The following is a 42,314-nucleotide window of genomic DNA, read 5'->3' as shown; positions in this document are numbered from 1 at the left end:
GGCCGGCCCATCGCTTCACACAGCCCTTCCGCATCCCGCCCGTCGTTCTTGTTCCGCATCACGTAGGGCTTCACCAGCTGTGGGGCCATCAGCTTCACCTCATGGCCGAGCTTGCGGAGCTCCCGCGCCCAATATTGCGAAGCCCCGCAAGCCTCCATCCCGATCACGGTCGCCGGCAGTTTGCCGAAGAACTCCAACACCCGGTTGCGCGAAAGCTTCTTGCGCAGCACCGGCCGCTCCGACGCATCAACCCCATGCAGCACAAAAATATGCTTCGACGTATCCATTCCAATTCGGATAATCTCTCCCACGGACGGCTCCTTTGTCTGAGATTTGCAACAACCTCATTCTGGCACACTGATGCCGTAGGGGGCCGTCCACACCATCAACCACAGGGAGAAGTTATTGGAGCACGCTGGGGCCACAGCATCGCGGACAACAAACGGCTGTGGTTATGGGTCCCGGGTCGCGCTTCGCTTGCCCGGGACGACGGCGGGTGGATTGCGCCTAGAACAACGACCCCTGCCCGTCGTCCTCGTCGGCTACCGCCTTGCGCGGCGCCTTCTTCGGCGGTGGCGCCTCTTCGGCGGCGATCTCCTCCGCGGTCATCGGCAGCAGCAATTGCGGATCGTCATTGGCGAATTGGTTCACCCGAATCGTCACCTGATGCCAGGCGAACTCGCCGACCTCGGGGCCTTTCAGCATCGGCATGACGTCGTCGACGTCGTTGGCACGGCAGTCGAGCCAGCGCTCGAAGGCATCGGGCGCGATCGTGACGGGGACGCGGTGATGCAGCCGCGCAAGATCGGGGCTTGCCGGCGCGGTGACGATCGCCACCGTGTCCTGCTCCTCGCCGTTCGGTCCCATCCAGGTCTCGGTGAGCGCGGCAAAGGCTGTCGGGTGGCCGTCGCGGCGATGGATGAAAAACGGGCGCTTGCGGCCGCCGGCATCCTGCCATTCGTAATAGCCGTCGGCCGGGATCAGCGCGCGGCGCCGCTTGATCGCGTTCTTGAATGCGGGCTTCTCCCGCACCGTCTCGGAGCGGGCGTTGATCAGCAGCGAGAAGCCCCGGGGGTCCTTGACCCAGGACGGGATCAGGCCCCAGCGCATCAATTGAAAATGCCGGCCGCCATTTTCCAGGATCACCACCGGGATCGGCTGGGTCGGCGCAACATTATGTCGCGGCGGGAAATTGGGCTGCTCGATGTAGCCGAACATCTGCCGCAACGCCGCCGGCGGCGAGGTGATCACAAAGCGTCCGCACATATCCCGTCCAGAGTGATATCCGTTTATTCCGCTTTAACCCGGACCGTTAAAAACTGCGACAGATGACCTCAACGGCCGCCATAGCGGGCTCGTCCCCGCGACCGACGTACCCCGACGAGGCGCGGGCCGCACAGTTGCGTGCCGGCAACATCAATCCCCGCACCGGGCTCGCCACCGACTACCTCAATCACTTCAACGAAGCCATCATGCTGCTGGAGATGGTTCCGAACATGCCGGAATGCGCCAGCGATTTCCTGGAATGGAGCCCGCTGTCCTATGCGGAGCATTTCACCGCCTCCAATTTCCGGGCGCGCGATCTGGCGATCGAGGCCTATGAGATGGCGGATGCAAAAATCCGCACCGAGTTCGACCATCTCACCGACAACATGACCCGGATCCTGACCGAGGTCGGATCGGCGATGCGCCATGTGCAGCAGGACAGGAGCCGGGTGGCGCTCGCCGAACAGGCCATCGACTGGGTCAAGCCGCTGGTGATGCTGACCGCCGGCGTGATCAACGGCGCCGCCGAGGCTGATGTCGACAGCATCATGGCAGGCGCGTGACGATCTCTCCTGACCCGTCGACCCGGCCGCAGCTGGCCGTCTCCGGCGTGATCTTCCGCGACGGCAAGGTATTGCTGGTGCGCCGTGCCCGCTCGCCCGGCAAGGGCTTCTATTCGCTGCCCGGCGGCCGGGTCGAATTCGGCGAATCCCTGCACACCGCCCTGCATCGCGAGGTCGATGAGGAGACGGGCCTCCGGATCGATATTCTGGGGCTGGCCGGCTGGCGCGAGGTGCTGCCGACGGGCCCAGGGGCCGGACACTATCTGATCATGTCGTTCGCGGCGCGCTGGGCGTCCCGGGAAGTCGTGCTGAACGACGAGCATGACGATTTCAAATGGCTGGCGCCGGAGGCGATCGGCGACCTCAAGGTCACCGGCGGGCTCCATGAGGTACTCGCGGCCGCCCGGCAGCTGATCTGAGGCCGGTTGCCGGCCAGCCGCCTTGCCTCGGGCGCATTGAGGAGGCATACCACGGCCGTTCCGGAACCCCTGATGTCCAAAGCATTTCTCGCCGTTTTAATCGTGATGTCGGCATGCCTTCTGCCCCCCGCGCGGGCGCAGGACGCGGCTGCGCCGTTCGATGGCGACCTGGCAAGGCTGGCCGAGATCCTCGGCACCCTGCACTATCTGCGCGGCATCTGCGGCTCCAACGAAGGCGCCAAATGGCGCAACGAGATGCAGGCGCTGATCGACGCCGAAACCCCCTCCGGTGACCGCCGCGCCCGCATGATCGCCGGCTTCAACCGCGGCTACAACGGCTTCCAGCAGACCTACCGCACCTGCACGCCGGCTGCCGTGGTCGCGATCCGCCGCTACATCGAGGAAGGCTCGAAGATCTCGCGCGACCTGACGGCCCGCTATGCCAACTGAGCCTGCGATCTTCTTCGACCTCGACGGCACGCTGACCGACCCCAAACCGGGGATCACCGGCTCGATCCAGTATGCGCTGCGGAAGCTCGACCGCCCGGTGCCCTCACAGGACGAACTGACCTGGTGCATCGGGCCGCCGCTGCGGGCGAGCTTTGTCATGCTGCTCGGCGGCGACGAGCTCGCCGACCGCGCGATCGAGTTCTACCGCGAGCGGTTCGGCGATGTCGGGCTGTTCGAGAACGCCGTCTATCCCGATATCGAGCAGGTGCTGGCGCAGCTGCGGCGGGCACCGCGCCGGATGTTCGTGGCAACCTCCAAGCCGCACGTGTTCGCGAGACGGATCATCGCGCATTTCGGGCTATCCGGCTATTTCGACCATGTGTTCGGGTCCGAGCTCGACGGCACCCGTGTCAACAAGGCTGACTTGCTCGCCTATGCGCTCGAGCAGACCGGCGTCGATCCCGCGCAGGCATTGATGATCGGCGACCGCAGCCACGACGTGATTGGCGCGAAAAAGAACGGCATCCGCGCGGTCGGCGTCACCTACGGCTATGGCACTGCTGCGGAGCTGATCGAGGCCGGCGCGAGCCACCTCTGCGCCTCGCCGCGCGCGGTGCTCGACCATATCCACAGCTCGTTCGGCTGACGCCCGCTCGACGTCCGAATTTCCCCTTTAAATGCCCAAACGCGCGTTAACCTTTCTTAAAGATATGCCTAGCCGGTCCCCATCTGCGTGATACATCTCGCGCATCTTGCCGCGGTTCGCTCCCGGACCGCGCATACATTTTGATGGGTTTCATGCGCCACCCAGCGTCCTTTTCCCTCCCCCACGATCCGCGCCCCGATCACGAGCAGAAGCAGGCCGCGCTGACCTATCTCAACGAGGCCTGGGCGGAAGCGCGTCATGACGGCGTCGATGGCGATTGCCTGGCGCAGGCGAGCCTGTTTGCGGCGCTGGCTGAGCTCGTCACCACCTATGGCGAGGACGCGGTAGCAAAATTCGCCGAGGGACTCGGCGCGCGCGTTCGCAACGGCGAATTCTCGCTGGTGCTGGCCAGGCAGTAATCAAAGCGTTTTCGAGCGAAGTGGGCACCTGTTCGCGTGAAGAAAACGCGTCAAAACTAGAGTCTACGGCTTCAAGGTCTCGAGGAACCGCACCGGCTCGCCGGTCGATGGTGCCGTCACCTCACCTTGCCACATCACCCGCTTGCCGCGCACGAAGGTGCCGACCGGCCAGCCCTGCACGCGCACGCCGTCATAGGGCGTCCAGCCCGCACGCGACGCGATCCATTTGTTGGTGATAGTCTCGCTGCGCTTGAGATCGACGATGGTGAAGTCGGCGTCATAGCCGGCTGCGATGCGGCCCTTGCACGCGATGTTGAACAGACGGGCGGGGCCTGCGCTGGACAGGTCGACAAAGCGTTGCAGCGACAACCGGCCGGCATTGACGTGATCGAGCATCAGCGGCACCAGCGTCTGCACGCCGGTCATGCCCGAGGGCGACGCCGGATAGGTCTTGGCCTTCTCCTCGAGCGTATGCGGCGCGTGGTCGGAGCCGAGCACGTCGATAATGCCCTGCTCGATGCCGTACCAGATGCCGGCGCGGTGATCGGCCGAGCGCACCGGCGGATTCATCTGCGCGTGCGTCCCCAGCCGCTCGTAACATTCGGGCGCGGCCATCGTGAGGTGATGCGGCGTCGCCTCACAGGACGCGACGTCCTTGTGGTCGCGCAGATAGTGAATCTCTTCCTTGGTCGAGATATGCAGCACGTGGATCCGCTTGCCGGTTTCCCGCGCAAGATTGACCAGGCGTTCGGTCGCCATCAGCGCCGCGGCCTCGTCGCGCCACGCCGGGTGCGAACGCGGATCGCCCTCGACCCGCAGCGGCTTGCGCTCGTTGAGGCGGTATTCGTCCTCGGCGTGAAACGACGCACGGCGCCGGATCACCTGGAAGATCCGCCGCAGGCTCTCGTCATCCTCGACCAGCAGCGCGCCGGTGGAGGAGCCGATGAACACCTTGACGCCGGCGCAGCCCGGCGCCCGCTCGAACTCCGGAAGGTCTTGCACGTTCTCGCGGGTGCCGCCGATGAAGAAGGCAAAATCGCAATGCATGCGGTGATGGCCGCGCTTGATCTTGTCGGTAAAGGTCGCCTCCGTCACCGTCAGCGGATCGGTGTTCGGCATCTCGAACACAGCTGTGACGCCGCCCATCACGGCGCTGCGCGATCCCGTCTCCAGATCCTCCTTGTGAGTCTGGCCGGGCTCCCGGAAGTGCACCTGGGTGTCGATCACACCGGGCAGGATATGTAGCCCCTTGCAGTCAATCACCTCGCCGGCCGAGGCCTGGCCGAGGGAGCCGATCGCGGCGATACGGCCATTGGCGATACCGACATCGCGCACGCCCTCGCCGTCCTGATTGACCACGGTGCCGGATTTTAGAATGGTGTCAAAATGCTGATTCATCGGTCCTCGACGCCCGCTTTTCCGCTGTCGCGCGGGCCTTGTTCAGTGCACCCTAGCGCCTTAGCTAGGCAGGGGATATCCGCGCCGAGCGTTTCCCAAAGGAACTTGGAAAAGAGCCAATTTTGCGAATGAAAGCAGCGTTTCTTCCAGATCGGGGCGTGGTCAAGGTCTCTGGCGAGGACGCCCGTAACTTCCTCAACGGCCTCTTCACGACTGATATCGAGCAGCTGCGCCCCGGGCTTGGGCGGTTCGGCGCGCTGCTGACGCCACAGGGCAAGATCATCACCGATTTCCTGATCACCGCGGCGCCATCAGGACATGGCGGCGGCTTCCTGATCGATGCGCCGCGCGCGCTGGCCAAGGGACTTTCCGACAAGCTCGGCTTCTACAAGCTGCGCGCCAAGGTCGTGGTCGAGAACCTCTCCGACAGCCTCGGCGTCCTCGCGGCCTGGGATGGCGAGCCGGCCATGCAACCCGATCTGTCCTTCGCTGATCCGCGCAACGCTGCGCTCGGCTGGCGCATCCTGATCCCGGAAGATCTGAAGCAGAAGCTCGCCGACCTGATCGGCGCCGACCTCGTCGACAGCGACGCCTACGAGGCGCATCGCATTGCGTCCGGCGTGCCGCGCGGCGGCCTCGACTTCACGTATGGCGACGCCTTCCCGCACGAGACCAACATGGACCGCCTCAACGGCGTCGACTTCGACAAGGGCTGCTATGTCGGCCAGGAAGTGGTGTCGCGCATGCAGCACCGCGGTACCGCGCGCACCCGCACGGTGAAGATCATCCTCGACGGCCCCTCGCCCGAAGTTGGTGCGACCATCCTTGCCGGCGACAAGTCGGTTGGCACCATCGGCTCGACCGCAGGACAGAACGGTCTCGCACTGGTCCGCACCGACCGCGTCGCCGACGCGCTTGACGCAGGGCTGTCGCTGACCGCCGGCGGCCTCGGGCTTCGTCTCGCCGAGCCGGAGGTTGTCCGTCCCGCACCAAATAAGACCGTCGCATGAGCCGTTCTGCGCGAGAACATCCCGACGGCAAGACCCGCTGCCCGTGGCCGGGCGAAGATCCGTTCTACGTCGCCTATCACGACACCGAATGGGGCGTGCCGGAATATGACGACCGCGCGCTTTACGAGAAGCTGATCCTCGATGGCTTCCAGGCCGGACTCTCCTGGATCACCATCCTGCGCAAGCGGGAGAATTTCCGCAAAGCCTTCGACGATTTCCAACCCGAGAAGATTGCGCGCTACAACGCCAAGAAGGCCGACGCGCTGATGAACGATGCCGGCATCGTCCGCAATCGCGCCAAGATCGAAGGTACCATCGCAGGCGCGAAGTCCTATCTGGAGATCATGGAGAAAGGCCCCGGCTTCTCAAAATTCCTGTGGGACTTCGTCGACGGCAAGCCGAAGGTCAACCTGTTCAAGACCACCGCGAGCGTGCCGGCCTCGACGCCGGTCTCGATCAAGATATCCAAGGAGCTCGGCGCGCGCGGTTTCAAATTCGTCGGCCCGACCATCGTCTATGCCTTCATGCAGGCGACCGGCATGGTCAACGACCACCTCGTCACCTGCTTCTGTCACGCGGCATGCAGCGGCAAAGTCCGCGCGCCGCGGCTCAAGACGAAATGACTGCGCGTAAATCGACCGAATCCACCCGCGCCTGGCAGCGGATGTTGTCCGGGCGCCGGCTAGACCTGCTCGACCCGTCGCCGCTCGATATCGAGATCGTCGACATCGCGCATGGGCTGGCGCGGGTCGCGCGCTGGAACGGACAGACCAGCGGCGCGCATATCTTCTCGGTGGCGCAGCACACGCTCTTGGTCGAGGCGGTGATGCGCCAGCAGACGCCGCGTGTCGACGTCCGCGTCCGCCTTGCCGCACTGCTGCATGACGCGCCGGAATATGTCATCGGCGACATGATCTCGCCGTTCAAAGCGGTGCTCGGTGGCGATTACAAGGTGGTGGAGAAGCGGCTGCTGTCGGCGATCCATATCCGCTTCGGCCTGCCGCCCGTGCTGGCGGACGAGATCACCCAGCAGATCAAGGCCGCCGATCGCGGCGCCGCCTATCTCGAAGCGACGCACCTTGCGGGCTTTTCGGGTACCGAAGCCAAGCGGCTGTTCGGCCGCGATCCCGGATTGCCCGAATCGACCGTGCGCGACTATCTGATGCCGTGGACGGCGGCCAGGGCCGAAAAGCAGCTCCTTGAGCGGTTCACGGCAGTGCATTTGCCGTAGGATGGGCAAAGCGAAAGCGTGCCCATCACAACGAACACGACGCGGATGGTGGGCACGGCGCAAGCGCGCCTTTGCCCACCCAACCATACCCGTTATAATCCGGTCACTCGACCCCAGGGACCATCATGCTCCACGTCTGTTCGCTTGCCGCGCTTCCCGATACCGTCAGAGCCACCGGCGCCAGCCACATTCTCACCGTGATGGCGAACGTCGCGCAGGTCCAACGACCGCAATCCGTGCTCGAAGCCAATCATCTGCGCGTGCAGATGGATGACATCACGGAGGCGATGGACGGCTTTGTGGCACCGACCGAAGCGCATGTCGAAAAGGTGCTGACGTTTGTGCGAGGCTGGGACCGCCGCGCGCCGATGGTGATCCATTGCTATGCCGGCATCAGCCGTTCGACCGCGAGCGCCTTCACGGCGGTCTGTGCGCTTAATCCGCATCGCGATGAAATGGCGATCGCCCGGCTGATCCGCGAGGCGTCACCGATCGCGGCACCCAACCGGTTGATCGTCAGCCTCGCCGACAAGGCGCTGGGACGCGACGGCCGGATGCTGCGCGCGCTCGATGCGATGGGGCCAGGAAGCATGACCGTCGAGGGGCGCCCGTTCCGCCTCGATCTGGAATAGCACGAACGTGCCACCTCCAACCGCTTGAACTTCCCGCCTCCAAGAGTGCACAAAGAAGGGTGCACATCATAGATTGCGACGGGCGGCCGACTGGCCGAAGGTCCGGCGCGCTTTGCCGGAGTCCCAATGCTCGATTTCCTCACGCTGGCCGTCGCCATCATCGCGATCATTGTCGCGCGCAAGGCGCAGACCCAGATTTCGGCGCTGCAGAGCCGGTTGGACGCGATTGAGGCCACCGCTGGCGCCGCACGGGCCGTCACACCGCCCTCGCCGACGCCGCTGCAGGAGTTCGGACAGACGCTGCCGGCCACGCCTCCAGCCATGCAGGCACCACCACCGCTCCCCGAGACGATCTCCGCTCCGCCGGAGATGCCTGCACAGGTGGCTGCGAGCGCTCCGAGCGCGACGCCCCCACCCCCGCCGAAGCCGGCGCCGGGCTTTGAGGAGACCATCGGCACGCGCTGGGTGGTATGGATCGGCGGCCTGACGCTCGCGCTCGGCGGCTTCTTCATGGTGCGCTACTCGATCGAGGCCGGCCTGCTCGGCCCCGGCGTGCGCACGATGCTCAGTGGCCTGTTCGCGCTGGCGCTGCTTGCCGCCGGCGAATGGACGCGGCGCAAGGAGAGCATCTCGACCATCACGGCACTCCCGATCGCCAACATTCCGGCGATCCTCACCGCTGCCGGCACCGCAGTGGCATTCGCCACCGTCTACGCCGCCTATGCGCTGTACGATTTCCTCGCGCCGGCAACCGCCTTCATCCTGCTCGGCCTGGTCGCGCTCGGCACGCTTGCGGCCGCGCTGCTGCACGGACCGGCGCTGGCCGGACTTGGCATCGTCGGCGCCTTCGTCACGCCGATCCTGGTGTCTTCAGACAAGCCCGACTTCTGGTCGCTCTATATCTATCTCGCGATCGTCACCGCGGCGTCGTTCGGGCTCGCGCGCATCCGGCTGTGGCGCTGGCTTGCGGTCACGACGATCGCATTCGCGCTGCTGTGGACCTTCCCCTGCCTGCAATGCGTGCCGGAGATGGTCGCGCCGCACGCCTTCCATGTGATCGCGGGCTTCGTGCTTGCGGCGCTGCTGGTGGTCTGCGGCTTCATGTTCGGCCCGGCGGCCGATGGCGAAGAGATCGAGCCGATCTCGTCCGGCTCGCTCGCGGCCTATCTGTTCGGCGCTGTCATGATCGTGCTGAACAGCGCCCACGCCGACACTGCAATGATCACCTTCGCGCTGCTGGTAGCCGCCGCGCTCGTTGTCGCGTGGCGTGCGCCTGCCGCCGCAGGTGCGGTCGGCGCCGCCTCGGTCTTCGTCTTCATCGTGTTCGGCGAGTGGGCGGTCCGACGCAATGTCGACATGCTGGTGCTGCCGGGCAGCGCGATCCCGGGCATCGGTCCGTCCGCGACCGATGGTTCAGTCTCGCTGCATCTCGCGACCGCGGCCATCTTCGCGGCGGCGTTCGGTATCGGCGGCTTCCTCGCGCAGCTGCGCTTCGCCACCACGAAGATCACGGTGACCTGGGCCGCGGCAGCGGTCTTCACGCCGGTCGCGCTGCTGGTCGCTCTTTATGCGCGCATTGCGCATCTGGATCGTTCGATCCCGTTCGCGGTCCTCGCCGTGCTGCTCGCTGCGGCCTATGCGGCCGCGACTGAAGCGCTGAGCCGACGCGGTGAGCGGCCGGAGCTGTCTCCCTCGATCGCGCTGTTCGCCACCGGCACGCTCGCCTCGCTTGCCCTCGCGTTCACCTTCGCGCTCGACAAGGGCTGGCTCACCATCGCGCTGGCGCTGGTGTCGCTGGGAACGGCGTGGCTCTCGGTGCAGCGACCGATCCCGTTCCTGCGCTGGCTCGCCGCCATCCTCGCCGGCATCGTGGTGCTGCGCATCGGTTACGAACCGCGGATCGCCGGTGACGCCGTCGGCACCACGCCGATCTTCAACTGGCTGTTGTGGGGCTATGGCGTACCCGCACTGTCATTCTGGGCGGGAAGCCAGTTCCTCCGTCGCAACGGCGACGATGTGCCGTTGCGCATGGTCGAGTCGGCGGCGATCCTGTTCACGGTGTTGCTCGCCTTCATGGAGATCCGCCACGCTGTCAACGGCGGCGACGTCTATCACGATACCGCGGGGCTGACCGAGGTCGCGTTGCAGGTCTGTGTGACGCTTGCGATGGCGATCGGGCTGGAACGGCTGCAGCTGCGCAGCGGCAGTATCGTCCACAATATCGGGGCGATCCTGCTGACCGGTTTCGCCGGACTTGGCTGCGTATTCGGGCTGCTGGGACTGGAGAACCCGATGCTGTGGCCGGAGAATGTCGGTGGCAGCTTCATCAATCTGCTGCTGCTCGGCTATGCCCTGCCCGCCGTGCTGGCGCTGCTGCTGTCCTACGCGGTGGCCGGCCATCGTCCCGCCGGCTACGCCAACACGATCGCGGCCGGCGCACTGATCCTCGCACTCGCCTATGTGAGCTTTGAGATCCGCAGGCTCTATCACGGACCGGTGCTGACATCAGGCGCGACCACCGACGCCGAGCAATACACCTACTCGATCGCCTGGCTGATGTTCGGCGTGGCGCTGCTCGGCATCGGTATCCTGGTCAACTCGCAGCGCGCGCGGCTCGCCTCCGCCGCGGTGATCGGCCTGACGATCGCCAAGGCGTTCCTGATCGATATGTCGACGCTGACCGGTGTCTACCGCGCGCTGTCGTTCATGTGTCTCGGCATCGTGCTGGTCGCGATCGGCTGGCTCTACCAGCGGATCCTGTTCCGCCGGCAGGCCGCGCCGTCGGCGCCGCCCCCGCCTGTCCCGCAAGCGGGGGGATAGCGATCAGGGTGACGAATACGGAGGCGGATCTCAGTCGATCGATTCCGCGACGAGGCGAATCCTGAACACCGGCTTCCTGCCCTCATCGAGCAGTTCCATATGCCATTCGCTGTCTTGCTTGAGATTGCGCGAGATACTGCCGAGGAAGTTGCTGCACACTTTCGTCATCTCGGCCCAGGCCACCTCGCGGCTCTCGAACTCCGTCGCCTGATCGGACGCGCCGGCGTAATCACCATGACTGATCCGAAAAAAATAATTCGCCATAAGTCTACTCAAATGCAGGGGGCCAACGCCCGCCTCGTCCGCAGACGTTGAACATTGAGTAGCTACCAACGCATGAAGGCCGCCATCCGTATGACTACGGCTTGGCGGCCAATATTGATTGCGGTGCGGAAACGAGAACCTGCGGTGTCAGTCGGTCGAGCGGCGCAATTCCGGCGCGCTCTCGGTCTTGGCCGGCTCGGACTTGGTCTCGGATTTGACCGGCTCGAGCTTGTTGCTCTCGACGCGTGGCGTTTCGACGCGTGCCGTCACTTCGGTGCGCGATGCGTCGGCCGAACGGGTCTGCTCGGGCGCACGAAGCGAGCGCGGCCGTGCCACTGCGCGCGCCATCAGCATCTGCTGGCCGCCCTGGTGATGGAATTCGCAATAGGCGAAGCCCATGCCGGAGACCGAACCGCGGAACGAAACTTCGTCGTGCTTTTCGAGATTGAAGCACGGCTCGAACGGCACGCCCTTCAGCGAGGCGCAAACGCTCTGGCCGCGGACCTGCAGCGTGTTGCCGGGCAGGCGGACGTGGCGGATCGGACCCGAGCCGGAGAACTGGATGGAGCCGGTGGCGCCCATATCCTCGTTGATGCGACCGGCACCGCGGGTGCCATCGAAACAGGTGAAGGCGAACACCTTGCCGGCGACGAATTTGCGGGCCTCGTCGGCGTTCATCATGCCAGCGAATGCCGGCACGACCATTGCTCCGGCCGTGACGGCCCCCAACACCAAACGCGCAAGCATGCAACTACTCCAACTTACGAGCGCGGGCCCCCGCTCCTTGTTTGAGCACGACTCCTGCGAGAACGCTTTCGGCGTCTGCACCGGGGAAACCAGCCCCCGGATCATGCTGCAAGTCTCTTTACCCGCTGCTTACCATACCAACCGTGGCAACATTGGAGCAGCTTGGTTGGTAAAGTCTGAACGTCCTCAGACTATTTTTACCACGATCCGGCCACGGACCTCGCCGCCGAGGATTTTCGGGCCATAGGCGACGACGTCATCGAGCGAAATTTCGTGAGTAATATCAGCGAGTTTTGCCTTGTCCAGATCGCCGGCAAGGCGCTGCCAGGCGGTTCTCCGCCGCTCGATCGGGCACATCACCGAGTCGATGCCGAGAAGGCACACTCCCCGCAAAATGAAGGGCCCGACCGACGACGGCAGGTCCATACCGGCCGCCAGACCGCAGGCCGCGATGGCGCCGCCATAGCGGGTCATGGAGAGCAAATTCGCCAGCGTGTTGGATCCGACGCTGTCGACGCCGCCGGCCCAGCGCTCCTTCGCAAGCGGCTTTGCGGGGCCTGACAGTTCGGCGCGGTCGATCACCTCTGATGCACCGAGCCCTTTCAAATAGTCGGCCTCCGACGTCCGCCCGGTCGAGGCGATGACCTGGTAGCCGAGCTTCGAGAGTATTGCGATCGCGACCGAGCCGACGCCGCCGGCGGATCCCGTCACCACAACCGGGCCGCTCTTCGGGGTCAGGCCATGTTTCTCCAGCGCCAGCACCGAGAGCATCGCGGTGTAGCCGGCAGTACCGATCGCCATCGCGTCGCGCGCCGAGATACCGTCAGGCAGCCGCACCAGCCAATCGCCTTTGACGCGGGCCTTTTCGGCATAGGCGCCAAGATGGGTTTCGCCCATGCCCCAGCCGTTGCAGACGACCTTGTCCCCTGCCTTCCAGTCGGGATGGCTGGATTGCTCGACGGTGCCGGCGAAGTCGATGCCGGCGATCATCGGGAACCGGCGGACCACCGGCGCCTTGCCGGTCAGCGCCAGCCCGTCCTTGTAGTTCAGCGTCGACCACTCGACCCGCACCGTGACGTCGCCGTCCATCAGCTCGGATTCGTCGAATTGGGTGAGCGCAACGGTGGTACCCTTGTCCGCCTTGTCGATCCTGATCGCCTTGAACGTTGCCACGATGTGCACTCCCGGAAATTCTGGTTTCGGGGGATGTTTAACCCATCAGGCAGGCTGCGCAACCGGGCGTGCGACCGGTGCTTCGACGATCGGCAGGTTGATCAGTGCCGACAGCACGCCGAACACCACCGAGAGCCACCAGATCGGCGTGTAGGAACCGAACTTCTCGAACACGATGCCTCCGAGCCAGACGCCGAGGAAGCCGCCGACCTGATGGCTGACGAAAGCGAAGCCGTACAGCGTCGCAAACCAGCGCGTGCCGAACATCAACGCCACCAGCGCCGAGGTCGGCGGTACCGTGGAGAGCCAGGTCAGGCCGGAGATCGCACCGAACGCGATCGCCGAGAAGGTCGTGATCGGGAACGAGATGAACGCGATGATCGACAGCGCGCGGGTGAAGTAGATCGCCGAGAGGATGTAGCGCTTCGGGAACACATTCTGCAGCCAGCCGACGCTGAGCGAGCCGATGATGTTGAACAGGCCGATCGCCGCGATCACCCAGCCGCCGCTCGACGCCGGAATGCCACGATCGGCGAGATAGGCCGGCAGATGCACCGTGATGAAGGCGAGCTGAAAGCCGCAGGTGAAGAAGCCGAGCACCAGCAATACGTAGGAGCGGTGGCCAAAGGCTTCCGCAAGCGCAGTCTTGAACGATTGCTGATCGGCAGACGGGACTTTGCTGGTCTCGACCGGCGGCGTCGAAAGTGCAAGCGACAGCGGCAGGATCAGAAGCATCAGCACGGCGAACACGACAAGCGCGGTCTGCCAGCCGAAATTGTCGATCATCGCGACGCCAAACGGCGCGAACAGGAATTGGCCGAACGAGCCGGCGGCGGTGCCCGCCCCGAGCGCGAGGCCGCGCCGCTCCGGCGGCAGCAGCTTGCTGAACGCCGACAGCACCAGGTTGAACGACGAGCCCGACAGGCCGAAGCCGATCAGCACGCCGGCGCCGATATTGAGCGACAGCGGCGTTGCCGAATAGCGCATCAACAGCAGGCCCGCGGCGTAGAGCAGCGCGCCGACCACCATCACGCGAAGAAGACCAAATCGGTCGGCAATCGCGCCGGCGATCGGCTGGCCGAGACCCCACAGCAGGTTCTGGAACGCCAAAGCGAGACCGAACACGTCGCGGCCCCAGGCGAATTCACGGCTCATCGGCTGTACGAAGAAACCGAGGCTGGACCGTGGGCCGAAGCTCAGCATCGCGATCGCACAACCGCAGACGATGATCACGAGCGGCGTGCGCCACGTGCCGAAGGTCGGACGAAGGTCCCCGGTGGTTCCGGCCATCTGATCATTCCCCCCGCAATGGCAAGCGCAGGGCAAACGCCTGCGCAACATTACAGGGAGTTAATGCAACTGCATGAAAATCCCAAGGGGCGCTGAGAAGAATTTTCGCCTGCAGGGCAGCTCTGCAGAACGAGGGAACCGGCAGGCGGGCGACGCGCAGCTAGCGTTTCGCGCTGACCTGCTCGGCCGAGCTTTGCGCGGCTTCGGCGAGCTGGGCCGAAATCGCGGCGGTTTCAGCCGGGTTGCCCCAGCTCGGCGCGTCGCTGCCATCACCCCAGGCGCGCGGACGATAGAAGGTATGGACGCCGAACTTGTACATCTTCTTCATTTCGCTGACCCAAGACGGCCGCACCCAATAGGCGTGATAGTGGGTCGAACGGTCGACTTCCGGCAGCCACAATTTACCGTCGAGCATCGCCTTCGCGATCTTCCTGGCGCGGTCCCACATGTCGGGCTCGCGGATGACGTCGGGCGTGTTGTCGCATGCGAAGGTAAATTGACAGGCGTAATGACGGTTCTTGTTCTGATAGACCACGCCGCACACGGTCTCCGGATATTTGCCGGAGAAGGCGCGGTTCAGCACCACTTGCGCGACTGCGATCTGGCCGCGCACCGCCTCGCCGCGAGCCTCGAAATAGACCGCTTCGGCCAGGCATTTTTCCGACTTGGCGCGCGACTTCTCGTCGAGCAGGCCGAGCCGCTCGGCCGGAGTCTTGGTGCGCTGGTTGTCGGCATTGACCTCGCCCTTTGGCGCAATGCTCTCGCCCATCTCGCCAGCCTTGACCGGGCCGTCGGCATCGACCGGCAGCGAGGCCATCACCTTCATGTCGGGATCCGGCACCGCCGCCGGCGCAACAATGGTCGGCGCCTCGCCCGGCTGCCAGCGCTCCATACTCACGGGCGAGCCGAGCGACGAACCGAAGAACAGGCTCGATGTCTGGAACGAGAACGCGTCGTGTGGCGGCGTGGCGTGGGTGATGGATGCCGGCGCTGCTGGCGCAACCTTCAGATCATCGAGCGGGTCGGCCTCGAGTGACATCGACACATCGTACTGCGGCAGCGACGCCGAATATTGCGGCAATGGCGGCGCGCGCAGCGCCTCCTGCAATTCGGGATCGAGCGGCGCGCTGTCGGCAGTCTTCATGCCCCTGACGGACGAATTGGAGGTTGCGGGATCTTCGTTCGACGGCGCGGCGTTTGCAGGCACGGCGGGCTCCGTCGCGTCGGGCTTTGCGACGACGAGACGATCGCCCTTCGACGTGCGGTCAACCTTGGGGAAATCCGAGGCCTGGTAACGCGGCGGCGGCGCCGCGATCGGATTGCGCGTCACGGCCCCCGTGATATCGATGCCCTGATTGTCGAGGCTTGCAAGACGATAGGTTGCGGTCTCCGGCAACGACGTTCCGATCGGATGGCCGAAGCTATAGGTCGCGACCTGGATGGAACCGACCGCGGACGCGAACACACGCTTCTGCCAGCGCTCCGCGACGCCCGGCTGGCGGGCCAGCAGTGAGGCGATATCCTGATATCCGATTTCGGTCGGCATCAACGCGAAGATGCTGAGACCTAAACCGAAGAGCGCAAGCCGTGCGCTCTTCGGCTGGTTACGCAACACAAACATCGTACGCTCACGCAACGCTTACTGAATGCAGTCGAATGCGGTCCATCCGCGCAATTCGACCTTTTTTGTTGCTAACGCGTTTAGGTTGCCGCGGGGTTAATCGGCGTTGCACGCCCGCCACAGGCAAGCGATCGCGGTCTTTCTGCGCGTTGCATCAAATGTGTTGGTAAATGCGCGGACGACGGGAGTGGTAAATATCCGGTCAACGAAGGTGATGAAGAAAGTGTTGCGCGATCGCGCGGCGCAACCGATATGCGTGGCGGAAGCAAAAATGGCCGGGACATTGTCCCGGCCATTTTCGTTAAAGATTGCGCGTCACTTACGCCTGGCTTGCGACCGCCTTGCCGAGCGCAGCTTGCGCCGCCGCGAGGCGTGCGATCGGCACGCGATACGGTGAGCAGGAGACGTAGTCGAGCCCGACCTCGTGGCAGAACGCCACCGACGCCGGATCGCCGCCGTGCTCGCCGCAGATGCCGACCTTGAGGTTCGGCCGCGTCTTGCGTCCGCGCGTGACGCCGATCTTCACGAGCTCGCCGACGCCGTCGCGGTCGACCGAGATGAACGGATCGATCGCGAGGATGCCCTTGGCCACATAAGTACCGAGGAAGCTCGCCGCGTCGTCACGGCTGATACCGTAAGTGGTTTGCGTCAAATCGTTCGTGCCGAACGAGAAGAACTCCGCGGTCTCCGCAATCTCGCCGGCCAACAGGCAGGCGCGCGGCAGCTCGATCATGGTGCCGACCTGATAGCTCAGCTTGGCGCCGGTCTCCTTCATCACCGCCTTGGCGGTCGCATCGATCCGGGCCTTGACCAGGTCGAACTCGGCCTTGGTCGCGATCAGCGGCACCATCACCTCGAGGCCGACGGCCTTGCCGGTGCGCTTGCCGGCTTCGACCGCGGCTTCAAAGATCGCGCGCGACTGCATTTCGGCGATTTCAGGATAGGCGATCGCCAGCCGACAACCGCGGAAGCCGAGCATCGGGTTGAACTCGGACAGCTCGCGAGCGCGATCGGCGAGCTTGCGCGGATCGGTGTTCATCGCGCGCGCCACTTCCTCGATTTCCGCCTGGGTGTGCGGCAGGAACTCGTGCAGCGGCGGATCGAGCAAACGGATCGTGACCGGCAGCCCCTTCATGATCTCGAACAGCTCGACGAAGTCGGCACGCTGCATCGGTAGCAGCTTGGACAACGCGGAGCGACGCGACTGCTCGTCCTCGGAGAGGATCATCTCGCGCACGGTGCGGATGCGGGTCTCCTCGAAGAACATGTGCTCGGTGCGGCAGAGGCCGATGCCTTCGGCGCCGAACTTGACCGCGGTGCGCGCATCATCGGGCGTGTCGCCGTTGACGCGAACGCCGAGCTTGCGGACTTGATCGGCCCAGCCCATCAGCGTGCCGAACTCGCCGGACAATTCCGGCTCGATCATCGGCATGCGGCCGGCCAGCACCTGCCCGACCGAACCGTCGATCGTGATGACGTCGCCGGTCTTGAAGGTACGCGAACCGATGCTCATGGTGCCGCGGCCGTAGTCGACGCGAACGGTGCCGCAGCCGGAGACGCAGGGCTTGCCCATGCCGCGCGCGACCACCGCCGCATGCGAGGTCATGCCGCCGCGCGTGGTCAGAATGCCTTCGGCGGCGTGCATGCCGTGAATGTCTTCCGGACTGGTCTCGATGCGGACCAGAATCACCTTGCGTCCGTCGGCCTGCAACTTGGCGGCTTCGTCCGACGAGAACACGATCTCGCCCGAGGCGGCGCCGGGCGATGCCGGCAGGCCGGTCGCGATCACGTCGCGTTTTGCGCCCGGATCGATGGTCGGATGCAGCAGTTGATCCAGCGACGCCGGATCGATCCGCATTACCGCATCATTCTTGGAGATCAGACCTTCATTGGCGAGTTCGACCGCGATGCGCAACGCCGCCTTCGCGGTGCGCTTGCCGCCGCGGGTCTGCAGCATCCACAGCTTGCCCTGCTCGACCGTGAACTCCATGTCCTGCATGTCGCGGTAGTGCTTCTCGAGCAGCGTGTAGATCCGCGTCAGCTCGTTGAACGCCTCGGGCATCGCAGCTTCCATCGACAGCTTGTCGGAGCCACTATCCTTGCGCGCCTCTTCGGTAATGTCCTGCGGCGTGCGGATGCCGGCAACGACGTCCTCGCCCTGCGCGTTGATCAGGAACTCGCCGTAGAGCTTGCTCTCGCCGGTCGAGGGATTGCGCGTGAACGCAACGCCGGTCGCCGAGGTCTCGCCCATGTTGCCGAACACCATCGCCTGCACGTTGACGGCGGTGCCCCAGGATTCCGGAATGTCGTGCAGCCTGCGGTAGGTCACCGCGCGCGCGTTCATCCAGGATGAAAACACCGCGCCAATCGCGCCCCACAACTGGTCGTGCGGATCCTGCGGGAAGTCGTGGCCGGTCTCCTTCGCGACCGCTTCCTTGTACTTGCCGACCAGCTCGACCCAATCGTCGCCGGTCAAATCGGTATCGAGCGTATAGCCCTGGCCGTCCTTGAAGGTGTCGAGGATGTCCTCGAAGTGATGATGCTCGAAGCCGAGCACCACGTCCGAATACATCGTGATGAAGCGGCGATAACTGTCAAAGGCGAAGCGGCGGTCGCCGGAGAGTTCGGCGAGCGCTTCGACCGTCCGGTCGTTGAGGCCAAGGTTGAGCACGGTGTCCATCATGCCCGGCATCGAGGCGCGCCCGCCGGAACGCACCGAGACCAGCAGCGGGTTCTTGGCATCGCCGAACGACTTGCCGGCCAGCTTGCCGACATAGTCGAGCGCCTTCTCAACCTGCGCCTTCAATTCCTTCGGATAGGTCTTGTCGTGCTCGTAGAAATAGGTGCAGACCGAGGTCGGGATGGTGAAGCCGGGAGGCACCGGCAGACCGAGATTGGCCATCTCCGCGAGGTTGGCGCCCTTGCCGCCGAGCAGATCGCGCAAGCCAGCCTGGCCCTCAGCTTTACCGTCGCCGAACGTATAGACCCACTTGCCTGCCTTGATTGCTGCAGGCGCAGCCTTGGTTACTGCAGGCGCAGCCTTGGCGACCGGTGCCTTCGCGACGGGCTTCGCAACCGGCTTGGCGGGCTTCGGCGCGGCCTTGGGAGCACTCTTCTTCAGCGCCTTGCGGGCCGGCGGCGCAGCCTTGCGGGCTGACGCAGAGGCCTTTGATTTCGCTGCCATTTTCTGGGGACTTTTCTCGACAGTTTTCTTGGACTTCGCGACGGCTTTGGCCATGTCAGACAACAATCCGTAAAGAGGGGTCGAAGATGCGCGCTTACACCATTTTGAGGGGTCCCGCGCAAGCCGCGAAACCCCGCTTTCCCGCTACATGTGCAGCCACCGCAACAAGCCCATTCCGACCAATCCGATGAAGATCAGATAGATCGCGACGATGAAATTGAGCAGCCGCGGCATGACCAGGATCAGGATGCCTGCGATCAGGGCAACGATAGCGGGCACATGCGCAGCGGTGATGACCATTTGAAATTTCTCCGGCTGTTTTCAGGACGTTCGACAGGACATTCGAATCGAGGGCGGCAGTTTATCCGCCGAGGAAGTTCCGACATCAAGACGCGTGTCGCGCCAACAGGTTCCCTCGCTCACGAAATTTGCACGAAATTGCCGCGTATGTGGCGATGATTTTTCCGGAACGTTGCCAGATCGGATGAATTGGCTCGGCATGCGTGCTGGCGAATGCCGGCGTCTTCCAGTGTGAAGGAAGTCTTGCAGTGTGAAGAAAATGGAGCAAGCCATGCGAAACAGAATCCTTGCCGTCGCAGCGGTTGCCGCCGCTATCACTATGCCCGCCATTGCCGCACAGGCGCAAACGGTCGGCGTCGCGCGCGGCGGTCCGGTCGTGGTTGACGAGAGCGAAGGCATCACGGTCGAGCAGCGTCCGGCGTTCCGCGAATACATCGTGCGCGAGCGCGTGCCCACCTACACCATTCCGGATCGCGTCGTTGTCGGCAACGTGCTGCCGGAGGCCGGTGTAATGACCTACGACGTGCCGCAGCGGTTCGGCGCGACGCCTTATCGCTACACCGTTGTGAACGGCGCGACCGTGCTGGTCGAGCCGCGCTCGCGTCGGATTGTTCAGGTGGTCGAATAGCCCCGCGATCACTTGAACGATGAGTCCGGGCGCCGCGGAAGCGAAGATGCGCGAAGATCGACCGGACCAGAAAGCCCCGCCCGGCATCCCCTCCGGGCGGGGCTTTTCTATTCTACGGCGAAGGATTTTGCGCCCACGCCAGCTTACGATTTGAGGATCGAGAGCAGCGTCGAGGTCGACTTGTAGCTCTTGAATAGCGGCGTCCTGGAAATCCGGTGTCCAGTTGGTTGCCTGCCGTTCTTCCGTGCTCATCGAATTGTACTGCTTGAGGATGCCGAGGCTGAACTGGCGCGGATCGCCGGCGGACTGGCTCTGCTTCAGCGCGTCGAGCACCGACAGGCGCGTCCGCGTATTGAGTTCCTGCTTGGCCGCATAGATCTCCTCGCCGGAGAACTTCCTGTCCTGGTTCAGCGAGATCGCCGAGAGCGACCGGTTGTCGAGCGAGGACAGATCGGCGAGCTGCCCGGTCTTGCGCCCGGAATCGTAGACCAGTTCCTTGCCGTTGCTCGTGGCTTCGCTCTTCTGCCGGTCGAGGAAGGCGCGCACGTCGCTCGCCACGCTGCTGAAGTCGCGGGTGCTGCCTGTCGTGGAGCTCGTTGTGCCCGTCAACGCGGGTGCGATCGGATCGCCCGAAATGCCCGACGGCGCCTTGGTCGGATCCTGCTGCGTCGCCTGAGTGCCTTTGAGCACCGCGGCACGCTGGTTGGCCAGGTCGCGGTCGCTTTCTCTTGGTCGCTCGCGCCATCGAGATAGTCGAGCGCCGCCTTGTAGCTGACGCTGTAGTCCCCGGTCAGGCGCGTGGTCGCAAGCGATGGCGCCAGCGCCGTATCGAAGCGCTGCTTCAATGCGCCCGCCGCGACCGCCTGCTCGTCGGGCGTAAACTTGCCGCCATTGTTGGTCGAGATCGCAAACAGCGAGCGGCGGTCCAATGTCGAGAGGTCGATGGCGGTCTTGCCATCGACGATCGGTGCCTTGACGCCGGCCGCGGTGTAGAGCCGATCGAGCGTGGTGCGGGCATCGCCCGTAACAGTCGCGAAGTCGGGCAGCGGCGCCTTGGCGAGCCGGGCACGGGCGGCATCGGACAGTGTCCGATTGGTCGCCGCGCTGGATGCCGAGAGATCGCCGGCGGTGCCGTCGCCCAGCGTCGCGGCCAGCGAGGGTGTCGCCGCGGCACGGGCATAGGCCGAGCCGTACTGGGCGTAAGGATTGAGCGCGGTGCCGATGGACGTCATCGGAGTGGTCCCTGCATTTGCGCGAGGCACGATCTCTTAAGAAATCGTTGATCTGGCGGGACCGTCGCAGGACATGGTTAACAAATTGCAAATTGTTTCCAAATATTTCCAAAATGATATAATTCTTAGAACGGGCCTTTCATTTGTCCACGACCCAGGCGTGGCGGCGTTGCGTGAAGACCGATTGCGAGGGGGCCGGAAAACCGGGGTCCGCGAAAGCGCCGACCGCAACGGCGACGAGGTCGGGCGCGCGACCAGGCTCCCAATAGACCGACGATCCGCAAGTCGGGCAGAAATGAAACACCACCGCAGACCCGCTGTCGCCGATGCGCGTGTACTGCCGTGCCTCGCCCTGCGGCTCCACATCGGCGCGGCCAAAGAAGGCGGCGATACCGTAGGTGCTCCCGGTTCGCTTTTGACACTCCAGACAATGGCACAGCGCAATCTTCGCCGGCTCCTGGTGGCAGGTCACCGAGAGCTGCCCGCAGGCGCATGTCGCAACCCTTGTCATGCCAGCCTCCCGCCGCTCTTGCGTGCCACCAGCCGGTGAACCGTCTTGCCGGAGGACACGCTGACCAATTCCTCATCAAGCAACAACGTCGCCGCCGTGAGTTCAGCCCGCACCTGCGTCGCATCGAAGGCCGCATAGAGCCGGCCGTGCGCATCGCGCAGATCGGCACCCTCGATGACGCGCCAGCTCAGATAGAAGACGCCGCCGGGCTTCACGATATCAAACATGCGGCGAACCGCCGGCGCGATCAGCGCGTGATCGAGATGCATGATCACGGTCTCGCACAGCACATTGTCGAAGCTGTTGGACGCGATGCCGCGGAGCTCCGGCAGCTCCGCATGAGTGAAGCGGGCTTGCGGATAGCGCGAACGGGCCTCCGTGAGCAGGCCCTCGGAAGCATCAAAACCTTCGGCCGGATAGCCGTTGGCGTTCAGCCACGCCACCTCGCGGCCGCTGCCGCAGCCGATATCGGCGGTGGCGCCGCCCTTGATGAAGAAACGCGTGACGATCTCTTGCAAGTCGACCGGCGTCGGCTGGTCGTGCCAGTCCTGCGCAAACGCCGCCGCCTCCTTGTCGTAAGCGGCGAGCGTTGCGCGGTCCATCGTCAGCCTTCGATTTTAGAGAAATCCGCAACCGCGCGCGTCGCGGCCCGGATCTCGTTGAGCAATTTCAGGCGGTTTTCGCGCACTTGCGGATCATCGTCATTGACCTTGACCTTGTCGAAGAACGCATCGACCGCGGGACGAAGCGTCGCCAAATGGCCCATCGCGTTCTCGAAATCTTCGGCTTTGATGCCGTAAGATGCGCCTATTCTTGCGAGCTTGATCGCCTTCGCCAACGCATGCTCCTCGTCGAGCTTGTATAGCGCGGCGTCAGGAGCGCCATCAAAGGTCCGCTTGTCCTTCTTCTCCTCGATCGAAAGGATGTTGCTCGCGCGCTTTGTTCCGGCAAGCAGGTTCTTGCCGTCGTCTGTGTCGAGGAATTTGCCGAGCGCATCGACGCGGCGGACGACAAGTAGAAGATCGTCCTGGCCGCCGAGCGAGAACACAGCATCGACGAGATCGTGACGCGCGCCCTGGTCGCGGAGCTGGACTTTCAGGCGATCGGCGAAGAAAGCGAGCAGTTGCTCAGCGATGTCATTTCCCTCGGCACGGATCGCGTCAGGAGCCCAACCGTGTTCCCATAACGACTCGATGTTTTCGTTAGCTCGCTGCTCATGAGTCAGGTGCTTTTCCACTAGGTAATTTACATAATCTCTGCCTGCCCAAGCTCCATTTTCCAAGGCCGAACCGTGAGGGAAGAAGGCCATCGAAAGAGTGCGCGATAAATTTACTCGTAAACCATTTTCTAGGATTAGCCGGATCACGCCGAGCGCCGCTCGTCTTAGCGCATACGGGTCCCTCGATCCCGTCGGCTTCTCGTCGATCGCCCAGAACCCAACCAGAGTATCGATCTTGTCTGCGAGCGCCACCGCCACGCTTACCGGATCAGTCGGCACGCGATCCGTCGGTCCCTGCGGCTTCCAGTGCTCTTCACTAGCAGCAGCGACGGATGCATCCTCGCCCTGCGCAAGCGCGTAATACTTGCCCATCAAGCCTTGCAGTTCGGGGAATTCGCCAACGACTTCGGTCAGCAGATCCGCTTTCGCAAGGCGCGCGGCGCGCTTCGTCTTTTCAACGTCAGCGCCGACCAGCGGCGCGATCGCCTCCGCTAAGCTTTCGATCCGCTCAATCCGTTCCGCCTGCGTGCCCAGTTTCTCATGAAACACGATCTGCTCGAACTTCGGCAGCCGGGCCTCGAGCTTCGTCTTCAGGTCGGTCTCATAGAAGAACTTCGCATCGCTCAACCGCGGGCGGATCACGCGTTCGTTGCCGGCGACGATGGTTTTGCCGCCGTCGCTGGCCTCGAGATTGGCCGTCAGCACGAACTTGTTGGTCAGTTTCCCGGTCTTGGGATCCTTGACCACAAAGCACTTCTGGTTGTTGCGGATGGTGGCGCGGATCACCTCGTCGGGGATCGCGAGATACTCCTTCTCGAACGAGCCCATCATGACGACGGGCCATTCGACGAGGCCGGAGACCTCGTCGAGCAGCACCTGGTCCTCAACCAGTTCAAGGCCTTGCGCGAACGCCAGCTCCTTGGCGTCGGCGAGGATGATGTCCTTGCGCGCCTGCGGATCGAGGATGACTTTTGCGGCCTTCAGCTTGGCCTCGTAGTCCTCGAAGCGCCGCACCGAGATTGCAGCCGGGGCCATGAACCGGTGGCCGTAGGTGGTCTGCCCGGCTTCGATGCCGTCGACGGAGAATTTCACGATATCGGGGTCTTCGGTTTCGAGCCCGAAGGTCGCGGTGATCGCGTGCAGCGGGCGCACCCAGGACAGCGAGCCTGATTTCGCCGAACGCGCGCCCCAGCGCATCGATTTCGGCCACGGGAAGGTGCGGATGATCACCGGCAGCATCTCCGCGATCACGTCGATCGCGGGGCGGCCGGGCTTCTCGATCAGCGCGATGTAGAAGTCGCCCTTCTTCGGATCGGTCTGGATTTTTGCTTCGCTGATCGAGGACAGGCCGGTGGCCTTCAAAAATCCCTGGATCGCGGGCTCGGCGCCGCCGACGCGCGGACCGCGGCGCTCTTCCTTCAGATCGGGCTGGCGCGCGGGAATGCCGTGCACGGTCAGCGTGAGGCGACGTGGGGTCGCGAACGCTTTCGCGCCTTCATAGACCAGGCCCTCGGCGACGAGCTTGTCGGTCACCATGCGGCGCAGATCGTCCGCCGCCTTCGCCTGCATGCGGGCGGGGATTTCTTCGGAAAACAGTTCGAGGAGGAGTTCGGGCATCAGACCGCCCTGCCCGCTTCGGTGTGGACCCACGCATCGCCACAGGCTTTTGCGAGATCGCGCACGCGCCCGATGTAGCTTTGACGTTCGGTCACCGAGATCACGCCGCGCGCATCCAGGAGGTTGAAGACGTGGCTCGCCTTGATGCACTGGTCATAGGCCGGCAAGGCCATCAGATGTTCTTTCTGGTTGCTGCTCTCGCGCCAGCCGGCGGCGAGATATTTGCGGCAGGCCTCCTCGGCCATCCTGAATTGCTCGAACAGCATCGTGGTGTCGGCATACTCGAAATTGTGCCGCGAATATTCCTGCTCGGCCTGCAGGAACACGTCGCCATAGGTGACCTTCGCGTCGCCCTCGCGGCCATTGAAATTGAGGTCGTAGACGCGGTCGACGCCCTGCACATACATCGCGAGACGCTCGAGCCCGTAGGTGAGTTCGCCCGCGACCGGCGCGCATTCGACGCCGGCGACCTGCTGAAAATAGGTGAACTGCGAGACTTCCATGCCGTCGCACCAGCATTCCCACCCCAAACCCCAGGCGCCGAGTGTCGGGCTCTCCCAGTCGTCCTCGACGAAGCGGATGTCGTGGACGCTGGCATCGATGCCGATCGCGGCCAGCGACTTCAAATAGAGGTCCTGAAGGTTCGGCGGCGACGGCTTCATGATCACCTGGAACTGGTAGTAGTGCTGCATCCGGTTGGGATTTTCGCCGTAGCGGCCGTCCTTCGGCCGCCGCGACGGCTGCACATAGGCCGCGTTCCAGGGCTTGGGGCCGAGCGCGCGCAGGGTGGTCGCGGGATGGAAGGTGCCGGCGCCCATTTCCATGTCGTAGGGCTGCAGGATGACGCAACCCTGCTCCGCCCAGAACCGCTGGAGGGCCAGGATGAAGCCCTGGAACGAGCGTTCCGGGCGCATGTGGTCAGGCAGGGCGTCCATCGTCTCTACACGTCTCGCAGGGGGGTGTGAAGCGCGCGGGACCGTATCGGCGGCGGCCAATGGAATCAAGGCGATGGGGATGGGTTCGGCCTGCCTTAACCTCGCCCCGCTTGCGGGGAGAGGTCGAAATCCGCGCGTTGCGCGGATTTCGGGTGAGGGGGACTCTCCGCGAACTCGCGTCTGTCGAGTCTGCGGAGGCAGCCCCTCACCCCAGCCCTCTCAGAGCGAGCTTCGCTCGTCTCGCCCCCGTAAGAGCGGGGCGAGGGGGAACAGGGCCCTAGCCCGGCCGATAGGCTCCGGTCACGGGGTCGCGGCGCAGGGTTTTGACTTCACCTGTGCGGGCGGTTTCGGCCACCCGGGAGAGGCGCGCCTCCTCGAGTTCCTGGTTGATCCGGACGGCAGTTCTGTACGCCCAGCGGACCACGGCCAGGCCACCCAGGGCGCCCGCAAATGCAATCAGCGGCGGCATCAGTCGATCCTTGTCGTTCACGTCGGTCAGGCCCCCAATAACAGCCATTCTTGCCCAACCGGCCCTGCGCCGCAATCTCGCTTTTGGGGCTAAATGGCGCGCTCACAACCACGTGTCAGAACCCGAATTTGGCCCAAATCGCCCGGGTTTCCAGCGCCGAGATCATGTCGTCGGGCAAGCCGCCGATCCCGTCCAGCAGCGCCATCGACCCGGCCCCCGGCGACCGCCGGCCAAGCAGCCCTGACAGCATGCCGCTGGCGGGCGCGATCACCGGTGTCGACACCTTCTCGCCATAGCGGGCGCGCAGCGTCGATCTGATGTCGCCGATCCCGTCGGCCAGCCCGAGACCGACCGAGGTCTCGCCAGCCCAATATTCGCCGGTGAACAGCAAATCGTCGGCGCCCTTCAGTCGCCCGCCGCGGCTCTGCTTCACCAGCGCGATGAAGATCGCGTGGATCTCGCGCTGGATCGCCTTCAGTCGTTCGACATCATCAGGGTTTTCCGGGAGGAACGGATCGAGCGTCGCTTTGTGGGCGCCTGCCGTATAGAGCCGCCGCTCGACACCAATTTTCTTGATCGCCTCCTGGAAGCCGAAGCCGCCGCCGACCACGCCGATCGAGCCCAGGATCGAGGACGGGTCGCAATAAATCTCGTCGCCCGCGCAGGCGATCATGTAGCCGCCGGAGGCCGCGACGTCCTCGACGAACACCAGCACCGGCAGCTTCTGCTCGGCAGCCAGTTGACGGATGCGCAGATAGATCTGCCGCGACTGCACCGGCGAGCCGCCCGGCGAGTTGATCACCAGTGCGACCGCCTTGGCATTCCTGGTGCCAAAGGCGCGCTCCAGCAACTTGGCGACACCTGACAGCGACATGCCCGGCCGCAGCGGCGTCACCGCGCCGATCACGCCTGACAGACGCACCACCGGCACAACAGCCACGCCGCGACGCAGCCGGGCCGGAAGGAAACCCTGGATCCGCTCGAGCAGTCCCGGACGTCGCGCGCGATCACTTATTTGTTCACTCATTCAGTTACCTCGAATTAACCACTTTTTATCACGCCAGTGTCATTGCAATGGGTGGAACGCGTTTTGCTGTTTCGTCGTTGGGGATGAAACGCGCTGCGGAGAGAACGACATGAAAATCTATCTGCTGATTTTGCTGATCAGTACACTCCTTGCGGCGGTCCACTTCACGTCAACGCCGGAGCGGCAGTCGGAAACGGCTCCGCAGTAACTCCATCCCGATGACGACACGGGCAGCGAAGCCGCCCGTTACGGCCGTGACAGCGGCAAGTCTCCGTTCCCAGCTAATATCTCCTGCACCCATTTATTAGGCACCCCTGACTCATCATTGAGCAGCAGTGCGGCATGCAGCTGCGTCGGCGCTCGTCCGCCTTTGGTGGCGCGAACCAGGATCCGGATCGCCGCTGCCGTCACATCGGCGTGAACCGGCAGGATCTCGACGCTGCCGAAACCGCGGTCGAGCGCAGCCAGCACCTCGGCTATACCGTCGGCCCGCCAGATCATCGCAAGCCGCCCGTTCGATTTGAGCATCCGCCGCGCCACATGAACCCAACTCGCGAGCGTCGTCGCGGTTGCAACATGGGCGCGCTCGCGCACAACGTCCGGCGATGCACGATGCCTGGCCGGATCGTTGAACGGCGGGTTCATCAGCACGACATCGGCGCTGTCAGGCACGAGGCCGGCAGCGGCGAACGCTGACGCTGTGGCCTCGACGTCGAGCACGATCACGTCGGCGGAAAGCGCATTGGCGGCGGCATTGCCGCGCGCGAGCGCCGCCAATGTCGGGTCGATCTCGACCAGCGCGAGATCGATCCCGGCCACGCGGCGGGCCACCGCGAGCCCGGCCGCGCCGACGCCGGAACCGAGGTCAACGACGCGATCGCCCGATCGTGCCGGCGTCGCTGCCGCCAGCAGGATCGCGTCATGACCGGCGCGATGGCCCGTCCGCGGCTGCCGCAACGTCAATTGCCCGCCGAGGAATCCGTCCTCGGTGACATCAGGGGCAGGAGACTCCTTTTTTGACGCGTTTTCTTCACGCGAACCGGGGTCCACTTCGCTTGAGAACGCTCTAATCATCGGCCCGCAATTCGTGGCCGAGCCCGGCATCGGTCAGGAGCTGGCGCGCCTCGTCATTGTCATCCTCATGGACCAGGATCCGCCGCGGCAGCACGCCGAGCGAGCCCTCGATGATGCTCATGTTCTGGTCAAGCACCAGGTGATGGATGTTGGCGCCATCAAGCAGCGCGCCGACGGCGGAGACCAGCACGATGTCGTTGGTTCGAACCAATTCCCGCAAATTGAGCTCTCCTCTGGCCCCGGCTGTGCGGCCCCTGCGACACATGTCAACAACTTCGTGGCCTTGCCGCTTCACTGCGCAGTTTCTATTGTTATAGCTGAGGATAGTGCGAATTCGGCAAAATTGGAGACCAGCGTGGCGGTTATTGTACCCTTCGAAAGCCCGTCCAATGCTTCGATCGAGGGGCTGGTGGGACTTGTCGCCGCCGACATGGAGCGCGTCAACGCGGCCATCCTGTCGCGCACCGGCTCGGAGGTCACCATGATCCCCGAGGTCGCCAACCATTTGATCTCCTCCGGAGGCAAGCGGCTGCGCCCGATGCTCACCCTGGCGATGGCCCAATTGTCTGACTATTCCGGCGACGGCCATATCAAGCTCGCCGCCGCGGTTGAATTCATGCACACCGCGACGCTCTTGCATGACGACGTGGTCGACGAGAGCGAGCTGCGCCGCGGCAAATTGTCGGCGCGGATGCTGTGGGGCAATGAGGCCAGCGTGCTGGTCGGCGACTTCCTGCTCGGCCAGGCGTTCCGGATGATGGTTGAGGTCGGCTCGCTGCGCGCGCTCGATATCCTCTCGGCTGCCGCCGCCACCATCGCCGAGGGCGAGGTGATGCAGTTGGCCGCGGCCAAGAACACCGCGACCACCGAAGACGAATATCTCGCCGTGATCAGAGGCAAGACCGCCGAGCTGTTCGCCGCGGCTTGCGAGGTCGGTCCTGTCATCGCCAACCGGCCCAAGGCGGAGCAGACCGCCTGCCGCTCGGTCGGCATGAATCTCGGCATCGCCTTCCAGCTGGTCGACGACGTGCTCGACTATGGCGGCAAGTCCGCCAAGCTCGGCAAGAATGTCGGCGACGATTTCCGCGAGGGCAAGATCACGCTGCCGGTGGTGCTGGCATTCCGCCGCGGCAACGACACCGAGCGCAAGTTCTGGGTCCGCGCGCTGGAGCGCGGCGAGATCGGCGCCAGCGATCTCGACCACGCCATCGGGCTGATGACCAAGCACCGCGCCCTCGAAGACACCATCAGCCGCGCCCATCACTACGGCGCCATGGCGGTCGACGCGCTGGCACTGTTCCCGCCCTCGCCGATGAAGACGGCGCTGCAAGAGGTGGTGGCGTTCTGTCTGGCACGGTCGCATTAAGCCGCAGAGGCAAGTTCGGTGTCATCACCCGCGCATGCGGGTGATCCAGTATTCCAGAGACAGCAGTGCTTGAGCCGAGAGGCCGCGGCGTACTGGGTCGCCCGCTTTCGCGGGCGATGACACCGTGGATGGGGTCGCACATTCGCATTCTCGCGACGTGAATCGCCCGAGCTTTGCTCTTCGTTCCGCCCTCCATCTGGGCGCTGCGCGATTTCGGAATAATGGAATAATACCGCTGAGTTGCCCGACATGTCAAGTTGTCGTGTCGAGCGCCGGCAGCCGCCGGCTACTTTGCATGGGGTTGTTTTCGATATTTTGGCAGTGCGCTCCTGCGGAGGCAGAGCTCAGCTCAGCGTACCCGCATGCACCCACCAGCCGGGGTGCGCGTTGCGCAGCTTTTCGCCGGCGGCCTGGGCGGCGGTGTCATCGGCGAACACCGCAAAACATGTCGCGCCGGAGCCCGACATGCGTACAAGCCGCACGCCCTTGGCGTCGCGCAGCGCTGCCAGCACCTCGCTGATCACGGGCTCGATGCGCGCGGCGGGGCTCTCGAGATCGTTGCTGCCGCGCGTCAGCGCTTCGATCCAGTCGTCGATCGCGCAGCTCGCATCGGGCCAGGACGGCGCCTGCATCATGATGTCGGTGGCGCCGACCAGGAGCTCGCCGTGGCGCAGGCCGAGCGCGTTGAAGACGTCCTTGGTTGCGACCGGCACGCGCGGATTGACCAGCACGCAGGGCAGTTTCGGCAGGTCGAGCGACAGCAGGCTCTCGCCGACGCCGGACATGTCGCAGGCATGCGAGGCGACACACACCGGCACATCGGCGCCGGTCTGCAACGCGACCTCCATGATGCGCTTGTCGTCGAGCGCGAGCTCGTTGAGCCGCGCCAGCAGCCGCAGCGCCGCTGCGGCATCCGCCGAGCCGCCGCCGATGCCGGCTGCAACCGGCAGCACCTTCTCCAGCGTGAAGTGGCCGACCTTGAGGTCCGCGACGCGCTCGCCGAGCAGCCGCGCGGCCTTGAGCACCAGATTGTCGGACGTGTCGCCGCAGGCCTCCGCCAGCGGACCCTCCATCGTCAGCGCAAGCCGGGAGCCCGGCTCCAGCGTGAGCCGATCGGCGCAGTCGGCGAACGCGACAACGCTTTCCAGATCATGAAATCCATCGACGCGCCGCCCGATCACCTTCAGCGTCAGGTTGACCTTGGCACGTCCCTCTTCAACAAGCGCCGGCACGGCGAAATACCCCTAAAAAACGAGATCGCGATGCGATTAGCGTAAATCGCACCACGATCCTATCTCTTTGTTTGGCAGATATTCCGTGATTGCTACGTCGTTCCGGGGCGCCCGTAGGGCGAACCCGGAATCTCGAGATTCCGGGTCTGGTCCTTCGGACCATCCCGGAATGACGGAGCAAGCCCTAGCCGCCCTTGCCGTCGTCGTCCTTCTTCTTGTCGGCGGAGGCGGCGGACGAGGAGGCATCATCGGGCAGGCCGTTGTCGATCTTGGCCTGGATCTTCGGCAGCTCTTCCGGCTCGGGCTTGAGGTCGCGGGCATGCGCCCACTGGAACTTGGCTTCCAGCGTGCGGCCGATGCGCCAATAGGCGTCGCCAAGATGGTCGTTGATGGTCGGATCTTCCGGCTTCAGGTCGATCGCGCGCTCGAGGTTCTTCACCGCCTCGTCGTAATTGCCGATGCGATAGTAAGCCCAACCAAGGGAATCCACGATGTAGCCGTCGTCAGGGCGCTGATCGACGGCACGCTTGATCATCTTCATGCCTTCGTCGAGGTTGATGCCCTGGTCGATCCAGGAATAGCCGAGATAGTTCAGCACATGCGGCTGCTCGGGCTGCATGTCGAGCGCCTTGCGCATGTCGGCCTCGGCCTTTTTCCACTGCTTGGAACGCTCCTCGCAGATGCCGCGGTAGTAGTAGGTGACCCAGGCGTTCTTGTCGCCGCCCTCCGGCAGCGCGTCGATCGCCTGCGAATAGGTGCCGACACAATCGGCGAACTTCTTGCGGCCGCGTTCGACATTGCCGAGCGCCATGATGGCCTCGACGTCCTTTGGCGAGTCTGCGGTGACGTCCTTCAGGATCTTGATCGCCTCGTCGCTGCGGTCGGCGGCGTCGAGATTGGTCGCGAGCTGGATCTGCGCATTGCGCTTCAGCGGCGAGGACGCCGGCATCCGCTCATAGACCTTGATCGCCATCGCCGGCTTCTTCACCGATTCATAGAGATCGGCAAGCGAGAGCAGCGCCAGCGGATGGTTGGGCTGCAGATAGAGCGCAAGCTGCAAATAGACCAGCGCAAGGTCCTCGCCGCCGCGCCGGGTCAGCGTCGCGCCGATGCCGTAGAGTGCTTCGGCCGCGCCGGCCTGCGGGCTCTCGACCAGCGGCGGCAGTTTCTTGCCGGCCTTGGCCTCCTTGATGCCTTCCAGCACCAGCGGATGGCGCGGCAGCTTCTTGTCGAAGGCCTCATAGAGCGCGGTGGCGGCCGCCGCGTCCTTGTTACGCGACGACCAGCGGGCATATTCGTCGACCGTGCGCAGCATCGAATCGTCGAGCTTGTAGGCGCGCTCGAAGCGGGTGCCGGCGTCCTTGTCCTTGCCGGCGAGCTCGAGGATCATGCCGGCGTGCAGATCCTTGAAGATCGGGTACCAGTCCGGCCCGGTCAGCTTGTCGATGCCGGCGACCGCGCCCTTGCTGTCGCCCGCGCCATAGCTCGCCCAGGCCGACAGCAGCGTCGCCACCAGATCGGTGATCGGGCCGCGGACCGACTGGTTGATGTTGGACTGCGCACTTGCGTATTTCTTGGTCTTAAGATCGCGCACGCCGACGACGAGGCGCGCGACGCGGTTGGCCTTGTCCAGGGTCAGGATGCGGTCGGCGAGCTTGACGGCCTCGTCGATGTCGCCATCGGCGAGCGAGGAGATGAAGGCGCGGTCGAGCAACTCGGAATTCTTCGGATCGGTGCGCAGCGCCGAGCGGTAAAACGCCGCAGCCGAGGTCGCGTCGCGCTCAACGCTGGCGTGGCGGGCGGCGAGATAACTGCCCGCTGTGGTCAGCGACTTCAGGTCATTCCGGTTCGGGAATTGCGCTGAATTGTCGGTGGGATGATCGGGTGTTTGCGCCGACAGCTGCGCCGGCACGACAAGCGCGGCGGCGGCAAGAAGGGCAATCGTCAGGCGGTTGAAACGGGTGGACAGCATCACAGTCGCCTTGCTCCAGGGATTTACGGCCAAGATTCTTCTGACAAGAAGATCCTTCTGACGAGATCTTGCGATCAGTCTCAAATGCGAACCCAAGCGGCGGCATCACAGCCAGCGACAATGCCGCTTTTGGCGCTCAACCGCAAGGATACGCGTGACGAATCGATTGGCAGATTAAGCCTTTAGGCCCGCCGATCCAGCCAGCGCTACCGGAAAACGCTGGTACTGTGGCGGTATCGTGGCCGGTGTCAGCACAATAGCGTTTGGAAACGTGACGGTGGCCACACAACGGGGCAACCGTGGTCGGTCCACCCTGTTACATCGCCTCGTAGTTCGGGCCGCCGCCGCCTTCCGGGGGAACCCAGGTGATGTTGCCGTTGGGGTCCTTCACGTCGCAGGTTTTGCAGTGGACGCAATTCTGGGCGTTGATCTGGAAGCGCGGGGCCGCGCCCTCCTCGACCCATTCATAGACGCCGGCCGGGCAATAGCGGTTGGAGGGACCGGCGAACACTTCATGCTCCGACGTCTTCTGCAGGTTCATGTCGGCGACCTTGAGATGGACCGGCTGGTCCTCCTCGTGATTGGTGTTGGACATGAACACCGACGACAGCTTGTCGAACGAGATCTTGCCGTCCGGCTTCGGATAGATGATCGGCTGGTGCAGCTTGGCCGGATCGAGCGTTTTGCGGTCGGGCTTGGCATGCGACAGCGTTCCGAACACCGAGATGCCAAACAGCGTGTTGGTCCACATATCGAAGCCAGAGAATGCCATTCCGAGCATGGTGCCGAACTTCGACAGCATCGGTTTGGCATTGCGAACCAGGTACAAATCCTTGCCGATTGCGGACGAGCGCCAGGCGTTCTCGTAATCGACCAATTCGTCGTTGGCACGGCCGGCGCCGAGGGCTGCTGCGACGTGTTCGGCGGCCAGCATGCCCGACCCCATCGCGTTGTGCACGCCCTTGATGCGGGGAACGTTGACGAAGCCGGCCGCACAACCGACCAGCGCGCCGCCCGGAAATGAGAGCCGCGGCACCGACTGATAGCCGCCTTCGGTAATGGCGCGCGCGCCATAGGCCAGACGCTTGCCGCCCTCGAACACGCCGCGGATCGAAGGGTGGGTCTTGAAGCGCTGGAATTCATCGAACGGCGACAGATACGGATCATCGTAATTGAGATGCACGACGAAGCCGACCGCCACCTTGTTGTCGTCGTAGTGATAGAGGAACGAGCCGCCGCCCGTCTTGTTGTTCAGCGGCCAGCCCAGATTATGCTGGACCAGGCCTTTCTGGTGCTTTGAAGGATCGATCTCCCAGACCTCCTTCAAGCCGATGCCGAACTTCGGCGGCTGGCTGTTGGCGTCGAGCTGGTACTTGGCGATCAATTGCTTGGAGAGCGAGCCGCGCGCACCTTCGGCGAACAGCGTGTACTTGCCGACGAGCTCCATGCCGCGGGTGTAGGAATCCTTATGGGTGCCGTCCTTGGCGATGCCCATGTCGCCGGTCGCGATGCCCCGCACCGCGCCCTTGTCGTCATAGAGCACTTCGGCCGCAGCGAAGCCCGGATAGATCTCGACGCCGAGCGCTTCCGCCTTCGGTGCCAGCCAGCGGCAGACATTGCCGAGCGAGCCGATATAGCAGTGATGATTGTCCATCAGCGGCGGCATGATGAAGTTCGGCAGCTTGATCGCGCCTGCCGCCGTCGTCCAGTAGAAGCGGTCGTCCTTGACCTGCGTCTTCAGCGGGCAATCAGCATCCTCGCGCCAATCCGGGATCAATTTGTCGAGCGACACCGGATCGATCACCGCGCCGGAGAGGATGTGCGCGCCGACTTCAGACCCCTTTTCCACCACCACGATCGAGAGCTCGGGATTGAGCTGCTTGAGCCGGATCGCGGCCGACAGGCCCGACGGGCCGGCGCCGACGATGACGACGTCGAATTCCATGGACTCGCGCGGAGGGAGGTCTTCACTCATGATCTGGTCTCAGCCCGTTGAGAACACTTCTAAGTTTTCTAGGGGTCGTTGTTTCCGATTTTTGTCTGAAGAACAACCATGGAATTGCGCTTCTGGACGTTTCGCGCGCGCCCAATCCGTCCTAAATAGCTTGCATCATGGCCCTGACGCCCGAACCCGCACCTACGTTGCAGCAATTGCTGGCCTTTTACCTCGAGGCCGGGGTCGATTGCGCGCTCGGCGACACGCCGATCAACCGGCTGGAAGAGCCGGACGCAGTTCCACCCGCCGCGGCGCCGCGCCCGATGGTGGCGCCGCCGAATCCGCTGCGCCCGATGCCGACGCCGATGGCGTCTGTTCCGCGGAGCGAAATCACCGTCGCGCCCGAGGCCGCGATTGCCTCCGCGCGCGAGGCCGCGCGCACCGCGCCGACGCTCGAGGCGTTGCGCGCGCTGATGGAGGGCTTCGACGGCTGCGCGCTGAAGCACACCGCGACCAGACTGGTGTTCGCCGACGGCAATCCGCAAGCGCGCGTGATGTTCGTCGGCGAAGCGCCGGGCCGCGACGAGGACATCGAGGGCCTGCCGTTTGTCGGGCGCTCCGGAAAACTGCTCGACCGCATGATCGCGGCGATCGGGCTCGACCGCAGCACAGCCTATATCGCCAACGTGATTCCGTGGCGGCCACCCGGCAACCGCACGCCGACGCCGCAGGAGACGCAAATCTGCCTGCCGTTTATTCAGCGCCAGATCGAGCTGGTGAACCCCGACGTGCTGGTGACGCTGGGCAATCCCTCGACGCAGACGCTGCTGTCGACCCGCGAAGGCATCATGCGCAGCCGGGGCAAATGGTCTGACTACGACACCGGAACGCGCAGCATCCGCGCGATCGCGACGTTCCATCCGGCCTATCTGCTGCGCTCGCCGTCCTACAAGAAGATGACCTGGCTGGATCTGCGCGCGGTCGCGAAGGCGCTGGAACAGGTGACTGGGTCGGCATCTTCGTAGGATGAGTGGAGCGTAGCGATACCCATCGATTGCATCCGCGCGGTGAGATGATGGGTATCACTGCGCTCCACCCATCCTACAAGTTCTTGTCACCCCTTCGGCCGCACGATCCCCCAGCCGATCCGCAACACCGGTTGCCTTCCGTTGACCAGCCGGTCGAAGGCGCGCGGGACTTCCGGCACCAGGCCGGGAAAACGTTGCGCGATGTCTGATGGCGGCGTGCCTGCGGTGTCCTGCGCGCGCCAGAGCACGACGCCGCCGGTCTCGTTGAACTTTGCGATCGACAGCCATGGCGTCCGCTGCGGCGTCGCGTCGAGCAGAAGATGCGGACGCCGCGCCTGCATCGCGATCAGGCCGGCAAGCTCGGGATCACCGGCCACGGCGCGCAGCCGCTGGTTAGTGCGGCGCTCATAGCTGTCGTCGAAGAAGCGTCCGATCGCAGCCGCCGGCAGCGAGGTCGACGCCTCCGTGGTGCTGGTCCACGGCAGGAACAGCGCCGCGGCCAAGGCAACAACAGCCGGCGCGGCGACGGCGAAGGCCCAGACCGTGCGCAGCAGCCGCTGCCGCCGCAGAGGAATCAGGTCGCCGGCCGCGACGACGACGGCAAGCCCCGACATCAACAACACCACACCGGCACCGCCGAACACGCGGTCGAGATTGAACAGGCCGGCGACGAAGCTTCCCGCAATGGCCGGCGCGAACGCAAAAACATAGACGAACTGCCGCGCCAGCGGCCCGACCGGCGGACGATAGATGATCGGCGCATCCTCGGCCTCGCGGGCGAACCCGCGCGAATTGAGGATCGCCAGCAGCACGACGGCCGCCGTCGCCACGATCAGCCCGCCGAGCACGACGCCCCAGCGCACCGCGCGGGCACCGAGGGCCGCGATCGCGGGCAGCGGCGGCAGCGCCAGCACATCGGCGCGGATCAGCCAGATCAGATAGGGCAGCGCGAGCACGAGGATGACGAGCAGCGCGTAGAGCGGATCGACCGACATCAGCATCCGCCGCCCGCGCGGCGTTGCGACCGCGAAACCCGCGACCAGGAGGATCAGGCCGATCGCCGCCGGCGTCGTCAGCAGCAGCAGGCCGCAATCGATCGACCAGGCGAACCAGGCGCTGCGCCGATTCTGCCCGATCAACTGCCAGGAATGCAGCAGCAGCAGCGCCCAGAGCGGCCGCGCCAGGATCAGCGGGCCGAACTCGACGCTCGGCGAGGAGAACACGACCACCGTCATCGACAGCAGCACCGCGAGCACAGCCTGCGGGCCGCCGACAATGGCGCGCGCCAACCGGTAGAAGGCGATGAAGGTCGCGACCGCGCAGATTTGCGCCAGCAGATAGACGCCGAACACATGGTTGCCGGCGGCGCGGAAGGCGATGTCGGCAAGCCAGAACGACAGCGGCGGCCCCATGTCGGTGCCGACCTGATATTCGCGGCCGAACGCCAGCACACCGGCGAGGTCGCCGGGCGGACTGCCGTAGAAGATCAGCGGCAGCAACAGCCAGATCGCCGCCTGCGCCAGCACCACGATCCAGACCACCAGCAGTGGCCGGGCGCGGATCAGTTCGACAACCAGGGAGGTAAACCGCATGAAACGCCTGAAAAGCCCCAGCCACCGTGTCAGCGGCGCAATCCGATCCGAGGGATTTGATAGTCGCGGGCCGCGACGGACGCAACCGGGGTAGAGTGTGCCCGCGCTGCAAAGTCAAATTCCACTGTCATGCCCCGCTTCAAGCGGGGCACCCGGTACGCCGCGGCGGCTCGGCAGGAGCACAACTGTCTCTGGAATACTGGGTCGCCCGGACGAGCCGGGCGATGACAGCGGAGGTTGGGGCGGCAGAGCCGCGCGCTACGCCGCCTCGGATGCTGCGGCTTCGCTGTCCACGCCCCCCGTGAACAGGTCGGGCTCGACCGTCGCTGGGAAATGCTTCAGCCGCGCCGCGACGACGGGGGCAAAGAAGGTGCGGTGATGGGCGCTGGGGCCGAGCCGGTCCAGCGCCGCGAGGTGCTCGGGGACGCCGTAGCCCTTGTGCTGCTCGAAACCGTAGCCGGGACAGTCCAGCGCCAGCGCGCACATCAGGCGGTCGCGCGTCACCTTGGCGATGATCGAGGCGGCCGCGATCGACAGCACCAGGCCGTCGCCGCCGATCACGGCCTCGCAGTCGCAGGGCGTGGCGAGCTTGTCGCGGCCGTCGACGAACACGTGCTTCGGCGTCTCCGGCAGCGCATGGACAGCGCGCGCCAGCGCCCACAGCGAAGCGCGTAAAATATTGTCGCGGTCGATCCGTGCGCGCGAGGCCACCACGACCGAGAAGGCTGCGGTTGCGCAGATCTCCTCGAACAATTCCTCGCGGCGTTCGGCGGTCAACCGCTTCGAATCGTCGATGCCTTTTGGAATGCGGTTGGGATCCAGCACCACGGCGGCGGCGACCACGGGGCCGGCCAGCGGGCCGCGCCCGGCCTCGTCGCAGCCAGCGATCGGCCAGACGCCGCGCTTGATCAGCGCGCGCTCGCGCCGAAAACTCGGCCGCGTCACGACGACCACGCGCTTCTCAGGCTTCTTCTTGGATTTGTCCCGAATCATGCGGGGATGGTGATCAAGCATGACGCGCGGCGCAACCGGGAACCTGCCGCCCCTCCCCGCTATTCAAAGCTAGTCGGGCAGCGACACCCGCCTGTCGTCACCGACCTCAAAGCCCGGTGCGCGTACAACTTCCCAGGCGTGGCCGTCCGGATCGGCGAAATAACCGCAGTAGCCGCCGTAGCTCGTGGGCTGTGCCGGGTTCAACAGCTTGGCCCCCTTCGAGAGCGCGAACGCCATCACGATATCGACCTCGGCATCGTCGCGGCAGTTCCACGCGATCGCGACGCCGCGGAACGCCGCCGGACGTGGCTGATCGGGAAGTGCGGCGTCGGCCGCAAGCAGATGCCATGGGAACAGTCCGAGCACGGTGCCGCCGGTGTCGAAGAAGGCAACCTCCTCGCCGGTCGCGCGCATCTTCCTGGTGAAGCCGAGCGATTCATAGAAGGCGATGCTGGCGCGCATGTCGGCGACGCCGAGCGTGAGGACGGTGAAGCGTGGGGTTGGGGTGGCGTTACTCATCGTGACACTCACTCATGCGACTTCTTCGTAGCCCGGATGGAGCGAAGCGCAATCCGGGAAAGCACCTCCACAGAGAGACCTTCCCGGATTTCGCTTCGCTTCATCCGGGCTACCGATCTTAGCACCTAAAACAAACTCAGCTGCTGCCCGTTGCGCTTCGGCTTGGCAAAATGGTCGGTGGTCAGCTTGGTCCGCCGCTTGTTCAGCCCGAGCTTTTCGCAGGCGATCTCGAAGCGGCGGCCGATCATCCAGGCCATCGGGCCGGTGCCTTTCATCCGGGTGCCCCATTGAGAGTCGTAGTCGCGGCCGCCGCGCATGTCGCGGATCAGCGTGAAGACGTGGCGATAGCGGTCGGGATAGTTCGCCATCAGCCATTCGCGAAACAAATCGCGCACCTCGAGCGGCAGGCGGAGCAGCACATAGCTCGCCTCTTTTGCGCCGGCATGGGCGGCGGCATCGAGGATGCGCTCGATCTCGGAGTCGTTCAGCGCCGGGATCACGGGCGCAACCATCACGGTCGCCGGGATGCCGGCGTCGGCGAGGCGCTTGATCGCCTCGAGGCGCTTCGGCGGGCTCGACGCGCGCGGCTCCATGGTGCGCGCCAGCTTCGGGTCGAGCGTCGTCACCGACAGCGCGACCTTGACCAGGTTGCGCTTGGCCATCCGCGCCAGGATATCGATGTCGCGCGTCACCAGCGCCGACTTGGTCACGATGCCGACCGGATGGCCGGCGCGCTCCAGCACCTCGAGAATGCCGCGCATGATTTTCCGCTCACGCTCGATCGGCTGATAGGGATCGGTGTTGGTGCCGATCGCGATCATCCGCGCCTCGTAATCGAGCGCCGCCAACTCCTTCTCGAGCAGCTCCGGCGCGTCGGGCTTGGCAAGCAATTTGGTTTCGAAATCGAGACCCGGCGACAGGCCGAGATAGGCGTGGGTCGGCCGCGCGAAACAATAGACGCAGCCATGCTCGCAGCCGCGATAGGGATTGATCGAACGGTCGAAGCCGATGTCGGGCGACTCGTTGCGGGTGATCACCTTGCGCGAGGTATCGATCGTAACCGTGGTCTTGAACGGCGGCAGCTCTTCGAGACTCTGCCAGCCGTCGTCGAAGGCGACCCTCGCCTCGGCCTCGTAGCGGCCGCTGGCGTTGGACTGCGCGCCGCGGCCGCGTCGCCGTTCGCCTTCGATCGCGACTGCAAGTTCGGGAAACGGGGTGGGAAAAGGAGAAGCTGCACCCGCCGGGTTATCGGAGGGCGCCGTTACCGGCGGGTGCTTGAGGGCATGAGAGGATGCTCGGCTCATGTTCTGAAGCTAACACAGTGCGAGAACAAAGCAAGAACAAGCGCAGAAGAAATCCACAAAACAGTGCTGTAAAAATCTGCAGGCGAAAAGGCTGCTTTGAAAATGACAAGGTGATAACACAGCGCGATTTTGCAACCGTTTGAGCCAACGAAGCCTCAATCATGCTGAGCGTGATCATTCCGACCGACGGCGTCGAGCGCACCGCGGTCGCGACCTTGGCGGCGCTGGTGCCGGGCGCGGCTGCGGGAATCATCCGCGAGGTGCTGCTGGTCGATCGCACCAATACCGACGTGATGGAGCGCGTGGCCGATGTGGCCGGCTGCCGCTTCCTGCGTTTCGAGGGCACCCGCGCCGCAGCGCTCGCCGCTGGCGCCAGGCAGGCCCGCTCGCCCTGGTTGATGTTCCTGCATCCGGGCGCGGTGCTCGACCCGGGCTGGATCGAGGAGACCACGCAATTCATCCAGATCGTGGCGGCGAGCGGCAAGGATCGCGCCGGCATCTTCCGCTACACCCGCTCGCCCTACACCGATTCCAGCCTGCGCGACGGCCTCAAATTCGTCGCCCGGATGATCGCGGGGCCCTCCGCCGAGCAGGGCCTCCTGATCGCGCGCGACCATTACGAGCGGCTCGGCGGCTACCGGCCGGAGAGCAGCCGCTCCGAGGCGCGTCTGCTCCGCCGGCTCGGCCGCTCCTCCCGCACCATGCTGCGCAGCCGGATCATGGTTGCATAAACGATACTTGCTAAAGTCAAATAATTATTTGACAATGGCAAATATCAGAGATGCACCATGACCGATCCCGAGGACCAGGTCGCCGCGGTCCGCGGCTTCAACCGTTTCTACACCCGCAAGCTCGGCGTGCTCGACCAGCATCTGCTGCAGAGCCCGTTTTCGCTGAGCGAGGCGCGGGTGCTGTACGAACTCGCCCATCGCGAGGATGCAGCCGCCCGCGATATCGGGATCGAGCTCGGCCTCGACGCCGGCTATCTCAGCCGCATCGTCCAGAAATTCGACGACGACGGGCTGATCGCCCGCAAGCCGCTGCCGACCGACCGGCGGCAGGTCCGGCTCAACCTCACCGCCAAGGGGCGGCAGACTTTTGCCAAGCTCAACCGCAGTTCGCATGACGAGGTCGCCGCGATGCTCGACAGCCTCGACGGCGAAAGCCGCACGGCCGTGGTGCGCGCGATGGGCACGATCGAGCGGATGCTGGAGCCGCCGGCCTCAAAGCCGGCCGGCTTCCTGCTGCGCAGCCACCGCGTCGGCGACATCGGCTGGGTGATCTCGCGGCAGGGACGCGCCTATGCCGAGGAATATGGCTGGGACATCAGCTACGAGGCGCTCGTGGCGGAGATCTGCGCGCAGTTCATCCGGTCGTTCGATCCGGCGCGCGAGCATTGCTGGATCGCCGAGGTCGACGGCGAGCCGGTCGGATCGATCTTCCTGGTCAACGGCGGCGAAGGCGTCGCCAAACTGCGCCTGTTGCTGGTGGAGGAGAAGGCGCGCGGGCTCGGCGTCGGACGCGCGCTGGTCGAGCAATGCATCCGCACCGCGCGCGACAATGGCTACACGCGGATGACGCTGTGGACCCAGAGCATCCTGCTCGCCGCGCGCGGCATCTACGCCCGCGCCGGCTTCCGCCAGGTCAAGGAAGAGAAGCATCACAGCTTTGGCGTCGACCTGGTCGGCGAAACCTGGGAGATGGAGCTGTGAAGCCGCAGCGCCGCGAAGCCGCGCGGCGCGTGACGGCGGAGCTCATCACTTTCTATACGCGGCGCGCTCACGCGCTGCGCGCCGAGGCGTACCGTAACGCCGTTCGGACGGTGTGGCGCGGTCTGGTCAGGATCATTGGTGGCCGCTCGTCATTCCGGGGCGCGCGAAGCGCGAGCCCGGAATCCATTTCACCACCGATTTTGCGGTCCGATGGATTCCGGGCTCGCGCCAAGAGGCGCGCCCCGGAATGACGAGGGGAGAGAGAACGGCTACGCGCTCGCGCCCTGCGCCTTTGGGCGGCGCAGATGCTCGTCGAGCCGCGGCATGATCTCGACGAAATTGCAGGGCCGCGTGCGGTAATCGAGCTGCGCGGCGAGAATGCCGTCCCAGCCGTCGCGGCAGGCGCCCGGCGAGCCCGGCAGGCAGAAGATGAAGGTCGCGCCCGCGACACCGGCGGTGGCGCGGCTCTGGATCGTCGAGGCGCCGATCTTGGCGTGGCTCAGCATGTGGAAGGC

At 64.7% G+C, this 42,314-nt stretch carries 41 protein-coding genes and 2 pseudogenes (1 of these 43 cut by a window edge); 16 read left to right on the top strand and 27 right to left on the bottom strand.

Annotation, left to right across the window (positions count from 1 at the left end; genetic code table 11):
• Both UP10_RS23140 and UP10_RS23135 read right to left on the bottom strand, forming a co-directional pair.
• Positions 1-311: pseudogene (locus UP10_RS23140) on the bottom strand (IS110 family transposase); the annotation flags it as partial.
• Between the two features lie 196 nt (positions 312-507).
• Complete coding sequence (locus tag UP10_RS23135; protein WP_044589557.1) at positions 508-1,266, bottom strand: SOS response-associated peptidase; 759 nt, start codon at positions 1,264-1,266, stop codon at positions 508-510.
• Positions 1,267-1,328: 62 nt separating this feature from the next.
• Here UP10_RS23135 and UP10_RS23130 point away from each other — a divergent pair, with 62 nt between their 5' ends.
• The 5 genes from UP10_RS23130 to UP10_RS23110 all read left to right on the top strand — a co-directional run bounded on the left by UP10_RS23130 (position 1,329) and on the right by UP10_RS23110 (position 3,763).
• Positions 1,329-1,829: a hypothetical protein gene (locus UP10_RS23130; protein WP_044589556.1), complete on the top strand. Its 501-nt coding sequence runs from the start codon at positions 1,329-1,331 to the stop codon at positions 1,827-1,829.
• Positions 1,830-1,831: 2 nt separating this feature from the next.
• Positions 1,832-2,248 (top strand): NUDIX hydrolase, encoded by a 417-nt coding sequence (locus UP10_RS23125; RefSeq protein WP_044589572.1) that lies wholly within the window; start codon positions 1,832-1,834, stop codon positions 2,246-2,248.
• 72 nt (positions 2,249-2,320) lie between these two features.
• Positions 2,321-2,698, top strand: coding sequence for a TIGR02301 family protein (locus UP10_RS23120; protein WP_044540105.1), 378 nt, complete (start codon positions 2,321-2,323; stop codon positions 2,696-2,698).
• Complete coding sequence (locus UP10_RS23115; protein ID WP_044589555.1) at positions 2,688-3,344, top strand: HAD family hydrolase; 657 nt, start codon at positions 2,688-2,690, stop codon at positions 3,342-3,344. The genes UP10_RS23120 and UP10_RS23115 overlap by 11 nt, the downstream gene beginning before the upstream one ends.
• A gap of 152 nt (positions 3,345-3,496) precedes the next feature.
• The gene (locus tag UP10_RS23110; RefSeq protein ID WP_044540144.1) at positions 3,497-3,763 is read left to right on the top strand and encodes a hypothetical protein; all 267 of its coding nucleotides are present in this window, start codon (positions 3,497-3,499) and stop codon (positions 3,761-3,763) included.
• Between the two features lie 63 nt (positions 3,764-3,826).
• Here UP10_RS23110 and UP10_RS23105 read toward each other — a convergent pair whose 3' ends face one another.
• Positions 3,827-5,161, bottom strand: coding sequence for a dihydroorotase (locus UP10_RS23105; RefSeq protein WP_044589554.1), 1,335 nt, complete (start codon positions 5,159-5,161; stop codon positions 3,827-3,829).
• A 128-nt stretch (positions 5,162-5,289) separates the two neighbouring features.
• Here UP10_RS23105 and ygfZ point away from each other — a divergent pair, with 128 nt between their 5' ends.
• From ygfZ to UP10_RS23080, 5 genes are all read left to right on the top strand, one after another.
• The gene (gene ygfZ / locus UP10_RS23100; RefSeq protein ID WP_044589553.1) at positions 5,290-6,171 is read left to right on the top strand and encodes a CAF17-like 4Fe-4S cluster assembly/insertion protein YgfZ; all 882 of its coding nucleotides are present in this window, start codon (positions 5,290-5,292) and stop codon (positions 6,169-6,171) included.
• Entirely contained in the window at positions 6,168-6,794 is a 627-nt protein-coding gene (locus tag UP10_RS23095; RefSeq protein WP_044589552.1) for a DNA-3-methyladenine glycosylase I, read from the top strand. Before ygfZ ends, UP10_RS23095 begins: the two co-directional genes overlap by 4 nt.
• Positions 6,791-7,402, top strand: a complete 612-nt coding sequence (locus UP10_RS23090) for a YfbR-like 5'-deoxynucleotidase (RefSeq protein WP_044589551.1) — start codon at positions 6,791-6,793, stop codon at positions 7,400-7,402. The genes UP10_RS23095 and UP10_RS23090 overlap by 4 nt, the downstream gene beginning before the upstream one ends.
• Before the next feature lie 125 nt (positions 7,403-7,527).
• Entirely contained in the window at positions 7,528-8,034 is a 507-nt protein-coding gene (locus UP10_RS23085) for a tyrosine phosphatase family protein (protein ID WP_044589550.1), read from the top strand.
• Positions 8,035-8,160: 126 nt separating this feature from the next.
• The gene (locus tag UP10_RS23080; RefSeq protein WP_044589549.1) at positions 8,161-10,854 is read left to right on the top strand and encodes a DUF2339 domain-containing protein; all 2,694 of its coding nucleotides are present in this window, start codon (positions 8,161-8,163) and stop codon (positions 10,852-10,854) included.
• Positions 10,855-10,884: 30 nt separating this feature from the next.
• On the opposite strand, the gene UP10_RS23075 is transcribed toward UP10_RS23080, so the two are convergent.
• The 7 genes from UP10_RS23075 to UP10_RS43225 all read right to left on the bottom strand — a co-directional run bounded on the left by UP10_RS23075 (position 10,885) and on the right by UP10_RS43225 (position 19,433).
• Positions 10,885-11,118: a DUF6894 family protein gene (locus UP10_RS23075; RefSeq protein ID WP_044589548.1), complete on the bottom strand. Its 234-nt coding sequence runs from the start codon at positions 11,116-11,118 to the stop codon at positions 10,885-10,887.
• Positions 11,119-11,265: 147 nt separating this feature from the next.
• Positions 11,266-11,865 carry a hypothetical protein gene (locus UP10_RS23070; protein WP_044589547.1) on the bottom strand — a complete coding sequence of 200 codons (600 nt, stop codon included), beginning with the start codon at positions 11,863-11,865 and terminating at the stop codon, positions 11,266-11,268.
• A gap of 186 nt (positions 11,866-12,051) precedes the next feature.
• On the bottom strand, positions 12,052-13,038 hold the full coding sequence (gene acuI / locus UP10_RS23065; RefSeq protein ID WP_044589571.1) for an acrylyl-CoA reductase (NADPH): 987 nt from the start codon (positions 13,036-13,038) through the stop codon (positions 12,052-12,054).
• Positions 13,039-13,083: 45 nt separating this feature from the next.
• On the bottom strand, positions 13,084-14,328 hold the full coding sequence (locus UP10_RS23060) for an MFS transporter (protein ID WP_044589546.1): 1,245 nt from the start codon (positions 14,326-14,328) through the stop codon (positions 13,084-13,086).
• Positions 14,329-14,488: 160 nt separating this feature from the next.
• The gene (locus UP10_RS23055) at positions 14,489-15,949 is read right to left on the bottom strand and encodes a cell wall hydrolase (RefSeq protein WP_044589545.1); all 1,461 of its coding nucleotides are present in this window, start codon (positions 15,947-15,949) and stop codon (positions 14,489-14,491) included.
• Positions 15,950-16,268: 319 nt separating this feature from the next.
• A complete protein-coding gene (ppdK, locus tag UP10_RS23050; RefSeq protein ID WP_044589544.1) occupies positions 16,269-19,187 on the bottom strand; it encodes a pyruvate, phosphate dikinase in 2,919 nt (972 codons plus the stop codon).
• Between the two features lie 90 nt (positions 19,188-19,277).
• A complete protein-coding gene (locus tag UP10_RS43225) occupies positions 19,278-19,433 on the bottom strand; it encodes a DUF3096 domain-containing protein (protein ID WP_082077225.1) in 156 nt (51 codons plus the stop codon).
• A gap of 271 nt (positions 19,434-19,704) precedes the next feature.
• On the opposite strand from UP10_RS43225, the gene UP10_RS23045 reads away from it, so the two are divergent.
• A complete protein-coding gene (locus UP10_RS23045) occupies positions 19,705-20,061 on the top strand; it encodes a DUF1236 domain-containing protein (protein ID WP_082077226.1) in 357 nt (118 codons plus the stop codon).
• A 143-nt stretch (positions 20,062-20,204) separates the two neighbouring features.
• Here the strand turns inward: UP10_RS23045 and UP10_RS23040 are convergent.
• The 9 genes and pseudogenes from UP10_RS23040 to UP10_RS23000 all read right to left on the bottom strand — a co-directional run bounded on the left by UP10_RS23040 (position 20,205) and on the right by UP10_RS23000 (position 28,365).
• Positions 20,205-21,293: pseudogene (locus UP10_RS23040) on the bottom strand (hypothetical protein).
• A 139-nt stretch (positions 21,294-21,432) separates the two neighbouring features.
• On the bottom strand, positions 21,433-21,804 hold the full coding sequence (locus UP10_RS23035; RefSeq protein ID WP_044589542.1) for a GFA family protein: 372 nt from the start codon (positions 21,802-21,804) through the stop codon (positions 21,433-21,435).
• The gene (locus UP10_RS23030) at positions 21,801-22,406 is read right to left on the bottom strand and encodes a class I SAM-dependent methyltransferase (RefSeq protein WP_044589541.1); all 606 of its coding nucleotides are present in this window, start codon (positions 22,404-22,406) and stop codon (positions 21,801-21,803) included. The genes UP10_RS23035 and UP10_RS23030 overlap by 4 nt, the downstream gene beginning before the upstream one ends.
• Before the next feature lie 2 nt (positions 22,407-22,408).
• On the bottom strand, positions 22,409-24,640 hold the full coding sequence (gene glyS, locus UP10_RS23025; RefSeq protein WP_044589540.1) for a glycine--tRNA ligase subunit beta: 2,232 nt from the start codon (positions 24,638-24,640) through the stop codon (positions 22,409-22,411).
• Positions 24,640-25,575, bottom strand: coding sequence for a glycine--tRNA ligase subunit alpha (locus UP10_RS23020; RefSeq protein WP_044589539.1), 936 nt, complete (start codon positions 25,573-25,575; stop codon positions 24,640-24,642). Before UP10_RS23020 ends, glyS begins: the two co-directional genes overlap by 1 nt.
• A gap of 277 nt (positions 25,576-25,852) precedes the next feature.
• Positions 25,853-26,044 carry a hypothetical protein gene (locus UP10_RS23015; protein WP_044589570.1) on the bottom strand — a complete coding sequence of 64 codons (192 nt, stop codon included), beginning with the start codon at positions 26,042-26,044 and terminating at the stop codon, positions 25,853-25,855.
• Positions 26,045-26,159: 115 nt separating this feature from the next.
• A complete protein-coding gene (locus tag UP10_RS23010; protein ID WP_044589538.1) occupies positions 26,160-27,071 on the bottom strand; it encodes a S49 family peptidase in 912 nt (303 codons plus the stop codon).
• Positions 27,072-27,317: 246 nt separating this feature from the next.
• The gene (locus UP10_RS23005; protein ID WP_082077224.1) at positions 27,318-28,145 is read right to left on the bottom strand and encodes a tRNA1(Val) (adenine(37)-N6)-methyltransferase; all 828 of its coding nucleotides are present in this window, start codon (positions 28,143-28,145) and stop codon (positions 27,318-27,320) included.
• Positions 28,138-28,365 (bottom strand): putative signal transducing protein, encoded by a 228-nt coding sequence (locus tag UP10_RS23000; RefSeq protein WP_044589536.1) that lies wholly within the window; start codon positions 28,363-28,365, stop codon positions 28,138-28,140. Before UP10_RS23000 ends, UP10_RS23005 begins: the two co-directional genes overlap by 8 nt.
• Before the next feature lie 135 nt (positions 28,366-28,500).
• Here UP10_RS23000 and UP10_RS22995 point away from each other — a divergent pair, with 135 nt between their 5' ends.
• Positions 28,501-29,511, top strand: a complete 1,011-nt coding sequence (locus UP10_RS22995; protein WP_044589569.1) for a polyprenyl synthetase family protein — start codon at positions 28,501-28,503, stop codon at positions 29,509-29,511.
• Between the two features lie 344 nt (positions 29,512-29,855).
• Here the strand turns inward: UP10_RS22995 and UP10_RS22990 are convergent, their stop codons facing one another.
• The 3 genes from UP10_RS22990 to UP10_RS22980 form a co-directional block, all read right to left on the bottom strand.
• Complete coding sequence (locus UP10_RS22990; protein WP_044589535.1) at positions 29,856-30,743, bottom strand: 4-(cytidine 5'-diphospho)-2-C-methyl-D-erythritol kinase; 888 nt, start codon at positions 30,741-30,743, stop codon at positions 29,856-29,858.
• Between the two features lie 184 nt (positions 30,744-30,927).
• Positions 30,928-32,715: a tetratricopeptide repeat protein gene (locus tag UP10_RS22985; RefSeq protein WP_044589534.1), complete on the bottom strand. Its 1,788-nt coding sequence runs from the start codon at positions 32,713-32,715 to the stop codon at positions 30,928-30,930.
• 316 nt (positions 32,716-33,031) lie between these two features.
• The gene (locus tag UP10_RS22980; RefSeq protein ID WP_044589533.1) at positions 33,032-34,693 is read right to left on the bottom strand and encodes an electron transfer flavoprotein-ubiquinone oxidoreductase; all 1,662 of its coding nucleotides are present in this window, start codon (positions 34,691-34,693) and stop codon (positions 33,032-33,034) included.
• 140 nt (positions 34,694-34,833) lie between these two features.
• On the opposite strand from UP10_RS22980, the gene UP10_RS22975 reads away from it, so the two are divergent.
• Positions 34,834-35,676 (top strand): uracil-DNA glycosylase, encoded by an 843-nt coding sequence (locus UP10_RS22975; RefSeq protein ID WP_044589568.1) that lies wholly within the window; start codon positions 34,834-34,836, stop codon positions 35,674-35,676.
• A gap of 89 nt (positions 35,677-35,765) precedes the next feature.
• Here UP10_RS22975 and UP10_RS22970 read toward each other — a convergent pair whose 3' ends face one another.
• The 4 genes from UP10_RS22970 to UP10_RS22955 all read right to left on the bottom strand — a co-directional run bounded on the left by UP10_RS22970 (position 35,766) and on the right by UP10_RS22955 (position 40,087).
• Positions 35,766-37,271 (bottom strand): glycosyltransferase family 39 protein, encoded by a 1,506-nt coding sequence (locus UP10_RS22970; protein ID WP_044589532.1) that lies wholly within the window; start codon positions 37,269-37,271, stop codon positions 35,766-35,768.
• A 258-nt stretch (positions 37,272-37,529) separates the two neighbouring features.
• Complete coding sequence (gene rnhB, locus UP10_RS22965) at positions 37,530-38,264, bottom strand: ribonuclease HII (protein WP_044589531.1); 735 nt, start codon at positions 38,262-38,264, stop codon at positions 37,530-37,532.
• Positions 38,265-38,333: 69 nt separating this feature from the next.
• Complete coding sequence (locus UP10_RS22960) at positions 38,334-38,783, bottom strand: VOC family protein (RefSeq protein ID WP_044589530.1); 450 nt, start codon at positions 38,781-38,783, stop codon at positions 38,334-38,336.
• Between the two features lie 125 nt (positions 38,784-38,908).
• Entirely contained in the window at positions 38,909-40,087 is a 1,179-nt protein-coding gene (locus UP10_RS22955) for a PA0069 family radical SAM protein (protein WP_044589529.1), read from the bottom strand.
• Positions 40,088-40,248: 161 nt separating this feature from the next.
• Here UP10_RS22955 and UP10_RS22950 point away from each other — a divergent pair, with 161 nt between their 5' ends.
• The 3 genes from UP10_RS22950 to UP10_RS46720 are packed head-to-tail and all read left to right on the top strand — an operon-like array spanning position 40,249 to position 42,050.
• On the top strand, positions 40,249-40,818 hold the full coding sequence (locus UP10_RS22950) for a glycosyltransferase (RefSeq protein WP_044589528.1): 570 nt from the start codon (positions 40,249-40,251) through the stop codon (positions 40,816-40,818).
• 57 nt (positions 40,819-40,875) lie between these two features.
• Positions 40,876-41,799 carry a bifunctional helix-turn-helix transcriptional regulator/GNAT family N-acetyltransferase gene (locus tag UP10_RS22945; RefSeq protein WP_044589527.1) on the top strand — a complete coding sequence of 308 codons (924 nt, stop codon included), beginning with the start codon at positions 40,876-40,878 and terminating at the stop codon, positions 41,797-41,799.
• Positions 41,796-42,050 (top strand): RSP_7527 family protein, encoded by a 255-nt coding sequence (locus UP10_RS46720; protein ID WP_502692244.1) that lies wholly within the window; start codon positions 41,796-41,798, stop codon positions 42,048-42,050. Before UP10_RS22945 ends, UP10_RS46720 begins: the two co-directional genes overlap by 4 nt.
• 18 nt (positions 42,051-42,068) lie before the next feature.
• Here the strand turns inward: UP10_RS46720 and moaB are convergent, their stop codons facing one another.
• On the bottom strand, positions 42,069-42,314 hold the 3' end of the coding sequence (gene moaB, locus UP10_RS22940) for a molybdenum cofactor biosynthesis protein B (protein ID WP_044589526.1). 315 nt of this gene lie beyond the right edge of the window; the window shows 246 of its 561 coding nt (coding positions 316-561); its start codon lies off the right edge, out of view; its stop codon occupies positions 42,069-42,071.

Source organism: Bradyrhizobium sp. LTSPM299 (genome assembly GCF_000938235.1).
Lineage (GTDB): Bacteria > Pseudomonadota > Alphaproteobacteria > Rhizobiales > Xanthobacteraceae > Bradyrhizobium.
This window is presented reverse-complemented; position numbering and strand designations above follow the sequence as displayed.

Bases quoted from the DNA above. Each gene is read 5' to 3' on its own strand.
- UP10_RS23135 (WP_044589557.1), bottom strand. From the start codon at position 1,266: ATGTGCGGACGCTTTGTGATCACCTCGCCGCCGGCGGCGTTGCGGCAG.
- UP10_RS23130 (WP_044589556.1), top strand. From the start codon at position 1,329: ATGACCTCAACGGCCGCCATAGCGGGCTCGTCCCCGCGACCGACGTAC.
- UP10_RS23120 (WP_044540105.1), top strand. From the start codon at position 2,321: ATGTCCAAAGCATTTCTCGCCGTTTTAATCGTGATGTCGGCATGCCTT.
- UP10_RS23115 (WP_044589555.1), top strand. From the start codon at position 2,688: ATGCCAACTGAGCCTGCGATCTTCTTCGACCTCGACGGCACGCTGACC.
- UP10_RS23110 (WP_044540144.1), top strand. From the start codon at position 3,497: ATGCGCCACCCAGCGTCCTTTTCCCTCCCCCACGATCCGCGCCCCGAT.
- UP10_RS23105 (WP_044589554.1), bottom strand. From the start codon at position 5,161: ATGAATCAGCATTTTGACACCATTCTAAAATCCGGCACCGTGGTCAAT.
- ygfZ (WP_044589553.1), top strand. From the start codon at position 5,290: ATGAAAGCAGCGTTTCTTCCAGATCGGGGCGTGGTCAAGGTCTCTGGC.
- UP10_RS23095 (WP_044589552.1), top strand. From the start codon at position 6,168: ATGAGCCGTTCTGCGCGAGAACATCCCGACGGCAAGACCCGCTGCCCG.
- UP10_RS23090 (WP_044589551.1), top strand. From the start codon at position 6,791: ATGACTGCGCGTAAATCGACCGAATCCACCCGCGCCTGGCAGCGGATG.
- UP10_RS23085 (WP_044589550.1), top strand. From the start codon at position 7,528: ATGCTCCACGTCTGTTCGCTTGCCGCGCTTCCCGATACCGTCAGAGCC.
- UP10_RS23080 (WP_044589549.1), top strand. From the start codon at position 8,161: ATGCTCGATTTCCTCACGCTGGCCGTCGCCATCATCGCGATCATTGTC.
- UP10_RS23075 (WP_044589548.1), bottom strand. From the start codon at position 11,118: ATGGCGAATTATTTTTTTCGGATCAGTCATGGTGATTACGCCGGCGCG.
- UP10_RS23070 (WP_044589547.1), bottom strand. From the start codon at position 11,865: ATGCTTGCGCGTTTGGTGTTGGGGGCCGTCACGGCCGGAGCAATGGTC.
- UP10_RS23060 (WP_044589546.1), bottom strand. From the start codon at position 14,328: ATGGCCGGAACCACCGGGGACCTTCGTCCGACCTTCGGCACGTGGCGC.
- UP10_RS23055 (WP_044589545.1), bottom strand. From the start codon at position 15,949: ATGTTTGTGTTGCGTAACCAGCCGAAGAGCGCACGGCTTGCGCTCTTC.
- ppdK (WP_044589544.1), bottom strand. From the start codon at position 19,187: ATGGCCAAAGCCGTCGCGAAGTCCAAGAAAACTGTCGAGAAAAGTCCC.
- UP10_RS43225 (WP_082077225.1), bottom strand. From the start codon at position 19,433: ATGGTCATCACCGCTGCGCATGTGCCCGCTATCGTTGCCCTGATCGCA.
- UP10_RS23045 (WP_082077226.1), top strand. From the start codon at position 19,705: ATGCGAAACAGAATCCTTGCCGTCGCAGCGGTTGCCGCCGCTATCACT.
- UP10_RS23035 (WP_044589542.1), bottom strand. From the start codon at position 21,804: ATGACAAGGGTTGCGACATGCGCCTGCGGGCAGCTCTCGGTGACCTGC.
- UP10_RS23030 (WP_044589541.1), bottom strand. From the start codon at position 22,406: ATGGACCGCGCAACGCTCGCCGCTTACGACAAGGAGGCGGCGGCGTTT.
- glyS (WP_044589540.1), bottom strand. From the start codon at position 24,640: ATGCCCGAACTCCTCCTCGAACTGTTTTCCGAAGAAATCCCCGCCCGC.
- UP10_RS23020 (WP_044589539.1), bottom strand. From the start codon at position 25,575: ATGGACGCCCTGCCTGACCACATGCGCCCGGAACGCTCGTTCCAGGGC.
- UP10_RS23015 (WP_044589570.1), bottom strand. From the start codon at position 26,044: ATGCCGCCGCTGATTGCATTTGCGGGCGCCCTGGGTGGCCTGGCCGTG.
- UP10_RS23010 (WP_044589538.1), bottom strand. From the start codon at position 27,071: ATGAGTGAACAAATAAGTGATCGCGCGCGACGTCCGGGACTGCTCGAG.
- UP10_RS23005 (WP_082077224.1), bottom strand. From the start codon at position 28,145: ATGATTAGAGCGTTCTCAAGCGAAGTGGACCCCGGTTCGCGTGAAGAA.
- UP10_RS22985 (WP_044589534.1), bottom strand. From the start codon at position 32,715: ATGCTGTCCACCCGTTTCAACCGCCTGACGATTGCCCTTCTTGCCGCC.
- UP10_RS22970 (WP_044589532.1), bottom strand. From the start codon at position 37,271: ATGCGGTTTACCTCCCTGGTTGTCGAACTGATCCGCGCCCGGCCACTG.
- rnhB (WP_044589531.1), bottom strand. From the start codon at position 38,264: ATGATTCGGGACAAATCCAAGAAGAAGCCTGAGAAGCGCGTGGTCGTC.
- UP10_RS22960 (WP_044589530.1), bottom strand. From the start codon at position 38,783: ATGAGTAACGCCACCCCAACCCCACGCTTCACCGTCCTCACGCTCGGC.
- UP10_RS22955 (WP_044589529.1), bottom strand. From the start codon at position 40,087: ATGAGCCGAGCATCCTCTCATGCCCTCAAGCACCCGCCGGTAACGGCG.
- UP10_RS22950 (WP_044589528.1), top strand. From the start codon at position 40,249: ATGCTGAGCGTGATCATTCCGACCGACGGCGTCGAGCGCACCGCGGTC.
- UP10_RS22945 (WP_044589527.1), top strand. From the start codon at position 40,876: ATGACCGATCCCGAGGACCAGGTCGCCGCGGTCCGCGGCTTCAACCGT.